General features: G+C 68.8%; 52 protein-coding genes and 1 pseudogene (1 of these 53 only partly in view). 29 read left to right on the top strand and 24 right to left on the bottom strand.

From position 1 onward, the window contains the following. Positions 1–163: 163 nt before the first annotated feature. The 5 genes from Q9R39_RS15895 to Q9R39_RS15875 form a co-directional block, all read right to left on the bottom strand. On the bottom strand, positions 164–1,834 hold the full coding sequence (locus tag Q9R39_RS15895) for a thiamine pyrophosphate-binding protein (protein ID WP_058251296.1): 1,671 nt from the start codon (positions 1,832–1,834) through the stop codon (positions 164–166). Further along, positions 1,834–2,625: a cyclase family protein gene (locus Q9R39_RS15890; protein ID WP_238995010.1), complete on the bottom strand. Its 792-nt coding sequence runs from the start codon at positions 2,623–2,625 to the stop codon at positions 1,834–1,836. Before Q9R39_RS15890 ends, Q9R39_RS15895 begins: the two co-directional genes overlap by 1 nt. Continuing rightward, complete coding sequence (locus tag Q9R39_RS15885; protein ID WP_078111705.1) at positions 2,625–3,359, bottom strand: tellurium resistance protein; 735 nt, start codon at positions 3,357–3,359, stop codon at positions 2,625–2,627. Before Q9R39_RS15885 ends, Q9R39_RS15890 begins: the two co-directional genes overlap by 1 nt. Before the next feature lie 104 nt (positions 3,360–3,463). After that, complete coding sequence (locus Q9R39_RS15880; protein ID WP_311277761.1) at positions 3,464–5,611, bottom strand: Ig-like domain repeat protein; 2,148 nt, start codon at positions 5,609–5,611, stop codon at positions 3,464–3,466. Between the two features lie 27 nt (positions 5,612–5,638). Beyond that, on the bottom strand, positions 5,639–7,315 hold the full coding sequence (locus tag Q9R39_RS15875; protein WP_058251293.1) for an Hsp70 family protein: 1,677 nt from the start codon (positions 7,313–7,315) through the stop codon (positions 5,639–5,641). Positions 7,316–7,391: 76 nt separating this feature from the next. Here Q9R39_RS15875 and grpE point away from each other — a divergent pair, with 76 nt between their 5' ends. Further along, positions 7,392–7,901, top strand: coding sequence for a nucleotide exchange factor GrpE (grpE, locus tag Q9R39_RS15870; protein WP_058251292.1), 510 nt, complete (start codon positions 7,392–7,394; stop codon positions 7,899–7,901). On the opposite strand, the gene Q9R39_RS15865 is transcribed toward grpE, so the two are convergent. Continuing rightward, the gene (locus Q9R39_RS15865) at positions 7,862–9,916 is read right to left on the bottom strand and encodes a prolyl oligopeptidase family protein (protein ID WP_058251291.1); all 2,055 of its coding nucleotides are present in this window, start codon (positions 9,914–9,916) and stop codon (positions 7,862–7,864) included. The two genes, grpE and Q9R39_RS15865, sit on opposite strands and share 40 nt — an antisense overlap. Before the next feature lie 212 nt (positions 9,917–10,128). Between Q9R39_RS15865 and Q9R39_RS15860 the strand changes: the two genes are divergently transcribed. After that, positions 10,129–11,706: a serine hydrolase gene (locus Q9R39_RS15860; protein ID WP_058251290.1), complete on the top strand. Its 1,578-nt coding sequence runs from the start codon at positions 10,129–10,131 to the stop codon at positions 11,704–11,706. 3 nt (positions 11,707–11,709) lie between these two features. Here Q9R39_RS15860 and Q9R39_RS15855 read toward each other — a convergent pair whose 3' ends face one another. From Q9R39_RS15855 to Q9R39_RS15845, 3 genes are read right to left on the bottom strand one after another with little or no spacing between them, the layout of a single operon-like run. Next, positions 11,710–12,198 (bottom strand): DinB family protein, encoded by a 489-nt coding sequence (locus Q9R39_RS15855; RefSeq protein ID WP_058251289.1) that lies wholly within the window; start codon positions 12,196–12,198, stop codon positions 11,710–11,712. A gap of 10 nt (positions 12,199–12,208) precedes the next feature. After that, positions 12,209–13,468 (bottom strand): NADH:flavin oxidoreductase, encoded by a 1,260-nt coding sequence (locus Q9R39_RS15850; RefSeq protein WP_311277760.1) that lies wholly within the window; start codon positions 13,466–13,468, stop codon positions 12,209–12,211. Positions 13,469–13,490: 22 nt separating this feature from the next. Beyond that, on the bottom strand, positions 13,491–14,093 hold the full coding sequence (locus Q9R39_RS15845) for a TetR/AcrR family transcriptional regulator (protein ID WP_058251287.1): 603 nt from the start codon (positions 14,091–14,093) through the stop codon (positions 13,491–13,493). Between the two features lie 118 nt (positions 14,094–14,211). On the opposite strand from Q9R39_RS15845, the gene lpdA reads away from it, so the two are divergent. After that, entirely contained in the window at positions 14,212–15,597 is a 1,386-nt protein-coding gene (gene lpdA, locus Q9R39_RS15840; RefSeq protein ID WP_159370036.1) for a dihydrolipoyl dehydrogenase, read from the top strand. Positions 15,598–15,601: 4 nt separating this feature from the next. After that, positions 15,602–16,486, top strand: a complete 885-nt coding sequence (locus Q9R39_RS15835; RefSeq protein WP_311277759.1) for a 3-methyladenine DNA glycosylase — start codon at positions 15,602–15,604, stop codon at positions 16,484–16,486. A gap of 15 nt (positions 16,487–16,501) precedes the next feature. Here Q9R39_RS15835 and Q9R39_RS15830 read toward each other — a convergent pair whose 3' ends face one another. Both Q9R39_RS15830 and Q9R39_RS15825 read right to left on the bottom strand, forming a co-directional pair. Next, entirely contained in the window at positions 16,502–17,146 is a 645-nt protein-coding gene (locus Q9R39_RS15830; protein WP_311277758.1) for a methyltransferase domain-containing protein, read from the bottom strand. Positions 17,147–17,162: 16 nt separating this feature from the next. Next, entirely contained in the window at positions 17,163–17,699 is a 537-nt protein-coding gene (locus tag Q9R39_RS15825; RefSeq protein ID WP_058251283.1) for a carboxymuconolactone decarboxylase family protein, read from the bottom strand. A gap of 25 nt (positions 17,700–17,724) precedes the next feature. Between Q9R39_RS15825 and Q9R39_RS15820 the strand changes: the two genes are divergently transcribed. After that, entirely contained in the window at positions 17,725–18,189 is a 465-nt protein-coding gene (locus Q9R39_RS15820) for a MaoC family dehydratase (protein ID WP_058251282.1), read from the top strand. Positions 18,190–18,209: 20 nt separating this feature from the next. Here the strand turns inward: Q9R39_RS15820 and Q9R39_RS15815 are convergent, their stop codons facing one another. After that, complete coding sequence (locus Q9R39_RS15815) at positions 18,210–19,616, bottom strand: lipase family protein (RefSeq protein WP_311277757.1); 1,407 nt, start codon at positions 19,614–19,616, stop codon at positions 18,210–18,212. Positions 19,617–19,913: 297 nt separating this feature from the next. On the opposite strand from Q9R39_RS15815, the gene Q9R39_RS15810 reads away from it, so the two are divergent. Beyond that, entirely contained in the window at positions 19,914–21,326 is a 1,413-nt protein-coding gene (locus tag Q9R39_RS15810; RefSeq protein WP_311277756.1) for a lipase family protein, read from the top strand. 107 nt (positions 21,327–21,433) lie between these two features. Here Q9R39_RS15810 and ramB read toward each other — a convergent pair whose 3' ends face one another. Beyond that, positions 21,434–22,876, bottom strand: coding sequence for an acetate metabolism transcriptional regulator RamB (ramB, locus tag Q9R39_RS15805; RefSeq protein WP_058251281.1), 1,443 nt, complete (start codon positions 22,874–22,876; stop codon positions 21,434–21,436). Positions 22,877–22,936: 60 nt separating this feature from the next. Here ramB and Q9R39_RS15800 point away from each other — a divergent pair, with 60 nt between their 5' ends. The 4 genes from Q9R39_RS15800 to Q9R39_RS15785 all read left to right on the top strand — a co-directional run bounded on the left by Q9R39_RS15800 (position 22,937) and on the right by Q9R39_RS15785 (position 27,573). Then, on the top strand, positions 22,937–23,707 hold the full coding sequence (locus Q9R39_RS15800) for a hypothetical protein (RefSeq protein WP_065630172.1): 771 nt from the start codon (positions 22,937–22,939) through the stop codon (positions 23,705–23,707). Between the two features lie 467 nt (positions 23,708–24,174). After that, positions 24,175–25,470, top strand: coding sequence for an isocitrate lyase (gene aceA, locus Q9R39_RS15795; RefSeq protein ID WP_068971642.1), 1,296 nt, complete (start codon positions 24,175–24,177; stop codon positions 25,468–25,470). A gap of 162 nt (positions 25,471–25,632) precedes the next feature. Next, positions 25,633–26,499 (top strand): 3-hydroxybutyryl-CoA dehydrogenase, encoded by an 867-nt coding sequence (locus Q9R39_RS15790; RefSeq protein WP_058251279.1) that lies wholly within the window; start codon positions 25,633–25,635, stop codon positions 26,497–26,499. A gap of 288 nt (positions 26,500–26,787) precedes the next feature. Beyond that, a complete protein-coding gene (locus Q9R39_RS15785; protein WP_311277755.1) occupies positions 26,788–27,573 on the top strand; it encodes a heparin-binding hemagglutinin in 786 nt (261 codons plus the stop codon). Positions 27,574–27,732: 159 nt separating this feature from the next. On the opposite strand, the gene Q9R39_RS15780 is transcribed toward Q9R39_RS15785, so the two are convergent. Then, positions 27,733–28,671 carry a hypothetical protein gene (locus Q9R39_RS15780; RefSeq protein ID WP_165630622.1) on the bottom strand — a complete coding sequence of 313 codons (939 nt, stop codon included), beginning with the start codon at positions 28,669–28,671 and terminating at the stop codon, positions 27,733–27,735. Between the two features lie 142 nt (positions 28,672–28,813). Then, positions 28,814–29,338, bottom strand: a complete 525-nt coding sequence (locus Q9R39_RS15775) for an XRE family transcriptional regulator (RefSeq protein ID WP_311277754.1) — start codon at positions 29,336–29,338, stop codon at positions 28,814–28,816. A 73-nt stretch (positions 29,339–29,411) separates the two neighbouring features. On the opposite strand from Q9R39_RS15775, the gene Q9R39_RS15770 reads away from it, so the two are divergent. Continuing rightward, complete coding sequence (locus Q9R39_RS15770) at positions 29,412–30,605, top strand: benzoate/H(+) symporter BenE family transporter (protein WP_311277753.1); 1,194 nt, start codon at positions 29,412–29,414, stop codon at positions 30,603–30,605. Between the two features lie 129 nt (positions 30,606–30,734). Here the strand turns inward: Q9R39_RS15770 and Q9R39_RS15765 are convergent, their stop codons facing one another. The 3 genes from Q9R39_RS15765 to Q9R39_RS15755 are packed head-to-tail and all read right to left on the bottom strand — an operon-like array spanning position 30,735 to position 33,234. Further along, on the bottom strand, positions 30,735–31,586 hold the full coding sequence (locus tag Q9R39_RS15765; RefSeq protein ID WP_311277752.1) for a PPK2 family polyphosphate kinase: 852 nt from the start codon (positions 31,584–31,586) through the stop codon (positions 30,735–30,737). Further along, entirely contained in the window at positions 31,583–32,407 is an 825-nt protein-coding gene (locus Q9R39_RS15760; RefSeq protein ID WP_058251275.1) for an SDR family NAD(P)-dependent oxidoreductase, read from the bottom strand. Before Q9R39_RS15760 ends, Q9R39_RS15765 begins: the two co-directional genes overlap by 4 nt. Beyond that, entirely contained in the window at positions 32,407–33,234 is an 828-nt protein-coding gene (locus Q9R39_RS15755; RefSeq protein ID WP_176455861.1) for a TetR/AcrR family transcriptional regulator, read from the bottom strand. The genes Q9R39_RS15760 and Q9R39_RS15755 overlap by 1 nt, the downstream gene beginning before the upstream one ends. 41 nt (positions 33,235–33,275) lie before the next feature. On the opposite strand from Q9R39_RS15755, the gene Q9R39_RS15750 reads away from it, so the two are divergent. From Q9R39_RS15750 to Q9R39_RS15725, 6 genes are all read left to right on the top strand, one after another. Next, positions 33,276–34,616 (top strand): DUF445 domain-containing protein, encoded by a 1,341-nt coding sequence (locus Q9R39_RS15750; RefSeq protein WP_078111699.1) that lies wholly within the window; start codon positions 33,276–33,278, stop codon positions 34,614–34,616. Between the two features lie 135 nt (positions 34,617–34,751). Further along, positions 34,752–35,273: a helix-turn-helix domain-containing protein gene (locus tag Q9R39_RS15745; protein ID WP_078111698.1), complete on the top strand. Its 522-nt coding sequence runs from the start codon at positions 34,752–34,754 to the stop codon at positions 35,271–35,273. 3 nt (positions 35,274–35,276) lie between these two features. Continuing rightward, the gene (locus Q9R39_RS15740; protein WP_311277751.1) at positions 35,277–36,452 is read left to right on the top strand and encodes a heparin-binding hemagglutinin; all 1,176 of its coding nucleotides are present in this window, start codon (positions 35,277–35,279) and stop codon (positions 36,450–36,452) included. 68 nt (positions 36,453–36,520) lie between these two features. Continuing rightward, the gene (locus Q9R39_RS15735) at positions 36,521–36,844 is read left to right on the top strand and encodes a DUF2516 family protein (protein WP_058251270.1); all 324 of its coding nucleotides are present in this window, start codon (positions 36,521–36,523) and stop codon (positions 36,842–36,844) included. A 6-nt stretch (positions 36,845–36,850) separates the two neighbouring features. After that, on the top strand, positions 36,851–37,669 hold the full coding sequence (locus Q9R39_RS15730) for a MerR family transcriptional regulator (protein WP_311277750.1): 819 nt from the start codon (positions 36,851–36,853) through the stop codon (positions 37,667–37,669). A 58-nt stretch (positions 37,670–37,727) separates the two neighbouring features. Further along, positions 37,728–38,843, top strand: coding sequence for an alpha/beta hydrolase (locus tag Q9R39_RS15725; RefSeq protein WP_311277749.1), 1,116 nt, complete (start codon positions 37,728–37,730; stop codon positions 38,841–38,843). Positions 38,844–38,856: 13 nt separating this feature from the next. Here Q9R39_RS15725 and Q9R39_RS15720 read toward each other — a convergent pair whose 3' ends face one another. After that, positions 38,857–39,951: a UDP-N-acetylmuramate dehydrogenase gene (locus Q9R39_RS15720; RefSeq protein ID WP_311277748.1), complete on the bottom strand. Its 1,095-nt coding sequence runs from the start codon at positions 39,949–39,951 to the stop codon at positions 38,857–38,859. Positions 39,952–39,989: 38 nt separating this feature from the next. On the opposite strand from Q9R39_RS15720, the gene Q9R39_RS15715 reads away from it, so the two are divergent. The 5 genes from Q9R39_RS15715 (at position 39,990) to Q9R39_RS15695 (ending at position 43,895) form a co-directional block, all read left to right on the top strand. Then, on the top strand, positions 39,990–40,496 hold the full coding sequence (locus tag Q9R39_RS15715; RefSeq protein ID WP_078111694.1) for a DUF2505 domain-containing protein: 507 nt from the start codon (positions 39,990–39,992) through the stop codon (positions 40,494–40,496). Positions 40,497–40,506: 10 nt separating this feature from the next. Then, a complete protein-coding gene (locus Q9R39_RS15710) occupies positions 40,507–41,019 on the top strand; it encodes a DUF2505 domain-containing protein (RefSeq protein ID WP_058251265.1) in 513 nt (170 codons plus the stop codon). A gap of 110 nt (positions 41,020–41,129) precedes the next feature. Then, entirely contained in the window at positions 41,130–41,828 is a 699-nt protein-coding gene (locus Q9R39_RS15705) for a class I SAM-dependent methyltransferase (protein ID WP_249145276.1), read from the top strand. 10 nt (positions 41,829–41,838) lie between these two features. Continuing rightward, positions 41,839–42,714: a carbon-nitrogen hydrolase family protein gene (locus Q9R39_RS15700; protein WP_058251416.1), complete on the top strand. Its 876-nt coding sequence runs from the start codon at positions 41,839–41,841 to the stop codon at positions 42,712–42,714. After that, positions 42,711–43,895 carry a DUF2993 domain-containing protein gene (locus Q9R39_RS15695; RefSeq protein ID WP_058251264.1) on the top strand — a complete coding sequence of 395 codons (1,185 nt, stop codon included), beginning with the start codon at positions 42,711–42,713 and terminating at the stop codon, positions 43,893–43,895. The genes Q9R39_RS15700 and Q9R39_RS15695 overlap by 4 nt, the downstream gene beginning before the upstream one ends. Positions 43,896–43,908: 13 nt before the next feature. Here the strand turns inward: Q9R39_RS15695 and Q9R39_RS15690 are convergent, their stop codons facing one another. Then, complete coding sequence (locus Q9R39_RS15690; protein WP_068970372.1) at positions 43,909–44,532, bottom strand: hypothetical protein; 624 nt, start codon at positions 44,530–44,532, stop codon at positions 43,909–43,911. 231 nt (positions 44,533–44,763) lie between these two features. On the opposite strand from Q9R39_RS15690, the gene Q9R39_RS15685 reads away from it, so the two are divergent. Further along, a complete protein-coding gene (locus Q9R39_RS15685) occupies positions 44,764–44,892 on the top strand; it encodes a hypothetical protein (protein WP_275892296.1) in 129 nt (42 codons plus the stop codon). Between the two features lie 523 nt (positions 44,893–45,415). Here the strand turns inward: Q9R39_RS15685 and purU are convergent. Continuing rightward, complete coding sequence (gene purU / locus Q9R39_RS15680; RefSeq protein ID WP_205333407.1) at positions 45,416–46,312, bottom strand: formyltetrahydrofolate deformylase; 897 nt, start codon at positions 46,310–46,312, stop codon at positions 45,416–45,418. A gap of 27 nt (positions 46,313–46,339) precedes the next feature. Here purU and deoC point away from each other — a divergent pair, with 27 nt between their 5' ends. After that, complete coding sequence (gene deoC / locus Q9R39_RS15675; RefSeq protein ID WP_189340044.1) at positions 46,340–47,017, top strand: deoxyribose-phosphate aldolase; 678 nt, start codon at positions 46,340–46,342, stop codon at positions 47,015–47,017. 33 nt (positions 47,018–47,050) lie between these two features. On the opposite strand, the gene Q9R39_RS15670 is transcribed toward deoC, so the two are convergent. Next, complete coding sequence (locus Q9R39_RS15670) at positions 47,051–48,028, bottom strand: NAD(P)/FAD-dependent oxidoreductase (protein ID WP_068970371.1); 978 nt, start codon at positions 48,026–48,028, stop codon at positions 47,051–47,053. Continuing rightward, positions 48,025–48,918: a trans-aconitate 2-methyltransferase gene (locus Q9R39_RS15665; protein ID WP_165630615.1), complete on the bottom strand. Its 894-nt coding sequence runs from the start codon at positions 48,916–48,918 to the stop codon at positions 48,025–48,027. Before Q9R39_RS15665 ends, Q9R39_RS15670 begins: the two co-directional genes overlap by 4 nt. A gap of 47 nt (positions 48,919–48,965) precedes the next feature. Between Q9R39_RS15665 and Q9R39_RS15660 the strand changes: the two genes are divergently transcribed. Together Q9R39_RS15660 and Q9R39_RS15655 are read left to right on the top strand one after the other, a co-directional pair. Beyond that, the gene (locus tag Q9R39_RS15660) at positions 48,966–49,568 is read left to right on the top strand and encodes a helix-turn-helix domain-containing protein (RefSeq protein ID WP_078111689.1); all 603 of its coding nucleotides are present in this window, start codon (positions 48,966–48,968) and stop codon (positions 49,566–49,568) included. 63 nt (positions 49,569–49,631) lie between these two features. Beyond that, positions 49,632–50,888: an Ig-like domain-containing protein gene (locus tag Q9R39_RS15655; RefSeq protein ID WP_068972262.1), complete on the top strand. Its 1,257-nt coding sequence runs from the start codon at positions 49,632–49,634 to the stop codon at positions 50,886–50,888. 3 nt (positions 50,889–50,891) lie between these two features. Here the strand turns inward: Q9R39_RS15655 and Q9R39_RS15650 are convergent, their stop codons facing one another. Further along, positions 50,892–51,656: an SDR family NAD(P)-dependent oxidoreductase gene (locus Q9R39_RS15650; RefSeq protein WP_068972261.1), complete on the bottom strand. Its 765-nt coding sequence runs from the start codon at positions 51,654–51,656 to the stop codon at positions 50,892–50,894. 38 nt (positions 51,657–51,694) lie between these two features. Between Q9R39_RS15650 and Q9R39_RS15645 the strand changes: the two genes are divergently transcribed. The 3 genes and pseudogenes from Q9R39_RS15645 to Q9R39_RS15635 all read left to right on the top strand — a co-directional run. Beyond that, a complete protein-coding gene (locus Q9R39_RS15645; protein ID WP_165630613.1) occupies positions 51,695–52,822 on the top strand; it encodes an ROK family transcriptional regulator in 1,128 nt (375 codons plus the stop codon). Positions 52,823–52,880: 58 nt separating this feature from the next. Then, a complete protein-coding gene (locus tag Q9R39_RS15640) occupies positions 52,881–53,690 on the top strand; it encodes a transglutaminase family protein (protein ID WP_078111686.1) in 810 nt (269 codons plus the stop codon). 4 nt (positions 53,691–53,694) lie between these two features. Beyond that, positions 53,695–54,249: pseudogene (locus tag Q9R39_RS15635) on the top strand (putative zinc-binding metallopeptidase); it runs 598 nt beyond the window's last position.

The raw sequence follows: 54,249 nt of genomic DNA, 5'->3' as shown, positions 1-54,249 counted from the left end.
CATCGACCCCCGACGCCTGCCCCGACCCGCTTACAACCGACGCACCATGCGACTCGACGACGCCCTCGTATAACTGCCCCGCGCAGACCAGACCCTCCGGCGTCGACACCCCGGCGCCACACGACCTTTGACAACTCCACAGTGTGAGGCGATCCCGGCGGGGTCAGTGCCCGGCAAAGGCCTCCGCGAGCCACCAGGCGCCGCCGTCGTCGGTGATCTTGGCGTCGATGACGAGAGGCCCGGAAGGTTCGGGTGAGGGCAGCGAGGCGACCCAGTCCCGTACCTCGTCGAGGTCGTCGAGGCCGGTGACCGTCACGCCCGTCGCGCCGTGTCCACGGGCGATCGCGGCGATGTCGACCTCAGGGAACGTCACCGTCGTCATGTCGGCGTCGCCGAAGTGGTGCACCTCGGCCCCGTAGGCGGAGTCGTTGTAGACGATCACGACCAGCGGCAGTGCCAGACGTACGGCGGTCTCCAGTTCGGCTATGGCCATGAGGAATCCGCCGTCGCCGGTGCCGAGGACCGGGACCCTGTCCGGTTGCGCGAACGCCGCGCCGATGGCCGTCCCGAGGCCCAGCCCGATCGACTGGAAGGCCTGAGTGAAACAGAAGCCGAACTCGTCTGGCACGGACAGATGCGTCGACGGATAACCCATGAAGTTGCCGGAGTCGATGGAGACGACGCGGTCGGCGGGCAAGATCTCGTCGAGCGCGATGGTCAGTGCCCTCGGATCGACCCGGCCGGCGGTCACCTCGCCGGTGACGGGGACGTCCTGCCACCTCGATGACACCGAGATCCGTTCCCTGACTTCCTCGGTGCGATAACCGGTGGGGCCGCCATCGGCCGCGAGGATCGTGTGCACATCCGTCGCCGTTGCACCGCAGTCGCCGACCACCCCGAGGTCGATCGGGCGATGCGCGCCGATGGCGTCGATGTCGACGTCGACCTGCACCACGGTCGTGTCCGTGCCGATGAGTCGGCCGTGCCGCATCGTCCACATGTTCAGGGCGCAACCCCATCCGACGATGAGGTCGGCGTCGGCGATCAGCTCGGCGGTGGTGGGGGAGGAGAAGCCGCCGGAGATGCCCAACGAGAACGGGTTTCCCGCGAACAGGCCGTTCGCGACCGCCGACGTCGCCACCAGCGCACCGGCGGCCTCGGCCAGGGCCGCGATTTCGGGACCGGCGGAGCGCGCCCCTCGGCCCGCGACGAAGACGGGACGCCGCGCACCGCGGATCGCATCGGCGAGGCGGGCCGCCGACCGGGTGTCGGGACGCGGCCGCGGCGGTTCGACGGAGAGCTCGACAGGTCCCTCGAAACCCGCTGCGGCGGCGGCGATGTCGATCGCGACGTGCAGAACGACCGTCCGGCGCTGGGTGACCGCGGTGCGGAAAGCGCGGGTCACATCCGCCACCACCGTGCCCGGTCCGTAGACGCGGTCGTTCACGGCGCCGACGCTCGCGGCGAGCGCCTCCTGGTCGATGCGGAAGTTCGACCGCAACGCCGACGCGGGTGCATCGGCGGTGAGCACGATCATCGGCGTGCGGCTCTTGGCGGCCTCGGCGATGCCGGTCATCGCGTTGGTGAGCCCACAGCCCTGGTGCACCGACAGCACGCCCACCCGTCCCGACATCCGCGCATAGGCGTCGGCCATGCTGGCCGCGCCGCCCTCGTGGCGGGCGGCGGTGAACGAGACACCGCCGGCCCGAAGGGCGTTGGTCAGCACGAAGTTCCCGCTGCCGACCACACCGAAGGCATGGCCGACGCCGAGATCGGCGAGAACGCGGCCCGCGACGTCGGCGACCGTCGGGCCGTAGCGGCCGGGTGCCGCCATCAACTCTCGACGATCGCCAGCACGCGCGACGGACTGCCCGTGCCGCCGACGATCGGCAACGGACTCACGACGATCACCGCGCCGGTCGGCGGGAGCGAGCCGAGGTTGCGCAGCGAGGTCAGCCCGTACTTGTCGTTGCCCAGGAAGTGGTAGTGCACCGGGAACGCGGGATCGAAACCGCCCGCGAGACCTGCGTCGACGCCGACGGTCTCGACGCCGAGGCCGGTGATCTCGCGCTCGGTGGCCAGCCACTGCGCGCACTCCACCGACACCCCGGGGGTGTGCGACCCGGTGTCGTCGGCGTTGAGGAACTCGGCTTCGGAGCCGCCCCGCGACTCCCAGCCGGTCCGCAACAGCAACCAGGTGCCGGCGGTGAGGCGACCGTGTTCGGTCTCCCAGGCCTCGACCTCGGCGACGCTCAGGAGATGATCCGGGTCGTCGGCGACCTCATCGGTCAGGTCGAGGACGGCCGCCGGGCCGATCAGCCGTTGCACCGGGATCTGCGAGACGTCGTCCCCGTCGCGTCCGCTGATCCAGTGGATCGGTGCGTCGAGATGGGTGCCGATGTGCTCGCCGGTGTGAATGTTGTTGTGCCGCCAGTACGGTCCCGGCTCGTTGTAGGCGCTCACCTCTTCGAGTCTGAAGTCGATCAGGTTCGCGAACGGGGCGGGCAGTCGCAGCGCGGGCGTCGCCGCACTGAGCGGGGTCGTCAGGTCGATGACTCGCAGGGAGCCATCGGCCAGACCGGCGACAAAGCTGGCCAACCGGTCGGACGTCGTGGAGTCGGCCACTACTTGCGCGCTCCGCGCCAGTTCATGCCCCAGCCGTACGCCTCGTCGACCTTGTCCTGTGCCCCGCGGATGTAGCGCACCTCGCGGTTGAGAACCAGCTCGCCACCACGGTTCTCGAACAAGGCGATCGCGCACGAGAGCGCCGACTGATCCGCTTCGTCGAGCCGGACCTCGATCTCCGGGCCGTTGGCCGGGAACAGGGTGACGACGCCGTTGGCGCCGGCCCAGTTCGGGGTGCCCTCGTAGATGTAGGCGAAGATCAGGATCCGCCGGATCCGGTCGGTCGCGGAGAGGTCGATGTACATGTTCTCGCCGCCGGAACCCGACCGGTCGTCGCCGTCGAGGTAGATGATCGGTTGTCCGTCACGGGGCGCCCGGAACGAGTTGCCCAGGGCCTGCACGATGCCCTTGCTCCCGTCGGTGAACTCCCACAGGCAGGCGAGGTCGAGGTCGATACCCTGCGCCTTGCGGAAGAGCCCGCCGCCCTTGGAGTTCGACGTCCAGCTCAGATTGACACGCACTTGACCGGAGGTCGCACCCTGCTTGCTCAGCGAGATGCTCGGCGCCGACTTCGTGAGGGTGATCTTCGACAGCGAGACCGGCGGCGCGGGCGGCTGCTGACCGTAGCCCGCGGGGGTGGGCGGTTGCTGGCCGTAACCCGCGGGAGCGGCCGGGGGTTGGGCGGGCGGCTGCGGCGGCTGGGCCTTCGGACGCTTCGTGTAGTCGATCCCCATCTCGGTTCCTCATCTCGTCGTGGTGACATCGTCGTCGGGTGCGATGATCGGACGGCGAACACACACTCGCCGCAGGTGTTGGCGCCCAGCGTAGTGGACCATCGTCAGCGGCCGGTGTCCGTTGCCGGGGCGTGAGCCCGCGCGGACGGACCGAAACTCGATGCGACGTCGAGCTGCCCCTGCGGATTCCGGCGGCAGCTGGCCACGGCGACATGGCACGGACGTGGGACGTTCGCGGGGATCGGGTAGCCGTCGTCGATCTGGTACCGGGTGTTGGTGATCTTCGACGCGACCGCCGCCGGGTCGGCGGGGTGTTCCGGAGCGGCATCCGCCCGAATGACCACCATCGCTTCGGTGACACCGGCCGGCCACTCGAAGCGCACGGTGTCGGCGTCGACGCGGACCGCGGTGATCGGCGGCGGGTCATCCGGATGGGGGGTCGCCGGCGGCTGCGGCGCTGTGGTCGCCGGAGCGGGCGCGGCCGGGACGGGGGTGGCGTCGGAGCGGGCGGGGGCGGACTGGCTTCCGGCCAGCACGGCGGTGACCTCGTACACCGGCGGCACCGGGTCGGGCCGACTGCCGTCGGAGAGTTCGGTCCCTGCGGTGCGGCCGAGCGTCCGGGTCGACCCGTCGAACCCGATGCGCACGACGCGGTAGGTCACCGACTCCGTCGCGGACGGATCCCAGGAGACGGTGATCGCACCACTCTCGGCGACGAACCGGACGTTGCGCGGCGGCTCCACGGTCAGCACCGTTGCCGCCGAGTTGAGGCCCTCGTGATCGGTGATCCGAAGTCGCATCACGGCAGCGGCGGTGAGGCTCGCCGGGTTGCTCGCGGATGCCGACCGCGCGATCTCGCCCGCCTGGGCGACGATGTCTCGCGACGCCTCGAGGCGGGCCTGGAGCGACCCGCCCGAGTCGGGAAGACGGTCGATGTCCCGGGCTCGCCGGAACACGTCCTCCAGCAGTTCGAGCGCCGCGACGTGGCGCATCTCGTCCGCGAGGTCCCGGGCCCGGCGGGAGTCCGCCACCGCCTGCGCGATGACCCGTTCGACCTCGTCGGCGACCGCCGCGATCTGCCGGAGCGCCGCGGCATCGTCGCCGGCTCCGGCACGCGCATCGGCGATGGCCGCGCGCGCCCGGACGGGCAGGCCGTCGCGCAAGGCCGCGCGGGCGGCGCGGAGATCGTTCTCCCACAACCGCTTCGGCGGCGTGGGTGGCTCGGCCGACGGCGGGGGGCCGGCCGACGGCGGGGGGCCGGCCGGTGGGCTCACGGCTGCTCCGAATTCGGCGGCGAGTCCGGCGATCACGGTGCGCGCATCGCGTGTGCCGAGTCCGCGGGTGCGGGCCTCGTCGAGCAGGAACTCATGGTCCTGCGCACCCAGTTCGTCCTCGACCAGGACCGCGGCCCGGACCCGTGGTCGGAGATGGTCGGTCACGGCGTCAACGACCGATTGCCGATACTCCTGCGCCAGCACGGGATCGGAGAGCAGGACGTCGTGGACGTGGACCAGCAGCTCGTCGAGGACCGCGCGGAAGCGGCCGGCGGCGAGCTCACGGGCTCGTTCGTTGAGCGCGACGGCCCGCGACTCGATGACGCCGCGATCGGCGGCGGCGTCGGTGTCGAGGTGTAGCAGGGTCAGGAGCGTCGGGGTGGGATCGCCGTCGCGGAGTCGGTCGAACTCGGCGAGCAGGTCGGCGATCTGACCGCGTTGCTGCGCCGACAAGGACACCCGCGGCGGCGCGGGTTCGGCCGACGCGGGCGGGGCGTCGTCGACGATGCGATGACGCCGCAGTCGGGTGTCGATCTCGGCCGGATCGAGGCCGCCCATGGCGCCGATCTCGTCGAGCCCGGCGCGCTTGGATCTCGGGATTCCGCCGTAGCGCTCGTTGAGCCGCGCGATCGCGTTGTCGAGGAGTTCGAATCGCTGCTGATCGCGCAGTTCGCGTCGGGTGCTCACCGCACGAGCCTCGGCGATCCGACCGGTCTTGTGCCGCAACGGCGCCGACCGCTCGTCGTGTTCGGCAACCAACCGGGCCACCAGGATGCGGTACTTCGGGTGGTCGCGTTGCTTCTGCCAGAAGGCCCACACCTCGTCGAGTCGGGCGGCCACCGCGGCGTCGTCGAGTCGCTCGGCCTCCTCGATCGGGAGGTCATACAGTTCGAACGAATCCGATTCGCTCGGGCCTCCGCGCTTCTCGACCGCGGCGAGCACACGTTTGCGATAGTCGTTGCCGACAAACGGTTCCATCAGGTCTCTCTCCTCCGGCGGAGGCCGTCAGTGGTCGCGGCGCCGGGAGCGGTGGACCTGATCGAGTTCGCGCTCGACCTCCGATTTCGACAGCGAGGCACCGGTTTTGGCCGACAATGTGAGCGGAATCTGCGCATCGACGTGGAAAGCGGTGACGTGCAGGACGCCGTCGAAGGCCATCTCGAAGGTCACCGACACCTCGCTGCCCTCGTCGTATCCGGGCGGGATGTCGGTGATCGCTCCTTCGATGAGGACCTTGGCGTCCTCCGGTCGCGGGGAGGCGGCCTGCCCCTGCTGTTCCAGCACGACCAGCTCGATGCGGGACTGGTCGCGTCGCATGGTCCCGAACGACCGTCGCACCCGGATCGGGAGCGTCGAATTCCGCTGGACCAGCCAGCTGGCCTCCAGTTCGCCGTTGTGGCCGTTGACCGCCAGCACCCCGAAACCGCGGGAGACCACTGTGTCCACGACGACCTCGAGCATGCGGCGGACACTGCTGACGGGCAGCGCGAACGCGTGGGCGACCCGGGTGCAGGACTCGTCGAGGTCGGCCGGTGCGACGCCGTCGAGACCGCGGTCCTCGCGCAGGCGTCCGCGGGTCGTGAGGTCGGCGCGGACGAGTCGTTCGATCTCCAGCTTCTCGCCGTAGATCGCTGCCCCGCGGGCGACAGCGAGGTCGGGGTCGTTCAGTTCCGGTGTCGTGCCCAGTGCGGCGGCGAGTTCCCGCGCGACCATCGGCATCCGCGACGAACCGCCGACCAGCAGGACACGGTCGACGGCTGACACGCCTCGGCGTTCGGCGGCGGCCAGGCATGACCGGGTGAGTTCGACGGTCCGGGCCAGCAGCGGACGGGTGAGTTCCTCGAGTTCGGCCCGGGTGAGCGTGATGACCGACCGGGCGCCGTCGTGGGCGACGATGACCGAGGTCGAATCCGACTCGGTCAGTTCGTGTTTGGCGCGCTCCGCGGCGAGGATGAGCGACTGCGAGCCGGCCGAGTCGTCGAGCGGGTCCTCGGCGTCGGGGTGTTCGGCGCAGAACGTGCGCGAGAGGTGCAGCGCCAACCGCTCGTCCCAGTCGGCACCGCCGAGCTGGTGATCGCCGTCGACGGCGAGCACGGTGATCCGGCGGTCGGCGAGTTCGATGACCGTCGCATCGAAGGTCCCGCCGCCGAGGTCGTAGACCAGGACCGTCTCGTCGGGTGTGCCCTTGGCCAGCGGGTCGGTCAGGCGGCTGAAGCCGTAGGACAGAGCGGCGGCGATCGGCTCGGACAGGACCCCCGCGACCTCGAGGCCGGCGTACGTGCCGGCCTGGATCGTCGCGCGCCGCTCCTCGTCGCCGAAATAGGCGGGCACCGTGATCACGGCGCGCTCGACCTGCTCGCCGGCGAACGCGGCGTCGGAGATCAGCGACTTGAGGATGAGTGCCGAGATCGCCGGCGCCGACCACGTCTGGCCGTGCGCGACGAAACGCCACTGGGCATCGCCCATCCGCCGCTTCACCAGGCTGCAGACGTTCTCCGGGTCGAGCCTGGCCTGCCGGCGGGCCCCCTCGCCGACGACGTGATCCGTCGGCGACGTCAGCAACACCGTCGACGGGGTGGTCGGTGCGCCGGTCAGTCCGACGATCACCTCCGGGCGGCCGTTGGCGTCGATCTTCGCCAGCGCCGAGTTGGTGGTTCCGAGGTCGATCCCGATTACGCCCACGACCGGGGATGCTAGCAGCGCAGACGGTCTCGCCGGTGCCGGACGATCGGCCGGTGGAGTTGATTACGCTGGCGGAATGACGTCTCCGGAGGGTGATGTGCCCGAGCGAATCGACGGGCTCGCGCAGTTGGGCGAGCAGGTGTCCGACCTCGCCCTCGTGGTTGCGCGGCAGACCAGGACGATCGAGCGGCTCGTCGACGCCGCCAGATCCCCGGCCGCCGCGGCCGGGGCGGACACCGCCCTGCTGGTCGACCTCTTCGCACTCCACACCGACGCGGCGACGTGTGCGGTCTCGGCGTCGGAGGCCGACCGGCCGGCGTTCGAGCTGCTGCGCGCCGGACTGGAACGCCTCATCGTCGGCCGCGGGGGAGCGGTCGTCGCACCGCCGGCCGGGACCGACTTCGATGCCCGCACCATGGAGGCGGTCGACGTCCATCCGACCGACGACACCTCCGCGGACCGCACCGTCGCCGAGCTGCTCCGTCCCGGGCTGGTCGTCGGCGAGCGCTCGGTCCGGCCGGCGGCAGTGGTGGTCTTCCGGAGCGGTCAGTCCTCGGGAGACAGTGTCCGCCAGAGGAACTCGTAGGCCAGGGCCGATTTGAACGCGGCCTGCTTGTTGTCCGCCGCGCCGCCGTGGCCGCCCTCGATGTTCTCGTAGTACTGCACGTCGTGACCGGTTTCCTCCAGGCGGGCAACGAGTTTGCGCGCGTGACCGGGGTGGACGCGATCGTCGCGGGTCGACGTCGTGACCAGGATGGGCGGGTATGTCGCGTCCGCGTCGACGTTCTGATAGGGCGAGAACGGCTTCATGAACTCCCACTGTTCGGGGTCGTCGGGGTCGCCGTACTCGGCCATCCACGACGCCCCGGCCAGCAGGAGGTGGTAGCGCTTCATGTCGATGAGCGGGACCTGGCAGACCAGAGCGCCGAACAGCTCGGGATAGCGCGTCAGCATCACTCCCATGAGCAACCCGCCGTTGGAACCGCCCTGGGCGCCCAGCTGTGACGCAGTGGTGAGTCCGGTGTCGACGAGGGCACGCGCGACGGCGGCGAAATCCTCGTACACCTTGTGCCGTCCCGCTTTCTGCGCCTGGGTGTGCCACGACGGGCCGTATTCGCCGCCGCCCCGGATGTTGGCGATGACGTAGATCCCGCCGCGCTCGATCCAGCTCTGCCCGGCGATCGCGAGATAGCTCGGGGTGAGGGCGTTCTCGAATCCGCCGTAGCCGTAGAGCAGCGTCGGTCCCTGGGACACGTCGCGCCGACGCACCACGAAGTACGGCACCTGCGTGCCGTCGTCGGACGTCGCGAAGTGCTGCTCGGCGGTCACCGCGTCGGAGTCGAAGAACGCGGGGCTGTGTTTGATGACCTCCGGAGCCCGGCCGCTCTGGCCGTGGAGCAGACTCGGCGGATCGGTGAACGACGTCGCCGACCAGAACACCTCGTCGCTCTCGTCGGGATCGGTGTCGAGGACCGAGACCGTGGCGAGGTCGGGCAGACCCGGCATGTCCACGGCCTGCCAGGTGCCGAGTTCGAGTACCTCGACCCGGGTGTGCACGTCATGCAGCTTCACGATGATGAGATGCGTACGCGTGTAGGCGTAGTCGACGAGGCTCGTGTGCGCATCGGGCGCGAAGAGCACGGCCGCGTCGCGGTCGCCCGCCCGGTAGGCCTCGTAGTCGAAGGCCAGCAGTGTGCCCGGTGCGTGCGCGGTGCCGTCGATCTCCCACTCCGATCGCGTGAGCACCAGCAGCCAGTTCATCCGGACCCCGGCGTGCGCGTCGGTGGGCACGTCGAGCAACTCGGGGCGGCCGTCGCGCAGTTCGTAGTCGAGTGAGTTGAAGAAGTCGGTGGCGCGACCGACGAAGTGGCGTTCGAATCCCGGTGTGCTGTCGTAGCTCGCCCGCACCGACACGTCCCCGGTCTCGCCCGCGAAGACCGTCACGGCATCCGACAGCGGGGTGCCGCGCGTCCAGCGCTTGACGATGCGGGGGTAGCCGGAGTCGGTCAGCGAGCTCAGCCCGTCCGGTTGCACGCCGAAATCCGTTCCGACGTAGACGGTGTCACGATCGATCCACCCGACGTCGGATTTGTTCTCCGCCAGCTCGAAGCCGTCGGCGACCCAGGTGCGCGACGGGATGTCGAACTCACGGACCACGGAGGCGTCGGCGCCGCCGCGCGAGAGGGAGATCAGCGCGCGCTCGTACTCGGGGCGCAGTACGGAGGCGCCGGCCCACACCCAGTTCTCGTCCTCGGCGCGTGCGAGTTCGTCGACGTCGATGAGGACATCCCAGTCGGGGGTGTCGGTCACGTAGGAGTCGTACGTCGTACGACGCCAGAGACCACGCGGGTTGGTCGCGTCGCGCCAGAAGTTGTACAGGTACTCCCCGCGGCGACGCGCGTAGGGGATGCGGTCGTCGGTGTCCAGGGCGGCAAGCGTTGCGGCCTCCAACTCGCGGAAGCGTTCCGACGACGTCAGCGCCGCCACCGTGGGCTCGTTGTGCGCGCGCACCCAGGACAGCGCGTCGTCGCCGGTGACGTCCTCCAGCCACAGGTACGGGTCGGTGTCGGACGTGGGGGCGTCGTAGCCGTGCTCGGTCATGGCGTCCAAACTACGCGGGCGGCCGTCGCGACCGTGCTCCGCGCAGGAGCGCTCACGGTGTCGGCCCCGGCAAAACGCCCACTACAGGTTGTCCGCGCGGGGTATCGTGACGCAGCGACGTCGAGGAGACCCCCATGGCCACTGCCCATTCCGTTCCCGCCCGCTGTCCCGGCCATGAACCCCCACGGACGTCGCGATGGGCCCGCCTCTCGATGGCCACCTGTTCCGTCGTCGCCGTGGTTGCGCTCGTCGCGGCTTGCGACAGCGGGTCGTCGGGCACCGGGGCGCCACCGTCTGCATCGGAGTCTCTGGAGAACCCGAATGCCGTCGCCGCCGAACCGCTGCCGGCCGATGCGGTCGACAAGGCGGTCGGGCAACTCGACGACCTGGTCAACTCGATGATGGAGTCGACCAAGATCCCGGGTGTGGCCGTGGCGGTCGTGTCCGGTGGGGAGACCAAGTACGCCAAGGGGTTCGGCGTCAAGGACATCACGACCGGTGAGGCCGTCGACCCGAACACCGTCTTCCAGCTGGCGTCGGTGTCGAAGTCGGTGGGATCGACGGTGGTCGCGGCCGCCGTCACCGACAAGACGGTGACGTGGGAGATGCCGATCGTGGAATCGCTGCCGTGGTTCGCGCTCGCCGAACCGTACGTCACGCGCACCGTGACCGTCGGCGACATGTACTCGCACCGATCCGGTCTGCCGGACCACGCGGGCGACAAACTGGAGGACATGGGGTACTCGCAGCAGGAGATCATGCAGCGCATGCGCTTCATGCCGCTCGACCCGTTCCGGATCAGCTACGCCTACACCAACTTCGGGGTGACGACCGGTGGCGAGGCGGTGGCGGTGAAGGCCGGGACGGACTGGGCGACGCTGTCGCAGGACCTCATCTACGGTCCGCTGGGCATGACCAGCACCAGCTCCCGCTACGTCGACTTCGAGCGCCGGGCCGACCGCGCGGTGGGGCACATCAAGGAAGACGACAAGTGGGTCAAGACCCCGATCCCGCGCGATCCCGATGCGCAGTCACCCGCCGGCGGTGTGAGCTCGAACGTCAACGACATGGCGACCTGGCTGAAGATGGTGCTGGCGCAGGGCAAGCACAACGGCCAGGAGGTCGTGGCCCCCGACGCGCTGCTCCCGGCCCTCTCACCGCAGATCGTGTCGAGCCCGCCCCAGACGCCGGACAATCGCGCCGGATCGTACGGTTACGGTTTCAACGTCGGGGTGACCGAGGACGCCCGGACGCAGTTCAACCATGCCGGCGCGTTCGCGTCGGGCGCCGGCACGGTGTTCTCGATCCTGCCGTCGGCCGACACCGCGATCGTCGTCCTGTCCAACGCCGCGCCCCTCGGTGCGGTGGACTCGATCGCCGCCGAGTTCATGGACCTCGTGCAGTTCGGCGAGATCCGCAACGACTGGCGCGACCTCTACGCCAAGGCGTATGCGCCCCTGAGCGTGCCGAGCGGCGAACTCGTCGGCAAGGAACCGCCGTCGAATCCCGCACCGTCGCAACCACTGCCGTCGTATGTGGGTACCTACGCCAACGCGGTGTACGGACCGGTGGAGGTCGTCGAACGCGACGGGAAGCTCGTCCTGGAGATGGGGCCGGGCGGCGTCCGTAAGCACGAACTCACTCACTGGGACGGCAACACCTTCACCTTCACCCTGCTCAACGAGAACGCCGAACCTGGCTCGATCTCGCAGGTCACGTTCGACGGCCCGCGTATGACGATCGAGTACTACGACGACGAGGAGAGCAACGGCGAGTTCATCCGGCGCTGACGGTCAGCGGCCCGTCCGGCCGTCGACGCCCTCGCGGATGATGTCGAGATGGCCGGCGTGACGGGCGGTCTCCTCGATCATGTGGGTCAACGCCCACCGCATCGACGGGGAGGAGCGACGTCCGCTCGCCCTGGGCGCCGCCTCGGCGAGATCGGTGTAGGCGTCGATGACCTCGCCCGCCTCGGACACCGCGCGGCGGTATGCCGCCTGCACCGATGCCACGGTCTCGTCGTCGGGGCAGGTGAACGTCGCCTGCCAGTCGTCCGCGTCCTCGCCCAGGAAGAAGAACCGTTCGACGAACGTCAGGTGGCGGACCACCCCCAACAGGCTGGTGCCCGACGGCACCGCGGCCGCACGGGCGTCGACCTCGGAGACGCCGTCGAGTTTGGCCACCGCGGAGGCGCGCAGATAGTCGAGGAAACCGACCAGCACCTCCTTCTCCGAACCGCCGGTCGCCGGTGGCGGGGTGTCCTTGCGACGGCGGGGAGGCATGGCCCCCACCCTAATGGTGGGCGGCCACCGGGTCGGGGACCTCGCCGGTCCGGACCGGGCATCGGGTGTGGGAGTAGATCGTCGGCATGCAGAGATTGCAGTGGACGCACTTCGACGTCGTCGACGGGTCGGCGGCGAGGCGCAGCGGTAGGTCGGGTTCACGCAGGAGCGCGCGCCCCATGGCCATGAAGTCGAAGCCCTCGGCGAGCGCGAGGTCCATCGAGGCGCGATCGGTGACGCCGCCCAGGAGGATGAGCGGCAGGTCGACGGCCTTGCGGAGTTCGCGCGCGAGAGGCAGCAGATAGGCGTCGTGATAGCGGTAGTGCTTGAGGAAGACCGGTGCGAAGGCCTTCAGTCCGTACTTCATGACACCGGAGAACGCATCGGCGAACTCTTTGCGGGGTGCCTCGCCGTGGAAGAGGTACATCGGGTTGAGCAGTGAACTTCCCGCGGTGGGTTCGATGGCGTCGAGGTGGCCGTCGGATTCCAGCAGCTGTGCCACCTGGCATGCCTCGTCGACGTTGAAGCCACTCAGCCTCGCCCGGCCCCGGGCCCGCGCCGCGGGCGAGCGCTCGAGGTCGACCCGGCCGACGCCGTCGAAGAGGTTGAGCTTCACCCAGATCGCAGCCTCGTCCCCGACCTCGTCGCGCACGCTATCGACCACCTCACGGGCGAGGCGGGCGCGGTTGACGAGGCTCCCGCCGTAGGCGTCACGACGCCGGTTCAGCAGCGGGGACAGGAAGCTGGAGATGAGATAGTTGTGGCCGCAGTGGATCTCGAGTCCGTCGAAGCCGGAGTCCACCGCAAGCCGTGCGGCCCGGCGGAACGTGGTCCGCAGGTCGGCGATGTCGTCGACGCTGATCGCACGGGTCACCGACATTCCCATCGGCGCGGGTATCCGTGACGGTCCCAGGGAGGCGGCCCGGTTCGACGCCGAGTTCGCGACCGCGCCCGCGTGCCCCAGTTGGGCCGCCGCAAGTGCGCCCTCGGCGTGGACTGCGTCGGTGAGTCTGCGCAATCCGGGAACCGCCTCGGGGCGCATCCAGATCTGGTGGCGGTCGGTGCGGCCCTCAGGTGAGATCGCGCAGTAGGCGACCGTGCTCATGGCCACCCCGCCGGCGGCGACCTCGCGATGGAACTCGATGAGTTCGTCGGTCACCAGGGCGTCGGGCGTCATCCCCTCGAAGGTGGCGCATTTGATCAGGCGGTTCCGCAGGTGCAGCGGTCCCAGCCGGGCGGGGCTGAACGGTCCGGTGGTGGGGCTGTCCACAACGGGTCCTCTCACTCGTGTCTCACGTGGCGGGTGCGGTCAGTCCGGCGGTGACGAAGCCGGCCAGGGCCGTCACGGCGGCGGGGCTCGAGGTCTCGGTGCCCCCGAACCGCAGGAGGATCAACTGGAAGGCGAGTGCCCAGCGTCGGCGCGCCTCGCTCGCGGTCAGGCCGGGGACGGCCTCGGCGAGCATGTCGGCGAACGGATCGAGATCGAACCAGCGCGACGTCCAGCTCGCGGTGGGATGGGCGAACACAAACCGTGCGAGCAGCTGTAGGTGCAGATGTCCGGTTGGGTCGGACTGCAGGTCGACGAAGGGGGCCACCACAACGTCGACGACATGCGCGATCGGCGTACCGGCCGGGTCGAGGGAGGCCAGCGGGTCGGCCCACAGCGGACCCAGGCGAGACTCCAGCAGCGCGATGGTGAGGTCGTCCTTGGTGCCGAAGTGATAGTGCACCGCCGCCGGGTTCGCCTCGGCGGCCGCGCAGATCGCCCGGACGGACACCTTGTCGTATCCCTCGGCGAGGAAGAGACGTTCGGCGACGGCCAGCAGGGCGTCGCGGGTGGGCAGCGACGTCGAATCGCGGCGCTCACCGCGTCCGGCGCGCGTGGTCTGGGTCACACGTCGAGGAAAGCACAGTTCAGTCGATGTTTCAATCAATGATTGAATGTGCAGGTTGCTACCGGCGAGTAGTGGGACACTCTGCGGCGACGGTCGGGCGCGACGTAGGCTGGCAGTCGTGGCTGAACACTTTCAAACAGTTGTATTGGGTGCAGGTCCAGGTGGGTACGTAGCCGCGATCCGGTCGGCTCAACTGGGCATGAAAACCGCCGTCATCGAGGAGAAGTACTGGGGCGGTGTGTGTCTGAACGTCGGATGTATCCCGTCCAAGGCCCTGTTGCGCAATGCGGAGCTCGCACACATCTTCAACCATCAGGCCAAGACCTTCGGCATGAGTGGTGAGGTGTCCTTCGACTTCGGCGCGGCATTCGACCGCAGCCGCAAGGTCTCGGACGGCATCGTCAAGGGCGTCCACTACCTGATGAAGAAGAACAAGATCACCGAGATCGACGGTTACGGCGTGTTCACCGACGCCAAGACCATCAAGGTGGGCGACCGGGAGATCACGTTCGACAACGTCATCATCGACACCGGGTCGACCGTCAAGCTGCTCCCCGGCGTCGAACTGTCGGAGAACGTGGTCACCTACGAAGAGCAGATCCTGACCCGTGAACTGCCCGAGTCCATCGTCATCGTCGGTGCGGGCGCCATCGGCATGGAGTTCGGTTACGTCATGGCCAACTACGGCGTCGACGTCACGATCGTCGAGTTCCTCGACCGCGTGCTCCCCAACGAGGACGCCGACTCCTCGAAGGCCCTCGCCAAGGAGTACAAGAAGCTCGGCATCAAGCTGCTGACCTCCACCCGGGTCCAGAAGGTCACCGACAACGGCGACAGCGTCACCGTCGCCTACACCGACGCCAAGGACAAAGAGGGTGAGCTCACCGTCGACAAGGTCCTCATGTCCGTCGGATTCGCCCCGCGCGTCGAGGGCTTCGGCCTCGACAAGACCGGTGTCGAACTCACCGATCGCGGCGCCATCGCCATCGACGACTACATGCGCACCAACGTCGACGGCATCTACGCCATCGGCGACGTCACCGCCAAACTGCAGCTCGCGCACGTCGCCGAGGCCCAGGGCGTGGTGGCCGCCGAGACCATCGCCGGCGTCGAGACCATGACCCTCGGTGATTACCGGTTCATGCCGCGTGCCACCTTCTGTCAGCCGCAGGTCGCATCGTTCGGCCTCACCGAGGCGCAGGCCAAGGACGAGGGCTACAACGTCAAAGCGACCACGTTCCCGTTCTCGGCCAACGGCAAGGCCCAGGGGCTCGGCGAGACCGCGGGCTTCGCCAAGCTCGTCACCAATGCCGACACCGACGAGCTGCTCGGCGGACACCTGGTGGGCGACAACGTCTCCGAGATGCTCCCGGAGATGACGCTGGCCCACAAGTGGGATCTCACGGCCAAGGAGCTGGCGCGGAACGTGCACACGCACCCGACCATGTCGGAAGCACTGCAGGAGACGTTCCACGGCGCTCTCGGGCACATGATCAACCTGTAGACGTGTGAGTGCAGACGAGCGGGTCCGGGAGTGGACGCTCCCGTGGCCGCTCGACCTGCGGGCAACGGTCGGCCTGCACCGGCGCGGTGCGTGCGACCCGGCGTTCGTCTACGCCAGGGACGGTTCGGTCTGGCGGGCGGTGCACACCCCCGACGGGCCGGGCACCCTGACGATCGCCGTGCGGTCCGGCGTCGTCGTCGGTCGCGCATGGGGTCCCGGCGCTGACTGGCTGCTCGACCAGATGCCGGATTTCCTCGGTGCGCGTGACGATCCCGACGCCCTCGTCCCCCGCGATCCCGTTGTGCGGGAACTGGTGCGCCGCGCCGAGGGTTTGCGGCTCTCGCGCACCGACCGGGTCTGGGAGGCGCTCGTCCCGGCGATCCTGGAACAGAAGGTCGTCGGCGCGGAGGCGTTCCGTGCCTGGCGGTACCTGCTGCGCCGCTTCGGTTCTCCCGCGCCCGGACCGGTCCCGGAGACCATGCGTGTGCCGCCCGCCCGGCAGGACTGGGTGCGCATCCCGAGCTGGGAGTGGCACCGCAGCGGCATCGAACCGGTCCGCATGCGGACCATTCGCGGCGCCACCACCATCGACGTCGAACGTCATGCGCGGAAGCTCACTGTGCTCCGCGGTGTCGGCCAGTGGACCGAGGCGGAGACGCTGTCGCGGTCGCTCGGCGACCCCGACGTGGTCAACGTCGGCGATTACCACATCCCGAAACTGGTGGGGCTCACCCTGATCGGCGAGGCCGTCGACGACGCCGGGATGCTCGAACTGCTCGAACCCTATGCGGGGCAACGTCAACGAATCATCAGGCTGGTCGCGCGGCGGGGCGTCCGGCCCGAACGGCGCGGCCCGCGGATGACGGTCCGCGACTACCGGGAGTTCTGACGCCCCTCGGGCCGCCTACGGCGCCGGCTTGCGTGCCAGCACGAACTGCCCCTGACCGGTGATCGTCTGCTCGACGTCGTCCGCACCGGCGCGTCGGAGGCGCTCGACGATCTCGTGATCGTCGAAGATGCGGTACCCGCTCGCCCCGGCGAGCGGCCGGACACCCGGGAACGAGGTGAGCGGCGTCGTCACCGAGGTGAAGACCACGATCTCGCCACCGGGTGCGGTCACCCGCACCAGCTCGTCGACGACCGGTAGCGGGTCGGGGATCAGATAGAGCGCCGCCAGGCAGGTCACCACGTCGAAGGTGTTGTCGGCGAACGGCAATGCGTGGGCATCACCCCGCAGGAACGCGGCCCGCCCCACCGCGTTGGTCTGCGCGGCCCGCGCCAGCATGGGCGCGGAGAAGTCGATGCCGATGCAGCGACCGTCGCCGGTGAGTCCGTCGGCGATCTCGCGTGTGTAATTGCCGGGGCCGCAGGCGATATCGAGGACCAACCGGTCACCCGGGCGGGCGAGGTAGGCGCGTAGTGCGCGGTCGAAGTCGGCGGTGGAACGGCCGCCGAGGCTGAAGAGCCGGGTGAAGGTCGGCCGCCAGAGATGCTCGTAGATCTCGGCGAAGTACTCGTTGCGCATCAGGCGCTGCGCGATCGACTCCATGTCAGGGGTGTCGCAGTCAGGAGCGGGTGTCGCGCTGGACGCGCAGCGTGTGGATGGTGGTCGCGAGGCTGTCGTATTGACCGACGAGCAGGGTGAACCCGATGAGTTTGCGCTCGTCGAGGTGCCGGGACAGCGCCTGCCATGCGATGTCGGAGACGTCCTTGGTCTCGACGAGTTCGTCGACGGCCCGCAGGATCGCCCGTTCACGATCACCCCACCCGGCGTCGGGACCCGCCAGGATCCGGTCGAACTCGTCGGCGGTGATCCCGGCGCGTCGTCCGAGGCGCCGGTGATGGTCGAGTTCGTAGTCGCAATGTCGCAGGTGGGCCACCCGGATGATCACCATCTCGGAGTCCTTGCGCGACAACACGCCGAATGGCATGAGGCGACTGCTGAAGTGGAGCCAGCCGCGGAACAACCCCTTCGCGCGCCCGAGGGTGGAGAAGATGTGCGCGTCGTCGACACCCATGACGCGTGCAGCCCCCCGCGCGAAGACGAAATTGACCGGCCCGAGCTCCCGGAAACCACCCGGTGCAACGCGAGGTGTGCCCATGGGCCCACGGTAGACTACGCGGACTATGACGCACACCACACGGACGTTCACCAGTGTCGACGAACTGAAGGCCGCGATCGGCGAGGACCTCGGCTCGGGCGAGTGGCTCGAGATCACCCAGGAACGAGTCGACGCCTTCGCCGATGCGACCGGCGATCACCAGTGGATTCACGTCGACCCCGAGCGTGCGAAGTCCGGTCCGTTCGGGACGACCATCGCCCACGGGTACCTGACGGTGTCGCTGCTGCCGATGATCGCGGGGAAGATCTTCACCGTCGAGGGCCCCAAGCTGGTCCTGAACTACGGCATGAACAAGCTGCGCTTCCCGAATCCGGTGAAGGTCGGCGCCCGCATCCGCTCGAACGCGGTGATCACCTCGATCGAGGAGACCCCCAAGGGCGTGAACATGGTCGTCACCAACACCGTCGAGATCGAGGGCGAGGCGAAGCCCGCGTGCGTCGCCGAGAACCTTCGCGTCCTCGTCTTCTGACCAGGGCGGCTCCTCGACGCTCAGCGGCGGCACTCGTCGACGGCCGGTTCGCCGCGTAGCCGGCGGTCGAGCCAGTCGAGGGCGACGGGGAAGCCGAGCAGCGCCGCGCTGACGTGTTCACCGAAAACCTCGCGGTAGGCCATGACCGCACCGAGGGCGCACTGTTCGCGGTAGAGGGCGCGGGCGCCGGCCGCGGGTATCCACCACTCGTGGGTCCCGTGGTAGATCAGCAGCGGGATCACCGAGGCGCGGTCGGCCATCGCGGTCAGCCGATAGATCCGCTCGGCGGTCGGCGACCGGAACGGGTCGGGATCACTCGAGAGCAACTGCATCGGCAGGAAGGTGCCACCGGCCACCGCCTCGGGGATCACGCACACGTTCTTCAACGGCGACGACGCGAGCCAACGCGCGGGCCGGTTCGCGAGGGCCAGGATCTCCGGGCGCTCGCGCGCGATGCCGACGGTGGCCGCGTGGAACAGGCCGGTCGCGAGGTTCGCGTTCATGCTCCCGACCAGCATGCGGAAGTCGGCCGGGACGCCGCCGAGAGCCGCGCCGACGACACGGTCGGTGAGCTCGGGTGCGTACTCGCCCAGTAGTTTCGCCGCTCCGTGGGTGGCGATGGCACCGCCCGAGTATCCGGTCATGGCGATCCGACTGCGGCGCAACAACTCCGGGCGCGTGCGGAGGGCCGCGCGGACGGCGTCGAGGATCACGTGCCCGGCGAGTACCGGCTCCGCGTAGGCCATCCGGGGTCCCTGGTGGTCGGGCACGAGCACCGCATAGCCCTCTTGCAGCGCCAGCTGGGTCGTCGGCGGGATCAGGTCGGTGACGCCCGTCGCGATGGAAAACCCATGCGCGAGTGTGTGTCCCGGTGTGCAGGCGGCGCCGAGTGAGTCGATCGGCAGGTTGTTCACGAGCATCGGCGTCGGTGCTCTGGCCGTTCGACGCGGGACCAGCAGGGTCGCGGTGCCGAAGATCGGCGCCCCGACGGCATCGGTGCTGCGGAACTTGATCAGCGTCGCCGATCGGAGCGGTACCGTCACCACCGGCCCGGCGGCGGCGGTGACGTCGCGGGTGGCGATCACGTCTCCCGGCGGGCGTGAATCCAGGTCGGTCGGCCAGCGGTCGAACATCGGGTCACCCGTGGGGGACGGCAGAATCGCTTCGCGCAATTCGAGTGCGCGGTGGTCGAATCCGTCGGCCCGCGCACGAGGCGGGATCGTGCGAAGCCGAGGAATGGGCGGCGGTGGCACCGCGCGGTCGATGGCGCCTGCGACGGGCGGCGGCAGCGGCATCATGTTCGGCGGGTCCGCGGCCGATGGCCCGGCGGACAGCGAGCCGACGGCGGCCACCAGCAGCGCGGCGACCACCAGCACTGTGGCCGTCCACACCGCCCGGCGTCGAAGCGCGTGCCGGGTTTCCGTCATGGCGGTGCCTCCGCGTCGAAGAGCGCTTCGTCGGTGACCTTAGGACAGTCGACCCGGCGCGGACCTCCGTTGCGCATCGATGGTCGCCGCACCGAGATGTAACCGTGATGTGCGGCGCGATAGGCGGTTTCGCGTGTCACCCGACCGGACTACATGGGTGTCGCCATGGATGGTCGCTCCCGCGCAGGCCGTCGTCACCGACTAGCATTGGCGGAGGTCATCGCGGTTCGAGTCGTCAGAGGTGCTGCCGGGGGGCGGGCGACTCGACGATGGCCGAGGTGAGACGGGAGGTTGGCGATGCCGGCCAGGGGTGTTCTTCGACGATCGGTCCGACGCGCAGCGGTCGCGGTGACGGCGACGTGTGCCGCCGCGGCGCTCCTCGCGGGCCCGACCGGGGCGAGTGGTCCCGCCGACGCCGAGCCGCCCAATCTCACCGCGGTCCCGCCACAGTTGCCGGCGGACGTCGACGGCCTGATCCCGGCGCCGCCGGTCGAGAAGCTGTCGCGCATCCCGGAACGGTCCCGGATTCCCGGCGCCTCCCGTGAACTGCAAGAACTGCGCGAGGCGATCATGCCGTCGCCCAGTGGCGACCGGTTCTTCGACCACTGGCCGGCCGGTCTGGCCGCGCGGACACCCGGTGAGGTCCTGACCACGCGGTCGGTGACCCGGGTGGCACAGCCCCTGGTCTTCGTCCCGCTGCGATCGGCGCGGCAGGTCAAGTTCCGGACGACCGACGCCAACGGCGCCCCGATGTTCGGCACGGCCACCCTGCTGGTGCCGGTCAAGGCCTGGACCGGGCGGGGAGACCGCCCCGTCCTGGTCAACAACTCGCCGATCGTCGCGCTGGGCACCAAGTGCACGACGGGCTTCACCTACGCGCACGGTTTCACCAACAACACGAACGAGACCGATCTCATCCCGCCGTTCACCCAGCTCGCGTTGGACCGGGGTTATGCGGTGCTCGTGCCCGACCACACCGGGCCCCGGATGGCCTACGCCGAGCCGTATGTCGCGGGCCACGTGATCCTCGACTCGTTGCGCGCGGCCGGCGCTCTCGACCCGGCGAACTTCGCCCGCGGACCGGTCGCCATGGTCGGCTACTCCGGCGGGGCGATCGCCACCCACGGCGCGGCCAAGCTGGCCGCGAAGTATGCGCCCGACATCGCCGGGCGGTTCGTGGGGGCGGCCATCGGCGGGGTGCCCGCCGACTACCGGACACTCGCCGGCGCCATGAACGCGAACCTCGCGTCCGGGGTCTTCCACGCCGCGATGCTCGGCGTCGCCCGGGAACGGCCCGAGGTCCTCCGGATGTCGAACCATCTGGCGAGATGGCTTGCGACGTCGGAGATCCGCAACATCTGCACCGATGACATGGGCAACCTCGGGATCGCTCACCTGCCGACGCAGCTCCTGTCGACCGAGCCCGATCCGTTCCACTCCGCGATCGCCGAAGAGCTCTTCGAGGTCACGTCCATGTCGGATCTGAAGGCATCGATGCCGTTGCTGATCTACCACGGGCGCTACGAGTGGTGGGTTCCCGCAACCCAGGCGCGGGCCCTCGCCGCCCAGCAGTGCGATCTCGGTGCGACAGTGACGTATCGGGAGTACGAGGCCGAACACGTGACGGCGGCTGCGGTCGGGTTCCCGGACACCGCGACCTGGCTCGACGAACGTCTGCGCGGAGTGCCCGCTCGGGACGAGTGTCGATGAGTTGTGCTGCGGCCCTTCGTGGCTCGTCGACCTCGACGCGCTCCTTCGTCGCTTGCTCGGCCCGGCGGCTATCGCTCCTCGCACCTCAGGGAGCAGAGGGGGGTGGATCAGGGCGCGGCGGGGCGCGTTTCGGTGAGGCTCATGTACGGCGAGACGCTGCTGGTGTGTTCGTCGATGCGGAGTGATGCTCCGACCGCGGGGAACGCGCGCTGGGCGCAGTTGGTCCGCTCGCACACCCGGCAACCGGCGCCGATCGGTGTGACATGCGCCTGCGGTCCGATCTCCAGACCGTCGGAGTAGATCACCCGCGCGGCGTGGCGCAGTTCGCATCCCATGCCGATCGCGAAGGTCTTGCCGGGCTGTCCGTAGCGGGTGGCGCGGCGTTCGACGGTGCGCGCAACCCAGAAGTAGTTCCGGCCGTCGGGCATCTCGGCGATCTGGGTGATGATCTTGCCGGGGTAGGCGAATGTCTCGTAGACGTTCCACAGCGGACAGGTGCCGCCACTGGACGAGAAGTGGAAACCGGTGGCGGACTGACGTTTCGACATGTTCCCGGCTCGGTCCACGCGCACGAACGACCAGGGGATGCCCCGCAGGTTGGGCCGCTGCAGCGTCGAGAGGCGGTGGCAGATCGTCTCGTAGGAGACGGCGTAGAAGGCCGAGAGGCGTTCGATGTCGTACCGGAAATCCTCTGCGGCGCCGTGGAATTGGCTGTAGGGAAGGACGACTGCGGCGGCGAAGTAGTTCGCCAGACCGAGGAGTCCCAGCGCCCGGGCGTCCTCACCGCTGAAGTTCGCCTCGTCGACCAGTTTGTCCAGGAGGTCCTGGTACTCGAGATAGCAGAGCTCGCTGGCGAGTTTGAACGTCCGCTGACCTGCCGAGAGCGACGCGGAGAACTCCAGACGCCGGGCCTCGCGGTCGAACCGGTGCAGGGTGTAGTCCCCGAGGTCGACGCGGCGCACGATGCTGATGCCGTGGACGCTCTCGATGCGGTTCATGATCTCGCGCCGGATGTCGGCGGAGTGCATCCGCATCCGGGTCGTCATCTCCTCGGCGACGACATCGAGCTCGTGAATGTAGTTGCGGCGCTGGTAGAAATAGTCCCGCACCTCCTCGTGCGGCGCGCTGATGGTGCCGCGCATGCTGCGGTCGCCCCGCTCGTCGGTCGCCGCCGCGAGCTGATCGGTGGCGACCCGGTAGCGGCGGTGCAGGTTCACCATCGCCTGGGCCATCTCGGGATGCGACGCGACCATCGCGCTGAGCCCCTGCGCGTCGAGTGCGCCGGGGGAGGCCTCCAGGTCGTCGTCGAGCAGCGCCTCACGCAGCTCGGCGACCAGCCGGACATCGTCCTGGCTGTCGAAGAACCCGGCATCGACACCGAAGGCCTCGGTGATCTTGGACAGCACCGACGCGGTCAGCGGACGGGCATCGTGCTCGATCTGATTCAGATATGACGCCGAGATCGACAGGGTCTGCGCGAGGGCAACCTGCGACAGGCCGCGCTCGGAACGCAATTGGCGCAACCGCGAGCCCACGTAGGTCCTGCTCATCGTCCACCTCCCGGACAGGTGCTGCCGCGTCGCGCGTCGTTCCCAGGGTACGGTGACCGCGTGCTACCCCTCCTCGGCCGACGCCGCCCGCCGGCAGCGCTGGCCGCGTCGGTCGTGGCAGTGGCGCTCGGCCTCGCGGGGTGCGCGGGCGACCCGGGGGAAACGACGGCTCCCCGCGGTCCCGCCGATCTCGTGCTGTCCGAAGCCCAGCTGCCGCCGGGGTACACATCCGCCCCGCTGTCGGTGGTGGATCTCGTCGCCGGGAACCGGGCCGCCATCGACGCCTCCCGATCGGTGCGCGTCACGCCCGAGTACTGCCGGCCCACCTCCGACGCCGCGCTCAACGACCAGCTGACCGCCGACAACTCGGCGGTGCTGGCCGCCCGTGACGGCGCGACGGGCACCCTCGTCGAACTGGTCACCACCGCATCGCGCGACATCGACGCCGACCGGCTCACCACGACCGGTCGCTGCTCTCGGACCACGACGGAGATCACCACCGGCAACCTGGCGGGCAGTCGGGTGCTCACGGTGTACACCGAACTGCCCCAGCCGGAGATCGACGGCGGGTTGCTGCCCGGGGAGCAGATGCTGCTCACGCGATCCGACGTCACGACGACCCTGCCCGACGGCGGTGTCCGGCGGCAGATCGGGTTCGCCGGGTACGCCGTGCTCGACCGGCCGGCATCCGGGCCGGTGACGATGCAGCTGACGGTGTCGGGTGCGACCACCCGTGCGAGCGATCCGCCGGCCATCCCGGTGGAGCCGATCGAACCGTCGGTGTTCGCGGATCTCTTCGAGACCGCCGTCGAGCGCGTCACCACACCCTGACGGCCGCCGTCCGCTGTCCGCGGGCGGTGCCGCACTGGTGTGATGGACATCACTTTCGGGTATCCGGCCGTCGAGGTCGGGGTCCGAGGGCCTCCGAGACCACGGATCGGCTCGACTACTCGTGAGTAGAAAATCCCAGTACGGACGTACTTTTTGGCGGAAGTAGACCCTGCGTTCACAGAGCTATATTTGCAAACTTTGCAAACAGGAGGCGAAAAATAACCCATATTTACACGCTTCGAGGGTTGGACCTGCGGGTTTGTGTTGTGGCACCCTTGCTGCAGGCACCACCGATACCACGTCGACGGGTTCGCAAACCTCGGCCGAGACTGACGCCGATCGCGATCACACACCCCAGACGAGGACATCGGCTGTCTGTCAGCAGAGAGGTTCCGGCGGCGCGCCGGGCCGTCGCCCCGATCCGGTCCCCGGTCGGGACGAGCAGGACAACGAAAGCGAAGCAGCCAATGAGCAACGTCGGAAAGCCCCGTACCGCCGCGGAGATCCAGCAGGACTGGGACACCAACCCGCGCTGGAAGGGCATCAAGCGCGATTACACCGCCGAGCAGGTCGCCGAGCTCCAGGGCTCGGTCGTCGAGGAGCACACCCTCGCCCGCCGCGGCGCCGAGATCCTGTGGGACGGCGTGACCAAGGGCGACGGCAGCTACATCAACGCCCTGGGCGCTCTCACCGGTAACCAGGCCGTGCAGCAGGTCCGCGCCGGCCTGAAGGCCGTGTACCTCTCGGGTTGGCAGGTCGCCGGTGACGCGAACCTGTCCGGCCACACCTACCCCGACCAGTCGCTCTACCCCGCCAACTCGGTCCCGAGCGTCGTGCGTCGCATCAACAACGCGCTGCTGCGTGCCGACGAGATCGCCCGCGTCGAGGGTGACAACTCGGTCGACAACTGGGTCGTGCCGATCGTGGCCGACGGTGAGGCCGGCTTCGGCGGCGCCCTCAACGTCTACGAACTGCAGAAGGCCATGATCGCCGCGGGTGCCGCCGGTACCCACTGGGAGGATCAGCTCGCGTCGGAGAAGAAGTGCGGCCACCTCGGTGGCAAGGTGCTCATCCCGACCCAGCAGCACATCCGCACCCTGAACTCGGCTCGTCTCGCCGCCGACGTCGCCGGTGTCCCCACCGTCGTGATCGCCCGCACCGATGCCGAGGCCGCCACGCTGATCACCTCCGACGTCGACGATCGCGACAAGCAGTTCGTCACCGGTGAGCGCACCGCCGAGGGCTACTACCACGTGAAGAACGGCATCGAGCCGTGCATCGAGCGCGCGAAGTCCTACGCGCCGTACGCCGACATGATCTGGATGGAGACCGGTACCCCGGATCTCGAGCTGGCCCGCAAGTTCGCCGAGGCCGTCAAGGCCGAGTACCCCGACCAGCTGCTGTCCTACAACTGCAGCCCGTCGTTCAACTGGAGCAAGCACCTCGACGACAGCACCATCGCGAAGTTCCAGAACGAGCTGGGCGCCATGGGCTTCACCTTCCAGTTCATCACGCTGGCCGGCTTCCACTCGCTGAACTACGGCATGTTCGACCTGGCCTACGGCTACGCCCGCGAGCAGATGTCGGCGTTCGTCGACCTGCAGAACCGCGAGTTCAAGGCTGCCGAAGAGCGCGGCTTCACCGCCGTCAAGCACCAGCGTGAGGTCGGCGCCGGCTACTTCGACAACATCGCCACCACCGTCGACCCCAACACCTCGACCGCTGCTCTCAAGGGCTCGACCGAGGAAGGCCAGTTCCACTAGGAACTCGCCACCGTCGTGATCTAGGCGAACCAGGCAGGCGGTCCGCGGCTTTCGCTGCGGGCCGCCTGTTGGCGTATCCCGGGCTCGGCGCGTGCCCGGAGGGTCACCCATGTTCTTGCGAAATCGGTTCTTGCCGAGGACGATTCCACCCAAGGAGCCGACATGACAAACCAGAAGATCTCCCGCGTCGGCGTGGTGGGGGCAGGACAGATGGGCGCGGGGATCGCCGAGGTGTGCGCGCGGGCCCACGCCGACGTGCTCGTCTACGAGCACAGCCGAGAACTCGTCGTCGCCGGTCGCGCCCGGATTCTCCGATCACTCGATCGCGGTGTGTCGAGCGGCAAACTGACCGAACGCGAACGCGACCAGGCGTCGATGCGACTCCGCTTCACCACTGACCTGGGCGACTTCGCCGATCGCCACCTCGTGTGCGAGGCCGTCGTCGAAGACGAGGCGGTCAAGACCGAGATCTTCGCCCAACTGGACAAGGTCGTGACCGACCCCGGGGCAGTCCTGGCGTCGAACACATCGTCCATCCCGATCATGAAGCTGGGCATGGCAACCCAGAACACCGCCCGCGTCATCGGCATGCACTTCTTCAACCCCGTACCGGTTCTCCCGCTGGTCGAACTCGTCACCACCCTGACGACCGCTCCGGAGATCGTCGAGCGCGCCGAGACCTTCGCCCACGACGTGTTGGGCAAGCAGGTGGTCCGGTCGGCCGATCGATCCGGATTCGTCGTGAACGCTTTGCTGATCCCGTATCTGCTCTCATCCATCAGGATGGTGGAGAGCGGTGTCGCGACCGTCGACGACATCGACAAGGCCATGGTCCTCGGGTGTGCGCACCCGATGGGTCCCCTCAAGCTGGCCGATCTGGTCGGACTCGACACGATCAAGGCCATCGCCGACCGGATGTACGAGGAGTTCAAGGAGCCGCTCTACGCACCGCCTCCGCTGCTCTTGCGCATGGTCGAGGCGGGGCGACTGGGCAAGAAGGCCGACCACGGCTTCTACCGGTACGCCTGATCGACGCCGGTCCGGCGGGCCCTCTGGGGTGACGTGTGTCACGAGTGTTAGCAAGATGCTTGCATTTGTTAGCACAGCGTGGATACTGGTTATCGGAAACACCAATACCGATGGCGCCGCGGTTCCCTTATCTCGCGCGGTGTGAGCCGAATCGAATTGGCTTGCAACACCGACCGTTTCGAGGCGGCAGGCGACGGATTGTTCCGACATGCGCCCGGCGAAGTCGCCGAGATCAACGAGACCGCATGTGCTGCAGCGCGATTGGTGACCCGACCGAAGGAGTCCACTGTGACCACCACCGAACGTAACTACGCCCCCCTCTATGCCGCCGTCGGCGCCGGCAACTACGCCTTCGCCCAGGTGACCGAGAAGCTGACCGAACTGCGTGAGCGCACCGAGGCTGCTGCCGAGACCGCCCAGTCGCGTCTCGAGGCCCGCTACGCCGAGACCAAGACCCTGATCACGGATCTGCCCGAGACCGCCCAGACGCGTTTCGACGAGGCCAAGACCCGCATCGGCTCGCTGTCCGAGGAGGTCCCGAGCGACCTCGACGAGCTGCGCGGCAAGCTGACCGCCGAGGAGCTCAAGCGCCTCGCCGACCCCTACGTCGAGAAGGCCTACGGCTTCTACACCTCGCTCGCCGAGCGCGGCGAGGCCACCCTCGAGCGCCTGCGCACCAAGCCGCTCGTCCAGGAGAACCTGTCGCGCGCCGAGAAGGTCTACAACGACGCCGTCGACCTGACCGAGGACGCCCTCGGCGTCGTGTCGACCCAGACCCGCCTCGTCGGTGATCGTGCGGCGAAGCTCGCCGGCCGTGCGAGCGAGCAGGTCGAGGACGTCGCCGTCGCGATCGAAGAGGCCGGCAGCAGCGTCAAGGAGCAGGCCGACGACGCGGCCAAGGAGATCGACGGCGCCGCAGGCACTGTCGAGGCCAAGGGCCGTGCCGCCAAGGCTTCGCCGGCCAAGAAGGTCGCCGAGGCCAAGGACACCCCGGTGCCGGCCGTAAAGAAGACCGCCGCCAAGAAGGCGCCGGCCAAGAAGGCCCCGGTCAAGAAGCCGACCACCGCGAAGTAAGTCGCACACAGTCGCATCCGGCAACGCCCCCGCTTCCGGCGGGGGCGTTGTCGTGTGTGGGGGGGCGCCTTTGTCTCGGGACGAGGTCCCTGTCTCGCGGTGGTGTTTCCGTCCCGCTGATGAGATCTGATCAGCGGGAGGGAAGCGGGGCCGCGGGACTCAGCTCATCGACTCGAACTTCTCCAGCCATGGCCGGAGCAGGCCGATGAAGGACCCGTCCTCGAGCATCGACCAGGTCCAGCGCACGACGACGGGGCCCAGCGCGCGGATCTCGTCCTCGCGCAGCTTCTCCTGCAGCACGACGTCGGCCACCGTCATCCCTGATGGCCGAAGGCGGCCGTATTTGACCATGCCGTCGAACTCCCCGACGAGCTTCGCCCCCCAGTCGAAGTCGACACGGTAGACGCCGCTCCGCGCACAGTACTCGCGTTGCAGTCGTGGAGCAGGCAGGCCGGCCTCGATCATCTGCGCCCGACTCCACGATTCGCCGACGCTTTCGGCCGCCCCATCGGCCAGTGCCAGCGCACGCCGAGCCACTCGACCTCCGCGCCGACGACGAGAGGCGAGCATCCGGCCCATGAGCTCACGATCGGCGCCTGCTCGAAGTGCCTGGTCGAAGGCGGTGAGGGCCTGTGCGAAGTCGCCCCCGGCCGCTACATCGACAGCGGTTCGCTCGATTCTGGTGACGGGTATTCCGTCGACGACGGCGAGCTCGTCTGCCGTCAGGGCGGCGGCGTGAACGTGACGATGCGTCGCGATGAATCCGCCGGCCTTCTTGCCGTTGGTGACGTGAACGCGTTCGGTGGCGGGCTTCAGCAGCGGAATGCCGAGCACCGCGGCGGCCGAGACGTGACTCAGTGGCAACTGTGGTGCGCTCGCCGGCTGTGACGTGGCGATCGCGACAGACTTGAGGCGGTGCAACTCCTGGTCGCCTTCGTGCCCGGCGAAGTCGTCGGATGCCGGCACGTAGACGCCGGGGATGAGCCGGATCAGGTCCCCGGCGGATACCGCTGCAGCAAGCAGGTTGTCGGAGAAGGCCGCATCGAGTGCGGCGCCGCGACGGATCAGACCGTAGCGGTCCAGTGGGTAGCTGGTCATCTCTATTCGACGCAGCGGAGGGCGTCTCGGCTCCATCGGGTTTTCCCCAACCTTCCCGCGGTCCCGCTTCCGTCCCGCTGATGAGATCCGATCAGCGGGACGGAAACAGCACCGCGGGAGCGAGACTCCGCGACGGCGCCGGTCAGGGCGTCCGGATGGTGAGGACCGCGAGCGCGCCGTCGTCGCTGCGGTAGGTGTGCGGAACGTCGGACAGCCAGTGCAGGGATTCGCCCGGTCCCGCCGCGCGTTCCTCGCCGGCGCGACCGGCCCGGAGATGGCCGCTGACGACATATACGTGCTCGATGACGCCGGGCCCGTGCGCGGGCGACTCCCTGGTCCCGCCCGGGCTGACGCGCAACCAGAAAACCTCGGTGACCGAGCCGTCGTCGTGATGCTCGACGTGGAGCACCCGGGCGGCGAGGTGGGGGCCGGCGCCTTCGACTCCGGATTCCTCGCCCAGGAGGGCGGACAGCGGCACGCCGAGCGGACCGGCAATGGCGTACAGCGTGTCGAGGGTCGGATTTCGTTGTCCACTTTCTAGTTCGGACAGCGAACCCTTGCCGATCCGCGCTTCCCGGGCGAGGCCTGACAAGCTCAGGCCCCGCTGCTTTCGGATGGCGGAGATCCGGGCCCCGACCGCGCGTCGTCGATCCTCGCCGGGTGTCATCGTCCTCGTCTCGTTCCCGTCGCTGCCGACAACCACTGTTCTGTTTACGGAACGATACCGCTATGCTCGCGACATGACCAGTCCCGCGCCGCCGGCTCGCAGTGAGCCGATCATCGCCGGAGTCGTCACCTCGCTTGTTGGTTTCACCTCGTCGTTCGTCGTGGTGGTCACCGGCTTGCGGGCCGTGGGCGCCAGTCCGGCACAAGCGGCGTCGGGTCTGCTCGTGCTGACGATTCTGTTCGGACTCGGATCGATTGTGCTGTCGCTGCGCACCCGCCGACCGGTGACGCTGGCGTGGTCGACCCCGGGCGCGGCACTCCTCGTGTCGGCGGGTGCGTCCTACGACGCCGGGTGGACGGCGGCGGTCGGGGCGTTCCTGGTGGTGGGGTTGCTGATCCTCGCGACCGGACTGGTCCCCGCACTCGGCGAACTCATCGGCCGGATTCCGACGCCGATCGCCCAGGCCATGCTGGCCGGCGTGCTGCTCACCCTCTGCCTCGCGCCGATGACGTCGCTGGCCGCACAACCGTGGTCGACACTTCCGATCCTCGTCGTGTGGCTCCTCGCGATGCGGTGGCTGCCCCGGTGGGCGCTGCCACTGGCCCTGGTCACCGCGCTGGTCGTGATCGGGGTCAACCTCGCCGTCGACGGATACGACGGTTGGGCGGGTGAGACGTGGTGGCCGCAGTTGGTCTGGACGACACCGGCTTTCGACGCGACGGCGATCGTCGGACTGGCGGTCCCGCTCTACATCGTCACCATGGCCTCGCAGAACGTTCCCGGGGTGGCCGTGCTCAAGTCCTTCGGCTACGAGACGCCCTGGCGTCCGGCGATGTTCGTGACCGGCGCGGGAACCGTACTCGGAGCGCCGTTCGGCGGACACGCCATCAACCTCGCGGCGCTGTCCGCGGCACTGGCCGCGGGTCCGGAGGCGGGCGCCGACCGATCACGGCGATGGATCGCCGGTGTGGCGACGGGGTCGACGAGCCTCGTACTAGCGGTGCTGTCGGGTGCGCTGGTCGTCGTCACGGCGATCGCGCCGGACGGACTGCTCGAAGCCGTTGCGGGACTTGCGCTCCTGGCCACGTTCGTGGCCGCGATCATGGGGGCGTTCGAGAAGCCGGAGTTCCGCATTCCTGCGGCACTGGCGTTCGTGACCGCGGCCGCGGGCGTTACCTTCGGGGGGATCGGTGGCGCGTTCTGGGCGCTTGTCGTCGGGCTGGCGGCGCACGGGGTGCTCAGTCGGCGCCCGGTTCCTGCTCCCTGAGGTGCGAGCGAAGCGAGCCACGAAGGGCCTGGCGAGGCACGTCACCAAGCCCTTCGTGGCTCGTCGCTTGCGCTCCTCGCACCTCAGGGACCATTTGGTGTGCGGCTCTTTCGGATTGGGGAGCGGAATTCAGTCCGCGGCGGCGAGTCGTCTCTTCTCGGCCTCGACGTCGAAATCGGCGGCGGGCCAGTCGAGGTCGAGGCGAGTGAGCGCGTCGATGAGCAGTTCGCACACCGCGAGGCGCGCGAACCACTTGCGGTTCGACGGGATGACGAACCACGGCGCGGAGTCGCGGTCGGTCAGGTCGAAGATCGCCTGGTATGCCTCGAGGTAGGCGTCCCAGTGACCGCGTTCGTCGACATCGCCCGGGTTGTACTTCCAGTACTTGTCGGGTCTTTCGAGGCGCGCGGCGAGGCGGCTCTTCTGCTCGTCCTTCGACACCACGAGGCAACACTTGACTACGGTGGTCCCGCCGGCGACGAGTTCGGACTCGAACTGGTTGATCAGGTCGTAGCGTTTCTCCCACACCGACTGCGGGACGAGGTCGTGCACCCGGACGGGGAGGACGTCCTCGTAGTGCGACCGGTCGAAGATCCCGATCCGGCCCGCGGGCGGAAGGGCGCGGTGGATACGCCACAGGAAGTCGTGCTGCAACTCCTCTTTGGTGGGTTTGCCGAACCCTTTGATCGACAGACCCTGTGGGTCCATCATCCCGCCCACGTGGCGCACGATGCCGCCCTTGCCGGCGGTGTCCATGCCCTGCAGCACGAGCAGAACCGAGCGGTGGTCACCGGCCCGGCCGTTGGCGTACAACAACTCCTGGAGATCGGCGAGAACCTCGCCGCGCTGCGCGAGCAACTCCGTGCCGGAGGCCTTGTCGCCTTCGAAGCCCGGCGTCGTCTCCGGGTCGAACGACGCGATCGGCCCGATGGCCCCGACGCGCAGGGCATCGGCGGCGGGAGTGGTCCAACCAGCGGTCATGGGGTCCTCTCGGGGTCGGATGCGGGCGCCGGATCGGCCGGGGGTGGGAACAGCGGCCCGCCACCGAACGCCGTGCGGTGTGAATCCGGCGGCGTGCCATCGTTGTTCACGATCCCATAGGCGGAACCGAGTTCGGCGGTGACGAGCGTGCGGCCGCTGAGGTCGGACAGCCCGGGATCGCCCGCCAGCCGGGAGATGACCCGGCCGACGAACTCGGGGTCCTCCGCGCGGGCGAGCGAGAAACCGGCGAATTCGTCGACGCCCAGCGACAGCAACAGCTCGGTGCGGATCAGGCCGAGCCACAACGAGATCGAGCTGACGCCGGTGCCCCGCAGCTCCACCGCCATGTCCGCGGCCATCTTGTCCAGGGCGGTCTTGCTCATCCCGTACAGGACCGAGTGCAGATGACCGCGCGAGCCGAACGACGAGATGTTGACGATGAGACCGCGGCCGGCGTCGGTCATGAGCCGGGCCGCGTGCACCGAGGCCACGTAATGCGCTCGCAGTCCGACGCCGATCAGGGTGTCCCAGTCGTCGACCGGTCGCTTCCAGAACGGGTCGGAGAACCCGCCGAAACCCTTCGGCGCGGCCCACGCGTTGTTGACGAGAAGATCCAGACCGCCTGCGCCGGTGGCGATCTCGTCGAACACCGCGGCCACCGCGGCGTCGTCGGTGTGATCGCAGGGCAACGCGCGGGCGCCGTCGGGGCCGGTTCCCTGTCGCGACGTGACATACGTCGTCCACCCGTCGTCGATGAGCGCACGAGCGATGCCGTACCCGACGCCGCGACTGCCGCCGGTGACGAGAGCGACGCGCGTCATCAGGCGCCGGGGGTCCCGGAGGCGGGATCGGCGGGCAGGGGGTCGGCGGGTGGGGGATCGAAGAGCGCAGGCGGCGCCGCCAGGAACTTCTCCCGGGACCCGTTGACCTGCCAGACACCCACGACCGCGCTCCAGACCATCATGGTCAGATAATCCACGACTTCGTCGGCGCTGAGGGTGCGTTTGGTCATCCACCAGTCCACGACGTGCTGGATACCGCCCACGAGCGCGTGCGACCAGAGCTCGGCGCCGGTGGTGTCCGCGCCGCGTTCGGCCATCCGCAGCTGGATGTTCCCCATCACCAACTGGGTGACAAGTCGCACCGAATCGGCGGGCGCCGGTGACGAGGTGGGCGAACTGGCCAGGGCGAACCGGTACAGCTGCGGTTCGTCGTCGACGGCGTGCACGTACACCCCGATGATGGTGTGGGTGAGCGTGTACTCGTCGAGATCGTCGGCGATCGCCTCGGTCAGCCGCGGGTAGATCGTCGTCTCGAAGAACCGCACCGTCGTCGCGACGCCGAGGTCGCTCTTGTCGGCGAAGTAGCGGTACAGGACGGTCTTGGAGACGCCGATGTGGGTGGCGATCTCGTCCATGCCGACGTCGGCGCCCAGTTCACGGACCGCGGCGATGACACCGTCGGTGAGTTCGGTGCGTCGGGCGAGCTTGTGCTTCTCCCACCGCTGTTTGCGACCGTCGGGTTTGGCGCCGGTCTCGGCGACCGACTCGGTGACCGTCGTCAGGACCTGTTCCAGCCCGCGCGTCACGTTGGCCGCGGCCGCCACTGCGGCGCGCGCGGCCGCGGCGGGATTCGGGCGGTTGGCCATCACGCAGCCAGCGTAGTCGCTCGATGGGTGACACTGGTTCCATGGCATCGACAGTCATCCCAGGAGTCGCCGTTCAGCACGACGGTCCGCCGGCCACGGCGTCCGCGCCCGGATTCGGCGGGAACAGCGCCGGCGACGAGGGCAGACGCAGGGACCTTCGCAAGATGAAAGCGGTGGCCACCGGCTTCTTGGTCTTCGCCGCGATCGTGTATCTGTTCACCCGCTACCTCGAGCATCGCGACGGCGCCGACGTCGCGGCCTGGGTCGGCTACGTCCGCGCGGCCTCCGAAGCCGGGATGGTCGGCGCGCTGGCCGACTGGTTCGCGGTGACCGCCCTGTTCCGCCACCCGCTGGGCATCCCGATCCCGCACACGGCCCTGATCCGCAAGAAGAAGGACGACATCGGCGAACAACTCGGCGGCTTCATCGAAGAGAACTTCATGACGCCCGATGTGGTGGTGTACCGAGCCGAGCAGCTGGATCTGCCCCGACGGTTGTCGACGTGGGTGGCCGACCCGCGCAACGCGCCGCGGGTGAGTGGCGAAGCCGCCCGAGCGATCAAGCTCGCCGCGGAGATGCTGCGCGACGAGGATGTCGAACAACTCATCCAGGCCGCGTTGAAGTGGGCGGCCGAACCCCAGTGGGCGCCGCCCACCGGCCGCATCCTCGAACAGCTGATCGCCGAGGATCGTCTGGAGCCGGTGTTCCAGCTGCTGTGTGACCGGGCTCATGAATGGGCGGTCGGCAGCCAGGATCTGATCGATCGGGTCGTGGACCGGGACGGACCCCAGTGGACGCCGAAGTTCGTCAACAGTCTGGTGGGGGACCGGATCTATCGCGAGCTCGTCGACTTCACCTACAAGGTGCGGGTGGATCCCGATCACGAATTGCGGCGTGCCATGCACGAATTCGTGGAGAAGTTCGCCGATGATCTGCAGCACGACCCCGAGATGATCGCCAAGTTCGAGGCTCTCAAGCTCGAACTGGTCGGGCGCGACGAGGTGACCGGTGCCGCGTCGACGGCGTGGCAGACCGGCAAGGCCGTCATCGAGGAGATGCTGTCGGACCCGAACAGCACGCTGCGGAACACGTTGTCGGACTCCATCATCCAACTCGCGGAACGTGTCCGCGACGACCGGCCGCTGCAGGAGAAGATGAACGGTTGGGTGGCGCGGGTCGCACACCACGTCGCCGCGAACTACTCACAGGAGATCATCTCGGTCATCACCGAGACCGTGCGTGGTTGGGATGCCGATGACACGAGTCGCAAGATCGAACTACAGGTCGGCCGCGACCTGCAGTTCATCCGGATCAACGGCACCGTCGTCGGCGCACTCGCCGGGCTCGTCATCTACTCCACCTCGGTGCTGATCTTCTCCTGACGCATCGTCCGCGGCGTCGAACCGGGAGTTTGCTGTGTGCTTGCACGGGCTAGCACTGGTGTTGATACTGGGAGAACGGGCCGAAAGTCGGACACATCGCCGAACGTCGGGCCCCACCATGAGAACGGAGCGTTGATGCAGTCCGAGAAGGATGAAGCGTCCCCCGACGCGGACCGCGCCTCGGCCGCCGACTCCGCCGCACCGGGTGAAAGCTCCACTGCTGACCGCGTTTCCGGCGTCGAGGTGGCCGGCGACGACCCTGATTCGACGACCCCCATCGCGGTGGAGGCGGTCGAGGCCGTCGCCAACGCGGCCCAGGACATCGGTGCGTTCATCCGGTCCCAGCGGGTCGCGGGCAAGGTCTCGCTGCGCCAGCTCGCCGAGCGGGCGGGCGTGAGCAACCCCTACCTGAGCCAGATCGAACGCGGCCTGCGGAAACCGTCGGCGGAAGTGCTCGCCCAGATCGCCAAGGGTCTCCGCGTGTCGGCCGAGGTCCTGTACGTGCGGGCGGGGATACTCGAAGAACGGCCCGCGAGCCCGGTCCGTGATGCTCTCATCGCAGATGACTCCATCAACGAACGTCAGAAGCAGATGTTGCTGGAGATCTACGAGTCGTTCCGGAAAGAGAACACGATCGAGTCGACCGGCAAGGAGTAGTTGATGAGCGAGAACCCGTTGACCACAGCCGTGGGGCAGGTGGCTGCCTTGCTCGCAGACGTGCGTGAGCGCGGCGAGGCCGCGAGCGAGCAAGCCCAATCGAAGCTCGTCGAGACCGTCGGGTCGACCCAGGCGAAGGTCGCCGACGCGCAATCCAAGATCGCCGAGACCGTCGAGAACACCCAGTCCAAACTCGCCGAGACGGTCGGTTCGACACAGTCCAAGCTCGAGGCGCGGATCACCGGTTCGCGGGACGACGCCCAGGCCCGGATCGACGAGGCGCTCGCCACGGCACTGGCCATCTTCGAGGACGCGAGGACCAAACTGTCGGCGCTGCCGGTCGAATTGCCCGCCGAGATCGAGGATCTGAAGGCGCGGTTCTCCCCGGAGGAGCTGCGCAAGGTGGCCGAGGCGTACCTCGCGGTGGCCGCGGGACTGCTGACCGCGCTGGCGGAACGACGCGACGAGGCGGTGGAGAAGCTCAAGTCACAACCGCTCGTCGGCGAGAACCTGCCGAAGCTCGAGAAGGTGTACAACGACGCCGTCGGTCTCACCGAAGACGCGCTGGGGACGATCTCCGAGCAGACCCGGGCGGTCGGCGAACGTGCGCTGAAGCTGGCGAACCGGACCGACGATGCGCCCCGCGACGAGAAGCCACGCATCGAGCCGCCGGTGAAGTCGGAAGGCGACATCGTTCCGCCGGCGAAGGCGGCACCGGCGAAGAAGGCGGCACCCGCCGAGAAAGCCGCGGTCACGACGGCGCCGGCCAAGGAAGCGGCGAAGAAGGCATCGCCGGCGAAAGAAGTGGCGAAGAAGGCCCCGGCGACAAAGACTCCGGCGACCAAGGTCCCGGCCAACAGTGCGCCGGCCAAGAAGACGCCGGCCAAGAGCGCTCCGGCGAAGAAGGCGGCGACGAAGAAGGCGGCGCCGGCCAAGGCGCCCGCCAAGAAGGCCGCCGCCGTCAAGGGCCCGGCCGAGCGGGCTGCCGCGAAGACCGCCGCCAAGAAGGCCCCGGCCAAGAAGGCCCCGGCAAAGAAGACTCCGGCGAAGAAGGCTGCGACCACACAGACCGCGGCCACGAAGACCCCGGCGAAAAAGGCCGCCGCGAAGCAGACCCCGGCCAAGAAGGCTGCTGCCAAAAAGGCCCCGGCGAAAAAGGCGTCTCCCGGCGCCGAATGATCGTCGACGGGCCGGGTGACCGCACCGCGTCGTAGGGTGTCGCAGCAAACGGCACTCGCCCGACTACAGTGTTCGACGTGGACTTCTTCAGCGTAATGGCCTACGGCCAGAGTCTGATCATGCTGACCCTCACGGTGGTCGCGGGCATCGCCTCGACCGTCGCGCTCATCCACGCCGCCATCCAGCGGCCCGACGCCTTCCCGGCGGTGGATCGGCAGAGCAAGGTCATCTGGGTCTCGATCCTCGCCGCCGCGACCCTGTTCATCTGGTTCTTCGGTGCGGTGAACTTCTTGGGCATCATCGGAGTGGTCGCGATGCTCGTCTACCTCGTCGACGTACGCAAACGGGTCGACGACATCCAGGGCAAGTCCTGGTTCAGCAAAAGGGCCTGACGCATCGTGGCGGAGTATCGGATCAACGACCTGGCGGAGGCGTCCAGGGTCAGCGTTCGCAACATCCGGGTCTATCAGGACCGCGGATTGTTGCCGCCGCCCACCATTCGCGGACGCGCCGGTTGGTATTCCGACCAGCACCTCGTCCGGCTGAACCTGATCTCGCGCATGCTCGAGCGCGGTTACACCTTCGCCACCATCAGTGAGCTGCTGCACGCGGCGCATCACGGCATGCGGGTGGAGCAGATCCTGCGCGGCACACCGAAGGGCGGCCGGTTCCGCAACTTCAAGCGCGCGGCGACGATCACCATCACCGAGTTGCGCAAGACGCTGAACGCCAGCGACCGGTCGATCGCGCTCAGCCAGAAGCTCGGACTACTGGCGAAGGACGGCGCGCACTACGCGATTCGCAACCCGGAATTGCTCGAGGGGGCCGAGATCCTGGTCAAGAGCGGGGTCGACATCGATGTCCTGCTCGACCGGTGGGTCCGCGTCCAGGAAGACCTCGAAGATGTCGCCACCAGCTTCGTCTCGATCATCACCGACAAGTACTTCGACGAGAACCTCCCCGACCTGGGCGAGGCCGGTGTCAGCGAGATGGCCGACCTCATCCAGACGGTTCGGCCCATCGCCCACGAGATCGTCGAGACGACGTTCCGCAAGGCGCTCGACGAGCAGATCTCCAAGGCGATCGGGGAGGCGGCGACCTACTTCGACGCCGAGGTGCCCCCGCCGGTCCTTCCTGCCGACGAGGAGTCGGAGCCGGCACAGGCGGACTATGAGACAACGGACGTTGGTACATTGAAGCCCGAGACGGGGCGCTGAGCCGAATTCGGCGCCTCGCAGAGGGTCGGTGAGGCCCTCCACAGGTGAGGAGTGCCGGATGAACACGAAGTCAGTGGCCAGCGCGGGCAGCGTCGCGACCGCGATCGGTGCGGGCGTGGTCGCGCTGGGAATCGGAACCGTCTTCGCGCGACTCGCGCGCGAGGCACTGCAGGCCGAATTCGCCGTCGACGACGGCCCGGACGATCTCCTCACCCGCCCGGACAACGCCCCGCAACGTCTCGAGGTCCCGACCGCGGACGGGGCCCGTCTCAATGTCGAGGTCTACGGTGACCCCGACGGCCCCGGCGCCGACGACACCGGCGACGTCATCGTGATGGTCCACGGCTGGACCTGCAACACCGCCTACTGGTACCCGCAGATCAACCACCTGGCCGCCTCCGAGGGCGGCTCACGCCGGGTCGTCACGTACGACCAGCGCGGCCACGGTGGCAGTGAGCGCGGCCACCGCCGACCGACCGTCGCCATGCTCGGTGAGGACCTCGACGCGGTGCTCGAGGCGGCAGTGCCGGCCGGTCGCCGCGCAATCCTGGTGGGGCACAGCATGGGCGGCATGACCATCATGTCGTGGGCGGCCCAATACCCCGAGAAGGTCGGGTCGCTGGTGTCGTCGGTGGTGCTGGTCTCGACCGCCGCCAAGGCGGTCATGGACAACCACCTGCTGATCCCGGTCGATCTGCCGGTGTACGCCAAACCGTTCGCGCCGGCCGCCGCGAAGATGATCACCTCGGTCCCGGTTCCGATCCCGAAGACGTCCTACGGCGTCCGCTTCTCGCACTACATCGCCCTCGGGCCGCACGCCCGCCGGGCGCACGTCGAGTTCGTCGACGAGATGATCGGCTCGTGCCCGCCGCGCGCTCGGGCCGGGTGGGGTTCGGCGATGGGGAAGCTCGATGTGACCGCCGGACTCGAGGCGTTGACGGTGCCGACCACCGTGGTCGTCGGCACCGAGGACCGGCTCACCCCGCAGGTACACGCCGAGCAGATCGCCGAGGTGTTGCGCCGCAACGGTTCGCTGCGAGAGCTGGTCGTCTACGACGGCGTCGGACACATGTCGAGCATCGAGGCCGCCGAACGCTTCAACGCCCTGCTCGACGACGTCGTCGCCGAGAGTTCCCGGGAGACAGCGGATCTGAAGGACACCCAGTCGGTCTGACCGGTCTTTCCCGTCACAGACTGCAGTTGACCAGAACCGGCTCGGGCCGCAATGTCACCCCGAACGCCTCGACGACGCCGTCGCGGACCTCGCGGGCCAGATCGAGGAGCTGGGCAGTGGTCGCGGCGCCCCGATTGGTCAACGCCAGAGTGTGTTTCGTCGAGAGTCGGACCGCCGCGTCCGGGCCCGGGTGCCCACGGTGGAAGCCTGCCCGTTCGATCAGCCACCCGGCCGACAGTTTGATCGCCGCGTCGGTGTCATCGGTGCCTGCGCGATAGGTGGGGATCGCGACATCGTCGCCGACGCGGGCCGCGATCCGGTCGAGCACCGCCGGGGCGTCATCGCCCGGCACGATCGGGTTGGTGAAGAACGAACCGGCGCTCCAGGTGTCGAAGTCCGTCGCGTCGAGCACCATGCCCTTGCCCGCGCGCAGGTCGAGCACGGCTGCACGCACCGTGGCGGCGTCGACCCGATCGTCCGGCTCGACCCCCACGCGGGTCGCGAGTTCGCGGTAGCGGATCGGCTGGCTCACGCGATCGTCGTTGAGCCAGAACGAGACCGCGACGACCACGAAGTCGTGTCGGTGCTTGAGATTGCTGGTCCGGTAGCCCAGACCGAGCTCGGTGGGGGAGACCCACCGCAGGTTGCCGGAGCGTCGATCGAGGACCTGAACCGATCGGAGGATGTCGGCCACCTCGACGCCGTATGCCCCGACGTTCTGCACCGGGGTCGCCCCGGCCGCGCCGGGGATCCCGGAGAGGCACTCGAGCCCGCCGTAACCGGCGTCGACCGTCGCGGCGACCAGCTGGTCCCAGCCCACGCCGGCGTCGGCGACCACGTGCGGCCGTCCCGACTCACGGCCCGAACCGAACTCGACGCGGCCGCTGGCGAGTACGACCGCCGTCCCGTCGAACCCGGCGTCGCCGATGACGAGGTTGGAACCGCCGCCGACGACGAGGACCGGCTCGGACCGTGCATCGAGGTCGAGGATGGTCTCCACGATGGTGCGGGTGTCTTCGCAGCGGATGATCTCGCGCGCGGGCCCACCCAGACGCAGGGTGGTCAGCTCGGCGAGGGGCGCGCTCAGCGGCGCCTGCGTGTTGGTCACGTCCTCAACGTTAACCGGCGGGCGGTAGCGTTCTCATCATGGCGAGCAAGCTGCAGCACACGGTGTCCTATCCCTTCTCCACCGCGCGTCTGTGGGCGATCTACACCACCGAGAAGTACTGGCACGACCTCGTCGAGCGCATGAACTCCGGGCACGGGCATGTCGAGAAGGTGACGATCACCGGCGACACGGTCACCGTCGAGATCCAGCAGGGCATTCCCGCCGACAAGCTGCCGTCCGCGGTCACCAAGGTCATGCCGGGCGACCTCCGAATCCCGCGCAAGAACACATACCGCCTGGTCGGCGACCGGATCGAGGGGGAGACACATGCCACGGTCGACGGGGCGCCGGTGCCGGTCGACATCACCGGCACCACCGTGACGTCGGGTGACCCGGCGACCACCGACAACCGCGCCGAGGTGTCGGTGAATCTCCCGCTGTTCGGCGGGAAGATCGAGAAGGCGGTGGTCAGCGAGCTGTCGGCGCTGCTCGACGCCGAGCGCGGACACACCGTCGAGTGGGAGACCGAGAATCCGCTGACGTAGCCTGGTCTGCATGGCACGACGGCTCAGCTACTCCGCTCGGTACACGCAGTCCGCGGAGAAGCTCTACCAGGCCCAGAGCATCAAGCAGTACTGGGACGACATGATGGCGGGCTTCCAGATGATCTCCCCGCACTGCGAGGTCGACTCCTTCGTCTCCGACGAGACGGGTATCCGGGTGGTCCTCAAGCAGACGATCGGGCGCGACCAGCTGCCCGCGCTCGCGCAGACGGTGATGAAGAAGGACATGGTCATCACCCGCGAGGAGACCCTGGGCCCGTTCGACCCGGACAACACCAAGGGCACCTACAACGCCTCGATCCCGGCGGGACCGGGCAGCCTCAACGGTTGGCAGGAACTCTTCCCCACCGAGAACGGTGGCTGCACGATCCGCCGGACCAGTGAGGCGAAGGTCTTCGTCCCGTTCGTCAACGGCAAGCTCGAGCAGATGATCCTGATCAACCTCGTCGACCTGTTCCGCGCCGAGGCCGAGTACGCCAAGGACTGGGTCGACAAGAACTTGTGATCCGAGCCGGCCGCCCGTCCGTCAGGTCCGAGCGCATCGAGCACAGACCGCAGGGCCGGGTCACCCGGGGCACGACGAACATCAACCGGCTCCGGCGGGTGGACAGGTGGATGGTCCACTCCCCGCGGGTGCGTGCCGCCCTGGACGTGCCCCGGCCGCTGGTCGTCGACCTCGGCTACGGTGCGCGTCCGGACACGACCGTCGAGATGGCCGAACGGCTCCGCGCGGTCGCCCCGGATCTGGAGATGGTCGGTCTCGAGATCGACCCCGCCCGCGTGGTCGAGCCCCGTGCCGGCGTGCGGTTCGGGCTCGGCGGCTTCGAGCTGGGCGGCCTGCGACCCCGGGTGGTGCGCGCGTTCAACGTGCTGCGTCAGTACGACGAGAACGAGGTCGACGACGCGTGGGCCCGGATCCGTGGTGCACTCTCGCCGGGCGGAGTGATCGTCGAGGGGACGTGCGACGAGATCGGCCGACGGTGCAGCTGGGTGCTGCTAGACGTCGACGGGCCGGTGAGCATGACCCTCAGCTGGGCGCCGGAGCATTCGGACCGTCCGTCGGACCTGGCCGAGCGTCTGCCCAAGGCGCTGATCCATCGCAACGTGCCGGGCGAGCGGATCCACACCCTGCTGACCCTGGCCGATCAGTGCTGGGACATCGCCGCGCCGTTGGCGCCGTACGGCCCGCGCGCCCGATGGGTGCATGCACTGGGTCTGCTGCGCGACCGTGGGGTCGACTGCGAGATGCCGCGGCGCCGCCTGTCCGACAACGTGCTCACGGTTCCGTGGGAGACCGTCGCACCGGCTGGATAGTGTGGCCGTCATGCGTGTCGCGATGGCCCAGATCAGTTCGACCGACGACCCCACCGCCAACCTCGAGACGGTGCGTGCGGTCACCGCGGACGCGGCGTCGCGCGGCGCCGAGCTCGTCGTCTTCCCGGAGGCCACGATGTGCCGGTTCGGGGTGCCGCTGAAGCCGGTCGCCGAGGATCTCGACGGTCCGTGGGCGCGCGGGGTGTCCGAGGTCGCCGCGGCGTCAGGGGTCACGGTGGTGGCCGGGATGTTCACGCCTGCCGGCGACGGCCGGGTCCGCAACACCGTCGTCGTCGCACACCCGGACGGGACACGCCGCGGGTACCACAAGATCCATCTCTACGACGCCTTCGGATTCACCGAGTCGAAGAACGTGGCCGCGGGAGCGGAGCCGCTGACCTTCGCGGTCGGCGACGTCACCGTCGGCGTGGCCACCTGCTACGACATCCGATTCCCCGCATTGTTCACCCACCTCGCACGGAAGGGCGCCCAGGTGATCGTGGTACCCACGTCGTGGGGTTCCGGACCGGGCAAACTCCGTCAGTGGGAGGTGCTGGCCTCGGCCCGAGCGCTGGACTCGACGACCTTCGTCGTGGCCGTCGACCAGGCGTTTCCCACCGACGACGCGGCCGCGTCGTCGAGCGCGCCGACCGGAATCGGACACAGCCAAATCACAGACCCATTCGGTACGTTGGTCGCCGCGTATCCGGATAGCATCCGGGTGGACGTGCACGACCTCGACCTAGCACTGGTCGAGAAAGCCCGTACGCAACTGGCAGTCCTCGCCAACGAGCGCCCACTGCCGGTCGGCGGCGAGACGGACAACGACGTGACGCCGGCCCACACGCGGCTCCGCGAGTCAGACGACCCAGGACGGAACCCATGAGCGACAGCAACACGCCCCGCCCCGATTCCTCATCCGGGGACCCCGCCGACGCAACCGGCAAGCACGATCCGAACACGAACAACCCCGGCGACCCCGATCCCGCGACCGGTGAGCCGACCTCGACGGGCCAGGGCGGCGAATGGCGTCCGGTGTCCGGCACCGAACAGGGCGAGCCGCCCGCGACCGAGCAGTTCGCGACCGAACCGATCGTCCCGGGAGCGCAGGCCTACTCGGCCATCCCGCCGTCCGATGCCGACACCGGTGCCATCGGCGGCGCCAAGCCCCCCACCTCGCAGTTCGCGCCCGGCGAAGACCCGTACGGGCCCGGGACGACCGCCTCGGGACCGATTCCGCCGGGATCGCCCGACGGCACCGGCAGCGGGCCGGTCCTCACCTCCCCGCGCAAGAAGCGGAGCACCCGCAAGATCGTCGCCTTCAGCGTCGTCGGTGTGCTGCTCCTCGCGGTCATCGCCGCGGTCGGCAGCGAGCTGTACCTGCGCAACAAGGTCACCAACTGTCTCGAGGAATCCTTCAGCGGGCTGACCGGCGTGCCGACCGAGGTGTCGCTCAGCCGTAAGCCGATCCTCCTGCAGGGCAGCGGCGACATCCCGTTCGTACAGGTCGACACCGATGACAGTGCCGGGGGCGTCCGTCTGCACATGCGTGCCGACGGCATCTCGGGCACCGAGAACTCCACCGACATCCAGAGTCTCGACGGCACGGGTTTCATCCCCTACGAGCGGATCGTCGAACTCAGCAAGGAGCAGGCCGGGGCGTCCGGTCAGAGCACCGGCACTCCGACCGGGGGCGTCGGCGCGGTCGAGCAGATCACCGGCAATGCGGCCGATGGCACCTTCGAGGTGCAGGCAGCGTTCCCGGTCATGGTCTTCCAGGTGCCGGTGTCGGCGACCATCAAACCGGTGCTGAACGACGGGCGGGTCGACTTCGAGGTCGTGAAGGCCAGCGCCCTGGTCTTCGGCATCCCGCCGGATTTCGCGCAGCAGATCGTCGACCAGATCACGACGTCGTCGCTCGGCCCGTTCTTCGACGAGGTGCAGGTCGACTCGCTCGAGGTGACCGACAGCGGGCTCGAGTTCGCCATCAGCGGTTCGGACGTGCAGCTGACCAGTGAGATGACCGGCACGTCGTCGCAGAGCCAGTCGGGCGGTTGCTCGGTCTGACCGGGACTGGGACTCAGACCGCCGGCGGCGGGTCGACGGTCAGGAACCAGACCGTCGGTCCGTCGGTCAGCGTGAACTCTTCGTAGACCCGGCCGCCCCACTTCCGTGCGTACACGTCGACCATGTGGGCGTCGGCCGTGCTGGCGGTGACCGGCGACCCCGCGCCGAGGGCCTCCTGCAGGACGGGTTCGAGCATCGCCGCGAGAGTGCCGTTCCTTCGATGGGCCGGGTGGACGAGCGCGAACACGATGCTGTGCGCGGAATCGATCGCGAGCGCACGCGATTTCTCCTGGAGTTCACGGAATCGTGGAATCAAACCATCCAGGGCGGTCACGAAATGGCGTGTACGGTTCGCCAGTTCGTCGTCGACCGGTTGGGTCCGATGATCGGGGCCCGCCACCGCGATCAGTCCGGTCAATTCCCCGGTGGTGGCGAACAGGCCCCGCAGGCCCGGTAGGAGATCGGTGAAGAGGACGTCGCCATACCACCGGAACACTTCGGGCGGGGAGTTCTCGCCCAGGAGCCATCGATAGACCGGGACCTCCTGCATTCCCGCCGCGAGAAGGTCGAGCGCGGGCGGGCGGTCGGCGGCCGTCAACGACCGTGATCGAGTCCCGGTCGCGTGAATGCTGACCATTGTTCCATGCCACCATGAAATCCCCGCGAATGTTTCCGGTCGGGTGTATTCCGCGGTCGATGGCACGAGATTCATGTGTTGTTTAGAACGGCATTTGAGAACCCAAACCAAGAATTATTCATATCGCAGGACGATTCCGTGATCGGTCTGTAACGTCGCCCCCGAGTCGTGTGACCAGGTGAGACGCGCGACCGACACTCAGGCATCTCACCATCATCAGAGGAGACGGATATGGCAGGCATAGTCGAGGGCGGTCTCGCGGGTGCGATCGGAGGCGCGGTCGAGGCGATCATCGGCGGGCTCGGTGACGCGGGTTCGATCGGCGGCGGTTCGCTCGATGGCAGCGATTCGGAGACCTGAATCGACCCGACTCACCACCGGTTCAGCAGTTGATGGCCCCGACGGCATCAACTGCTGAACTGTTTCTGGGCCGAGTCAGTATTTGACGCAGGCGTCCGGACGTTGCATTTTCGATGCATTACACGGGTGATCACATTCGATTTCCGATGATTTCAATTCGGGCAACGTTGCGCTTTCAGCAGGGAAAACGCTGTTTCCGTGGGTCCGATTGTTGCGATATGCGAAAGCTGGTTTCGCTGATAGGGGAGACATTCCCGAAATGAATATGTAACGTCGGCGTCGAGCCGACGCACGGGTGAGAGCGGACGGTGATCAACGAACAATCTCACCGATGACGAAGGGAGCAGATATGTCTGACGCAATCGAGGGTGGCATCTCCGGCGCTATCGAGGAGATCATCGGCAACCTGGTCACCGGTTCGCTCGGTGGCGACGATGGCGGAACCGTCGAGTAGTCGCCTACGACACAGACTTCACACCGCCCCGCGACGCCACGTCGCGGGGCGGTGTGCTGTGTAGGGACCTCAGGTGAAGACGACGGTCTTGCGCCCGTGGACCAGTACGCGGTCCTCGAGATGCCAGCGCAGACCGCGGGAAAGCACCAGGGCCTCGATGTCGCGACCCTGTCGGACCATGTCGGCGACCGAGTCGCTGTGGTCGACGCGGATGACGTCCTGTTCGATGATCGGACCGGCGTCGAGGTCGGCGGTGACGTAGTGGCAGGTGGCGCCGATCAGTTTCACACCGCGCGCGAAGGCCTGATGATAGGGCCGGGCGCCGATGAAGCTGGGCAGGAAGCTGTGGTGGATGTTGATGGCCCGCCCGGCCCACGCATCGCACAGCTGCGGCGGCAGGATCTGCATGAAGCGCGCGAGCACCACGGCGTCGGGGTCATAACCCTCGACGATCCGCCCCAGCTCGCCGAAGGCCTCGGCCTTGCGCTCGCTCGCGAACGGAACATGGTGGAACGGGATACCGAACCGAGTGGCCAGGTCTTCCAGCTCGCGGTGGTTGCCGACGACCGCCCGGATGGCCGCCGGCAGTTCTCCACGATGTGCACGTCCGAGCAGGTCGATGAGGCAGTGGGTCTCCTTGCTCACCAGGAGGACCACGGACTTCGTCTCTCGCGAATCGGTGAGGCGCCACTCCGTTTCGGGTCCGAGTTCGGCGGCCACCTCCGACGCGAAGCGCGCGCGCAGTTCGTCCGCGGTCGACGACACCGAATCCGCGCGGATGGCCTGGCGGGTGAAGAACCACCCGGTCTCCTCGTCGGAGTGATAGGCCGCCTCGGTGATCCAGCCCCCGACATCGGTGAGGAAGGTCGAGATCCGCGCCACGATGCCGGTGCGGTCGGGGCAGCCGAGCGTCAGCACGTAGCGGCGCTCGGTCTGGTCTGTCGGGATCGTCTGTGCGGGGGCCACGACAGTCAGTGTGCCAAGCTCGTCGGTGTGACGAACAAGGACCTGCGACGCGGCGACGTCGCCGCCATCATCGACCACACCTTGCTCAAACCCGAGGCGACCCGGGCCGACGCGGAGGCCACGGTCGCCGAGGCCGCACGACTCGGGGTGCTCGCCGTCTGCCTCTCGCCGTCGATGTTGCCGATCGACACCGGGGAACTGCGGACCTGTGTCGTGGCCGGGTTCCCGTCAGGGAAACACCACTCGCTGGTCAAGGCGGCCGAGGCGCGTCTGGCCGTCGACTCCGGGGCCGACGAGATCGACATGGTGATCGATGTGGGTGCGGCCGTCGACGGCCGGTTCGACGAGGTGTTCGCCGACGTCCTGACCGTCCGGGAGGCCGTCGGCGACGACACCCTCCTGAAGGTGATCATCGAATCGGCCGCGCTGCTGCAGTTCGCCGGGCCTGACACCGTCACCGAGGTGTGCCGCCGCGCCGAGCGGGCCGGTGCGTCGATGGTGAAGACGTCGACCGGGTTCCATCCGGCGGGCGGCGCGAGCGTCGAGGCGGTGCAACTGATGCGCGCCGCGGTGAGCGACCGGGTGGGAGTCAAGGCGAGCGGTGGCATCCGGACCGCCGAGGCGGCCGCTGAGCTCATCGCCGGGGGGGCGACCCGGCTCGGGCTGTCCGCGTCGGCCGCCGTGCTCGACGGATTCCCCGAGTAGGCGGCCGGCCGCGGATCTGCGGACCGGCATCGGTCACGCCAGGGCGGAGACCTTGGCGTCGAGGTCGGCCATGACCAGGCTGGCGTTGACCGCGGCACCGGCGGACACGCCCTCGCCCATGGCGACGGTCACCATCGCATGCACGGTGGTGGTGTTGCCCACTGCCCACACGCCCGGCAACGCGGTCTCGCCCATCGGGCCGGTCCCGACCAACCCGCCCATCGGGCCGTCGTCGAGGGTGCCGCCGAGTCGCTCGTAGAGGTCGCCGCGGACGATGAATCGCGGCGAGACGACCACCGCGTCGGCCTCGACCACGGTGCCGTCGGTCAGGAGCACGCCGTCGAGGTGGGCAGAACCGTTCTCCGCGCGCGTCCGGACGCGCTCGACGCGGGCGTCGACGATGTCGATGCCGACCGCGGCGAAGTGCGACCGGTCGTCGTCCGACAGGGCGTCGGGATCGTGCGCGACCACGGTCACCCGGTCGCTGAGCTGGCGGAACATCAGTGCCTGATGCGCCGACATCGGGCTCGTCGCGATCTGCACGATGCGTGTTCCGCGGACCTCGTAGCCGTGGCAGTACGGGCAGTGCAGCACATCGTGTCCCCACAACTCCGCGACGCCGGGGAGGTCGGGGAGTTCGTCGACCAGGCCGGTCGCCAGGATGAGGCGACGGGCCGCGACGACCTCGCCGGAGGACAGACGCAGGGTGAAGTCGTCGACGGTGCCGGCCGCGTCGGCGACTGTGCCGGAACGGATCTCGGCGCCGTATCCCGTCGCCTCCGCCCGGCCGCGGGCGAGTAGCTCCAGGGGTGCGATCCCGTCCTGCCCCAGCACATTGTGGGCGCCGGCCGCCGGTGCGTTGCGCGGTTGCCCCGCGTCGATGACCACGACCTTGCGCAGTGATCGCGCGAGGACGGTCGCGGCGCTGAGTCCGGCAGCTCCGCCGCCGACGATGGCCACGTCGTATTCGGTTGTGGGGAAATCTTTTCGGGCGGATGAGGAGTTGGTCATCGTTGCTCGCTCTCGGGGGTGGGAATGGGGGAGGTGCGCGGCCGGGCGATCCAGAGGAGTCGTCCGGCGGCGAGGGTCAGGTCATCGAGACGATTCCGCGCGTCTGCCTCGGTCAAGTCGTCGAGCAGGGCGAGGTCGGCGGGATCGAGGGTGTCGGCCAAGCGATGCCGGAACTGGGCGAACCAGTGCCGGGCGTACCGCGCGACCGACTGGCTCGGGTCGCTGCGCCGGACGTGGACGGTCTCCGCGCGGAGTACCTCGTAGTCGACGTCGTGAAACGCGTCGGTCCAGTCCACGAGCGCCTCCCACCCGGCCCCGGCGGCCGCGGTCTGGCAGCGGTCCTGCAGCCCGAGCAGTTCGGCGTCCTCGTGGGCGGGGACGAAACGCGGGACGCCCGCCATCTCGGTGATCACGACGATGCCCTCCGGTCCGAGCGAGGTCGCGGCCTCCCGCAACAGGCGCCGCGGATCGGCGACGTGATGCAGCGACATCGCCGCCCACACGACGTCGGGCGTTCCGAGCGGCGGCAGTCCGTCGTCGAGATCGGCGACGACGGCGGTCACCCGATCGTCGAAACCGCCCTCCCGTGCGCGTCGTTCGACGAGCGCGACCATGTCGGACGACCCGTCCACCGCCAGGATCGAGGCGTGCGGGAAGCGGCGGGCGAGTGCCTCGGTGCCGGTCCCGGTCCCCGCCCCGAGATCGGCGATTCGCGCGGGTACGCGCCCCAGGACCTCGGCGACGAGGCGGGCGGCGTCCTCGAGGTAGTCGGCCATGAGCTCGGCGTCGAGGTCGAGGACCGCGGCGAGCCGGGCGTGGTTGTGGTGGTCGGTGTGGTTCGGGTGCTCGTGATGTCCGGCGGTCGGATGGGGATGGTGCGTGCTGGTCATGACCCCACGGTAGCGCCGCCATGCCCGGATGGCATAGCATCTTGCCAATGACGCAAGAACTCGACGCGGTCGTCCGCCAGCGCATCCGCGGCCTCCGCATCGCCAGGGGCTGGACGCTCGACGCGCTCGCCGCCCGGTGCTATCTGTCGCCGTCCACACTGAGTCGGATCGAGACCGGGCATCGGCGGGTGGCGCTCGACCAGCTCGTACCGATCGCCCGCGCGCTGGGCACGACCCTGGATCAGCTGGTCGAACCCGCGGACGACACCGATGTCGTGATCCGGCCCCAGCCGCACACGGTGGAGGGCATGACGATGTGGCTGCTCTCGCGGGAGAACGCCCCACAGGGTGTCACCGTGGCGAAGATGCGGTTCGACCGCGAGCAACCCGTCGGTGACCTGCGCGTCCATCCGGGCTACGAGTGGTTCACGGTGCTGTCGGGAACCGTGAGGCTGTGGCTGGGCGACCGTACGATCCTCGTGCCCGAAGGTGACGCCGCGGAGTTCTCGACGATGATCCCGCACGCCATCTGCGCGTATCAGGGCCCGGCGGAGGTGCTGTCGATGATGGACCACGCCGGCGAGCGCGCGCACCTGCCGTCCGTGCGAACCGGACGCGCGGCCCGCGACGACGACGCCCCGGACGCCTGACCACCTGCCCCGCGGCCGCACACCACCGATGCGAGGCGGCGCATCGGTACTGTTGTTGCGGTGATGACTCCCCAGACCTCGGTGAACCGACGCTCCGTGCTCGCCGCGGCCGGGGTCGGAGCGCTCGGGGTCGCGGTGGCGGCCTGCTCCGGCTCCGGCCTCGGCCCCGGAGACGACACACCGGCCGACCCGCCGGTCACCCTGACTTTCACCCCGGCCCTCGATGCCGAGCCGGCCACCCCGACCGCCGAGTTCTCGGTCAAGGCGACCGACGGTTCCCTCAACCCCGACGTGAAGCTGACCAACCCGCGCGGCGTCGTGGTGAAGGGTCAGTTGTCGGAGGACCGGACGACCTACACGATCGGCGAGCCCCTCGGTTACGGCACCGAATACACCTGGAGCGGAACGGCGGTGGGTCTCGATCGCAAGGTCGTGCCGGTCGCCGGGACGTTCACCACGCTGCAGCCGTCGAGTCAGGTGAACGTCGTCGTGAACATCGGCGACGGTCAGGAGGTCGGCATCGCGGCGCCGATCATCCTGAAGTTCAACGGGACGGTCGAGGACAAGGAGGCCGTGGAGCGGGCGCTGACCGTCACCACCACACCACCCACCGAGGGGTCGTGGGCGTGGCTCGGCGAGGACAACGGCTCCCGCGTGCACTGGCGCCCCCGCGAGTACTACGCACCCGGCACGAAGGTCAGCATGGCAGCCAAGCTGTACGGCCTCGACCACGGCGGCGGCGCGTACGGCGCGGCCGACGTGACCAGCGACTTCGCCATCGGGCGGGCCCAGGTGGTGAAGGCCGAGGAGTCCTCGCACCGGATCGTGGTGCTCCGCGACGGTGTCGAACTCATGGCGCTGCCGTGCAGCTACGGCGGCGGCGACCTCGACCGGAACGTCACGCGCTCGGGCATCCACGTGGTCACCGAGAAGTACGAAGAGTTCTTCATGAGCAACCCGGCCGCGGGTTACTTCAACATCCGCGAACGCTGGGCCGTGCGGATCTCCAACAACGGCGAGTTCATCCACGCGAACCCGGCGACCGTGAACGTGCAGGGATCGGCGAACGTCACCAACGGATGCATCAACCTGTCGGAGGCCGACGCCGAACGCTACTTCCGGGTCGCGGTCTACGGCGACCCGGTGGAGGTGACCGGGACGCGGATCGCGTTGTCGGAGGCCGACGGCGACATCTACGACTGGATCTACGACTGGGAGACCTGGCAGGGCATGTCGGCCATCAAGGGCGAGGTCCGCGAGACCTCGGTCCCGGCCACGCCCAGCGGGGCGCCCACCTCGAACGCCCCGGCCCCGCGCTAGCCGTTAGCCGGTCTTGATGTTCCGCCGGGCCGAGGCCTGATCGCGCGGCTTGAGGATGATCTGGTCCAGGTTGACGTGCGGCGGCCGGGACGCGACGAACCCGATGACCTCGGCCACGTCCTCGGCGACGAGCGGTGTCAGGCCCTCGTAGACCTTGTCGGCGCGTTCCTGGTCGCCCTCGAAGCGGACGAGGGAGAAGTCGGTCTCGACCATGCCCGGCGCGATCTCGGTGAGCCGGACCGGCTTCCCGAGGAGTTCATAGCGCAGGGTCCGGTGGGTGACACCCTGCGCGTGCTTCGCCGAGGTGTACCCGGCGCCGTTGTCGTAGGCCTCGAACGCCGCGATCGAGGTGACGGAGACGATCAGGCCGTCACCCGAGGCGATGAGTGCGGGGAGCAACGCCTTGGTGACCCGCAGGCTCCCCAGCACGTTGGTCTCCCACATCCAGCGCCAGTCGTCGAGGTCGGCGGTTGACACCGGGTCGAGACCCTTGGCGCCACCGGCGTTGTTCACCAGCACGTGCACCGTGTCGAGGCCGTCGACGAAGGCGGCCACGGACTGCTCGTCGGTGACGTCGAGTTGTCTTCCGGTGCCGCCGATCTCGTCGGCCAGCGCGGTCACCCGATCGACCCGGCGCGCCCCCAGCACCACGTGGAAGCCCTGCGAGGCGAGCTGCCGCGCGGTGGCCGCGCCGATCCCCGAACTCGCGCCGGTGACCACGGCGATCGGTCGGTTGTCCTTCGACTGGGAGGCGGTGTCGGTGCTCATGGGGTCAACCTTACGGACCGCGCTGCTACATTCGTCGCATGCGTGGGGGAGTGATCCCGGCGGCGCTGCAACTGACCTCCACCCCGGCGGCGGCGGTACTGCACGCGATCCGGGTCGGCGGACCGGTGACGCGGGATCAGCTCGCCGCGACGACGGGTCTGTCGCCGGCCACGATCAACCGCCAGGTGCACGCGCTGGCCGCTCACGGTCTGGTCGTCGAACGCCCCGATCTCGCCGGGCCGAAAGCGATTGGCCGGCCCAAGAATCCGCTGACCATCGACCGCGACTCGCTGTGCGTCGCGGGTATGCACATCGGTGCCCGCCGGACCGTGCTCGTCATCGCCGACCTCGGCGGCCGCACACTGCACAGTCACGCTGTCCTGACGCCGACCGGCGATCAGGAGGACGCGCTCGCGCACCTCAGCGGACTGCTCGCCGAACTCGCCGCCCGGTTCAGCGGGCGGCGGGTGCTGTGGGGAGGTGTCGCGGTCGGTGGCGCGGTCGACGCCGAGACCGGGGTGGTGAACCACCGGGTCCTGGGCTGGCATCAACTCGCCGTGGGCGCAACACTTGCCGGGCGCCTCGACACACCGGTATCGGTCTGTGAGCACGTCGAGGCGATGGCGGCGGCGGAACTGCTCCTGTCCCACCCGCGCGACGACGGGGGCTCCGGGTTGTTCTTCTACGCCCGCGAAACCGCGGGAATGGCAATGACTCTCGACGGCCGGATACATGTACCCGAACGCGGGGCCGGCACCATCGCGCACCTGCCGGTCACGGCTCCGGTGCTCGCCCCCGGTCTCACCCGGGTCCGGTTGCAGAACGTCATCGGCAACGACGCCGCGGAGGCCGCGGCGCGTCGGCTGGGGATCAGCCCCACGGCCGCCCGGATCGTCGACGAACGGGCCCGCGTGCTCGGCGAATCGGTCGCGCTCATCCGGGATGTGATCAACCCCGATGCCATCGTCGTGGCCGGTGATGCCTTCGCCGCACACCCGCACGGGCTCGCGCCGGTGCAGGCGGCCTTCGACGAGGCGACCACCCTGACCTGGCCGCTGGAGATCGCGCCGTCGAGATTCGGTGTGCGCGTGCAGGAGAGCGCAGCGGTGGTGGTGGCGCTCAGCGTCATCTACGCGGATCCGATCGCGGCGATGGCGACGCTGTAGACAGGCCGTCGGCCCGCCTGCCGCTGCCGTCCGCGCCGGTATCCCCTACGGTGTGTCCATGACGCTGCCCCGCGATGTGTCCGCACGGCTCGAGCTGCGGGTCGACGACCCCACCGAACTGGAGATGCAGATCACCGTCGCCCGATTGCCCGGCCTCCAGTTGGAGGAAGAACTCAAGGTCGAGTTCGACGGCCAGTGGGTGACGCCGGAAGAGATCATCGGTCCGCACGGTTCCCGGATTCACCGGCTCCAGCTGGAGCGGGGTGTCCTGAACATCGACTACTGGGCGTCGGTCCTCACCCCGGCCGATCCGCTGCCCGTCGACATCACCGACCGCTCGACCTATCTGCGCCCGAGTCGATATGCCGAGTGCGACAAGTTCTTCGGCTTCGCCGCGGGACAGTTCGACGCGTCGCTGCCCGACGGGGAGATCCTGACCCAGGTCGCGGAGTACGTGTCGGACCGGCTCAGCTACATCCCCGGGACTTCCGACCCCATCGACGGCGCCGCCGACACCCTGCTCGCCGGTGCCGGGGTCTGCCGCGACTACGCGCATCTCGTCGTCGCGCTGCTGCGGGCCCTGAACATCCCGGCCCGCCTCGTCGCGGTGTACGCCCCAGGGTGTTCGCCGATGGATTTCCACGCCGTCGCCGAGGCGATCGTCGACGGTGAGTGGGTGGTGGTCGACGCGACCGGGCTCGCCCCACGTCAGAGCCTCGTGCGGATCTCGACCGGCCGCGATGCCGCCGACACCGCGTTCCTCGACAACCATCGCGGGTCGATCAACCTCAACTCCTACGAGGTGACGGCGACGGTGCGCGGCGAGCTTCCGATCGACGACGGGAATGCGCGCGTCCGGATAGGGTGAGCGCGTGCATGCGCTCACCTGTCCGGTCTGCAATGCGTTGTCGGGCTTCGATCGTCAGACCTGCCCGAACTGTGCGACGACCGTGGGCGTGCACCTGCCGTCGCGGTCGCTGTACGCGGTCGGGCCGGAGGGGGTCGAGATCGACGCCGGCGCCGGGAGCGGAGCGAGCGGGCCGAGTGAGAAGCGCCTGTGGGTGTGGTGTGCGAATCGTGATCGGACGCAATGCAACTGGTTTGACGCTCGCCGAGGTCGCCGAGGACAGCATCGGCCTGCGGGGTCGGTGTTTCCCCGAGTCGTTGATCCGGCGTCAGCCCGACGCCGAGGACACGCTCGCGCTCGAGAAGCTCGCGCCGGCATCGTTCGACCTGCGGCTGCTGGTGTACCAACTCGTCGATCTGGGTCTGCCGGTGGAGCCGTTCTGGCGCACCGAGGGCGGCCTGGCCTTCGACCTGTTGTCGAGTCAGACCCTCGGCCGGCCGGTGATGATCGGGCACGCGGGCGGGGTGGTGACCATCGACCTCGCCGAGACCCAGGACGCCTATCGGGAGCGCCTGCGGGT

This window comes from Gordonia sp. AC31, assembly GCF_031844505.1.
GTDB classification, from domain to species: domain Bacteria; phylum Actinomycetota; class Actinomycetes; order Mycobacteriales; family Mycobacteriaceae; genus Gordonia; species Gordonia hongkongensis.
The sequence above is the reverse complement of the archived record's forward strand: the minus strand, read 5'-3'. Positions and strand labels throughout refer to the sequence as shown.

Coding starts and splice junctions, on each gene's coding strand:
- Q9R39_RS15895 (WP_058251296.1), bottom strand. CDS start 1,834: ATGGCGGCACCCGGCCGCTACGGCCCGACGGTCGCCGACGTCGCGGGC.
- Q9R39_RS15885 (WP_078111705.1), bottom strand. CDS start 3,359: ATGGGGATCGACTACACGAAGCGTCCGAAGGCCCAGCCGCCGCAGCCG.
- Q9R39_RS15880 (WP_311277761.1), bottom strand. CDS start 5,611: ATGGAACCGTTTGTCGGCAACGACTATCGCAAACGTGTGCTCGCCGCG.
- grpE (WP_058251292.1), top strand. CDS start 7,392: ATGACGTCTCCGGAGGGTGATGTGCCCGAGCGAATCGACGGGCTCGCG.
- Q9R39_RS15865 (WP_058251291.1), bottom strand. CDS start 9,916: ATGACCGAGCACGGCTACGACGCCCCCACGTCCGACACCGACCCGTAC.
- Q9R39_RS15860 (WP_058251290.1), top strand. CDS start 10,129: ATGGCCACCTGTTCCGTCGTCGCCGTGGTTGCGCTCGTCGCGGCTTGC.
- Q9R39_RS15855 (WP_058251289.1), bottom strand. CDS start 12,198: ATGCCTCCCCGCCGTCGCAAGGACACCCCGCCACCGGCGACCGGCGGT.
- Q9R39_RS15830 (WP_311277758.1), bottom strand. CDS start 17,146: ATGGAGTCGATCGCGCAGCGCCTGATGCGCAACGAGTACTTCGCCGAG.
- Q9R39_RS15825 (WP_058251283.1), bottom strand. CDS start 17,699: ATGGGCACACCTCGCGTTGCACCGGGTGGTTTCCGGGAGCTCGGGCCG.
- Q9R39_RS15820 (WP_058251282.1), top strand. CDS start 17,725: ATGACGCACACCACACGGACGTTCACCAGTGTCGACGAACTGAAGGCC.
- Q9R39_RS15815 (WP_311277757.1), bottom strand. CDS start 19,616: ATGACGGAAACCCGGCACGCGCTTCGACGCCGGGCGGTGTGGACGGCC.
- Q9R39_RS15810 (WP_311277756.1), top strand. CDS start 19,914: ATGCCGGCCAGGGGTGTTCTTCGACGATCGGTCCGACGCGCAGCGGTC.
- ramB (WP_058251281.1), bottom strand. CDS start 22,876: ATGAGCAGGACCTACGTGGGCTCGCGGTTGCGCCAATTGCGTTCCGAG.
- aceA (WP_068971642.1), top strand. CDS start 24,175: ATGAGCAACGTCGGAAAGCCCCGTACCGCCGCGGAGATCCAGCAGGAC.
- Q9R39_RS15790 (WP_058251279.1), top strand. CDS start 25,633: ATGACAAACCAGAAGATCTCCCGCGTCGGCGTGGTGGGGGCAGGACAG.
- Q9R39_RS15780 (WP_165630622.1), bottom strand. CDS start 28,671: ATGACCAGCTACCCACTGGACCGCTACGGTCTGATCCGTCGCGGCGCC.
- Q9R39_RS15775 (WP_311277754.1), bottom strand. CDS start 29,338: ATGACACCCGGCGAGGATCGACGACGCGCGGTCGGGGCCCGGATCTCC.
- Q9R39_RS15770 (WP_311277753.1), top strand. CDS start 29,412: ATGACCAGTCCCGCGCCGCCGGCTCGCAGTGAGCCGATCATCGCCGGA.
- Q9R39_RS15765 (WP_311277752.1), bottom strand. CDS start 31,586: ATGACCGCTGGTTGGACCACTCCCGCCGCCGATGCCCTGCGCGTCGGG.
- Q9R39_RS15760 (WP_058251275.1), bottom strand. CDS start 32,407: ATGACGCGCGTCGCTCTCGTCACCGGCGGCAGTCGCGGCGTCGGGTAC.
- Q9R39_RS15755 (WP_176455861.1), bottom strand. CDS start 33,234: ATGGCCAACCGCCCGAATCCCGCCGCGGCCGCGCGCGCCGCAGTGGCG.
- Q9R39_RS15750 (WP_078111699.1), top strand. CDS start 33,276: ATGGCATCGACAGTCATCCCAGGAGTCGCCGTTCAGCACGACGGTCCG.
- Q9R39_RS15745 (WP_078111698.1), top strand. CDS start 34,752: ATGCAGTCCGAGAAGGATGAAGCGTCCCCCGACGCGGACCGCGCCTCG.
- Q9R39_RS15740 (WP_311277751.1), top strand. CDS start 35,277: ATGAGCGAGAACCCGTTGACCACAGCCGTGGGGCAGGTGGCTGCCTTG.
- Q9R39_RS15725 (WP_311277749.1), top strand. CDS start 37,728: ATGAACACGAAGTCAGTGGCCAGCGCGGGCAGCGTCGCGACCGCGATC.
- Q9R39_RS15715 (WP_078111694.1), top strand. CDS start 39,990: ATGGCGAGCAAGCTGCAGCACACGGTGTCCTATCCCTTCTCCACCGCG.
- Q9R39_RS15710 (WP_058251265.1), top strand. CDS start 40,507: ATGGCACGACGGCTCAGCTACTCCGCTCGGTACACGCAGTCCGCGGAG.
- Q9R39_RS15705 (WP_249145276.1), top strand. CDS start 41,130: ATGGTCCACTCCCCGCGGGTGCGTGCCGCCCTGGACGTGCCCCGGCCG.
- Q9R39_RS15700 (WP_058251416.1), top strand. CDS start 41,839: ATGCGTGTCGCGATGGCCCAGATCAGTTCGACCGACGACCCCACCGCC.
- Q9R39_RS15695 (WP_058251264.1), top strand. CDS start 42,711: ATGAGCGACAGCAACACGCCCCGCCCCGATTCCTCATCCGGGGACCCC.
- Q9R39_RS15690 (WP_068970372.1), bottom strand. CDS start 44,532: ATGGTCAGCATTCACGCGACCGGGACTCGATCACGGTCGTTGACGGCC.
- Q9R39_RS15685 (WP_275892296.1), top strand. CDS start 44,764: ATGGCAGGCATAGTCGAGGGCGGTCTCGCGGGTGCGATCGGAGGCGCG.
- Q9R39_RS15670 (WP_068970371.1), bottom strand. CDS start 48,028: ATGACCAACTCCTCATCCGCCCGAAAAGATTTCCCCACAACCGAATAC.
- Q9R39_RS15665 (WP_165630615.1), bottom strand. CDS start 48,918: ATGACCAGCACGCACCATCCCCATCCGACCGCCGGACATCACGAGCAC.
- Q9R39_RS15660 (WP_078111689.1), top strand. CDS start 48,966: ATGACGCAAGAACTCGACGCGGTCGTCCGCCAGCGCATCCGCGGCCTC.
- Q9R39_RS15655 (WP_068972262.1), top strand. CDS start 49,632: ATGACTCCCCAGACCTCGGTGAACCGACGCTCCGTGCTCGCCGCGGCC.
- Q9R39_RS15650 (WP_068972261.1), bottom strand. CDS start 51,656: ATGAGCACCGACACCGCCTCCCAGTCGAAGGACAACCGACCGATCGCC.
- Q9R39_RS15645 (WP_165630613.1), top strand. CDS start 51,695: ATGCGTGGGGGAGTGATCCCGGCGGCGCTGCAACTGACCTCCACCCCG.
- Q9R39_RS15640 (WP_078111686.1), top strand. CDS start 52,881: ATGACGCTGCCCCGCGATGTGTCCGCACGGCTCGAGCTGCGGGTCGAC.